The 56213-nt window shown below is 64.8% G+C and carries 52 protein-coding genes and 1 tRNA gene (2 of these 53 cut by a window edge); 17 read left to right on the plus strand and 36 right to left on the minus strand.

Going from position 1 to position 56213, the window contains the following annotated elements; all coding sequences use genetic code 11:
• The 3 genes from ACSQ23_RS14930 to ACSQ23_RS14940 all read right to left on the minus strand — a co-directional run.
• Nucleotides 1-495 carry the 5' portion of an SH3 domain-containing protein gene (locus ACSQ23_RS14930; RefSeq protein WP_197421270.1) on the minus strand. Its footprint begins 450 nt before the window's first position, so only the first 495 of its 945 coding nucleotides appear in the window; the start codon lies at nt 493-495; the stop codon falls past the left edge of the window.
• Between the two features lie 184 nt (nt 496-679).
• Nucleotides 680-3121, minus strand: a complete 2442-nt coding sequence (gene lon / locus ACSQ23_RS14935) for an endopeptidase La (protein WP_055881854.1) — start codon at nt 3119-3121, stop codon at nt 680-682.
• A gap of 200 nt (nt 3122-3321) precedes the next feature.
• Nucleotides 3322-4476 (minus strand): citrate synthase, encoded by a 1155-nt coding sequence (locus ACSQ23_RS14940; RefSeq protein WP_436091073.1) that lies wholly within the window; start codon nt 4474-4476, stop codon nt 3322-3324.
• Nucleotides 4477-4549: 73 nt separating this feature from the next.
• Between ACSQ23_RS14940 and ACSQ23_RS14945 the strand changes: the two genes are divergently transcribed.
• Nucleotides 4550-5635, plus strand: a complete 1086-nt coding sequence (locus tag ACSQ23_RS14945) for a citrate synthase (RefSeq protein ID WP_436091074.1) — start codon at nt 4550-4552, stop codon at nt 5633-5635.
• A gap of 189 nt (nt 5636-5824) precedes the next feature.
• Here the strand turns inward: ACSQ23_RS14945 and cysK are convergent, their stop codons facing one another.
• From cysK to ACSQ23_RS14975, 6 genes are all read right to left on the minus strand, one after another.
• On the minus strand, nt 5825-6880 hold the full coding sequence (gene cysK / locus ACSQ23_RS14950; protein WP_055996680.1) for a cysteine synthase A: 1056 nt from the start codon (nt 6878-6880) through the stop codon (nt 5825-5827).
• A gap of 259 nt (nt 6881-7139) precedes the next feature.
• A complete protein-coding gene (locus ACSQ23_RS14955; RefSeq protein ID WP_436091075.1) occupies nt 7140-8096 on the minus strand; it encodes a small ribosomal subunit Rsm22 family protein in 957 nt (318 codons plus the stop codon).
• On the minus strand, nt 8093-8938 hold the full coding sequence (locus tag ACSQ23_RS14960; RefSeq protein WP_436091076.1) for a patatin-like phospholipase family protein: 846 nt from the start codon (nt 8936-8938) through the stop codon (nt 8093-8095). The genes ACSQ23_RS14955 and ACSQ23_RS14960 overlap by 4 nt, the downstream gene beginning before the upstream one ends.
• Nucleotides 8939-9033: 95 nt before the next feature.
• The gene (gene clpX / locus ACSQ23_RS14965; protein WP_055881871.1) at nt 9034-10314 is read right to left on the minus strand and encodes an ATP-dependent Clp protease ATP-binding subunit ClpX; all 1281 of its coding nucleotides are present in this window, start codon (nt 10312-10314) and stop codon (nt 9034-9036) included.
• A gap of 171 nt (nt 10315-10485) precedes the next feature.
• Nucleotides 10486-11112, minus strand: a complete 627-nt coding sequence (locus tag ACSQ23_RS14970; RefSeq protein WP_055881872.1) for an ATP-dependent Clp protease proteolytic subunit — start codon at nt 11110-11112, stop codon at nt 10486-10488.
• A gap of 177 nt (nt 11113-11289) precedes the next feature.
• Nucleotides 11290-11520: a hypothetical protein gene (locus ACSQ23_RS14975; protein ID WP_055882546.1), complete on the minus strand. Its 231-nt coding sequence runs from the start codon at nt 11518-11520 to the stop codon at nt 11290-11292.
• A gap of 145 nt (nt 11521-11665) precedes the next feature.
• On the opposite strand from ACSQ23_RS14975, the gene ACSQ23_RS14980 reads away from it, so the two are divergent.
• Nucleotides 11666-12907, plus strand: coding sequence for a cytochrome P450 (locus ACSQ23_RS14980; protein ID WP_055881874.1), 1242 nt, complete (start codon nt 11666-11668; stop codon nt 12905-12907).
• 122 nt (nt 12908-13029) lie between these two features.
• Here the strand turns inward: ACSQ23_RS14980 and ACSQ23_RS14985 are convergent, their stop codons facing one another.
• The 5 genes from ACSQ23_RS14985 to ACSQ23_RS15005 form a co-directional block, all read right to left on the minus strand.
• On the minus strand, nt 13030-14511 hold the full coding sequence (locus ACSQ23_RS14985; RefSeq protein ID WP_436091077.1) for an NAD(P)H-hydrate dehydratase: 1482 nt from the start codon (nt 14509-14511) through the stop codon (nt 13030-13032).
• A gap of 162 nt (nt 14512-14673) precedes the next feature.
• Nucleotides 14674-16053: a trigger factor gene (gene tig / locus ACSQ23_RS14990; RefSeq protein WP_055881877.1), complete on the minus strand. Its 1380-nt coding sequence runs from the start codon at nt 16051-16053 to the stop codon at nt 14674-14676.
• Nucleotides 16054-16119: 66 nt separating this feature from the next.
• Nucleotides 16120-16204 (minus strand) — tRNA-Leu (locus ACSQ23_RS14995).
• Nucleotides 16205-16293: 89 nt separating this feature from the next.
• The gene (locus ACSQ23_RS15000; RefSeq protein ID WP_436091078.1) at nt 16294-16761 is read right to left on the minus strand and encodes a hypothetical protein; all 468 of its coding nucleotides are present in this window, start codon (nt 16759-16761) and stop codon (nt 16294-16296) included.
• Between the two features lie 85 nt (nt 16762-16846).
• A complete protein-coding gene (locus ACSQ23_RS15005; protein WP_436091079.1) occupies nt 16847-17368 on the minus strand; it encodes a GrpB family protein in 522 nt (173 codons plus the stop codon).
• A gap of 246 nt (nt 17369-17614) precedes the next feature.
• Between ACSQ23_RS15005 and ACSQ23_RS15010 the strand changes: the two genes are divergently transcribed.
• The 4 genes from ACSQ23_RS15010 (at nt 17615) to ACSQ23_RS15025 (ending at nt 21032) form a co-directional block, all read left to right on the plus strand.
• A complete protein-coding gene (locus ACSQ23_RS15010) occupies nt 17615-17953 on the plus strand; it encodes a P-II family nitrogen regulator (RefSeq protein WP_046105125.1) in 339 nt (112 codons plus the stop codon).
• Between the two features lie 63 nt (nt 17954-18016).
• On the plus strand, nt 18017-19426 hold the full coding sequence (glnA, locus tag ACSQ23_RS15015) for a type I glutamate--ammonia ligase (RefSeq protein ID WP_055881882.1): 1410 nt from the start codon (nt 18017-18019) through the stop codon (nt 19424-19426).
• Nucleotides 19427-19641: 215 nt separating this feature from the next.
• Nucleotides 19642-20433: a patatin-like phospholipase family protein gene (locus ACSQ23_RS15020; RefSeq protein ID WP_436091080.1), complete on the plus strand. Its 792-nt coding sequence runs from the start codon at nt 19642-19644 to the stop codon at nt 20431-20433.
• Nucleotides 20433-21032 carry a hypothetical protein gene (locus ACSQ23_RS15025; RefSeq protein WP_055881887.1) on the plus strand — a complete coding sequence of 200 codons (600 nt, stop codon included), beginning with the start codon at nt 20433-20435 and terminating at the stop codon, nt 21030-21032. The genes ACSQ23_RS15020 and ACSQ23_RS15025 overlap by 1 nt, the downstream gene beginning before the upstream one ends.
• 43 nt (nt 21033-21075) lie before the next feature.
• Here ACSQ23_RS15025 and ACSQ23_RS15030 read toward each other — a convergent pair whose 3' ends face one another.
• A complete protein-coding gene (locus ACSQ23_RS15030; RefSeq protein WP_197421272.1) occupies nt 21076-22068 on the minus strand; it encodes a phosphotransferase in 993 nt (330 codons plus the stop codon).
• Nucleotides 22069-22205: 137 nt separating this feature from the next.
• Between ACSQ23_RS15030 and ACSQ23_RS15035 the strand changes: the two genes are divergently transcribed.
• The gene (locus tag ACSQ23_RS15035) at nt 22206-23192 is read left to right on the plus strand and encodes a DUF808 domain-containing protein (protein WP_436091081.1); all 987 of its coding nucleotides are present in this window, start codon (nt 22206-22208) and stop codon (nt 23190-23192) included.
• A gap of 52 nt (nt 23193-23244) precedes the next feature.
• Here ACSQ23_RS15035 and ACSQ23_RS15040 read toward each other — a convergent pair whose 3' ends face one another.
• A complete protein-coding gene (locus ACSQ23_RS15040; RefSeq protein ID WP_055881894.1) occupies nt 23245-24390 on the minus strand; it encodes an epoxide hydrolase family protein in 1146 nt (381 codons plus the stop codon).
• 64 nt (nt 24391-24454) lie between these two features.
• The gene (locus ACSQ23_RS15045) at nt 24455-25150 is read right to left on the minus strand and encodes a helix-turn-helix domain-containing protein (RefSeq protein ID WP_436091082.1); all 696 of its coding nucleotides are present in this window, start codon (nt 25148-25150) and stop codon (nt 24455-24457) included.
• Nucleotides 25151-25266: 116 nt separating this feature from the next.
• Here ACSQ23_RS15045 and ACSQ23_RS15050 point away from each other — a divergent pair, with 116 nt between their 5' ends.
• Entirely contained in the window at nt 25267-25878 is a 612-nt protein-coding gene (locus tag ACSQ23_RS15050; protein ID WP_436091083.1) for a LysE family translocator, read from the plus strand.
• A gap of 3 nt (nt 25879-25881) precedes the next feature.
• Here the strand turns inward: ACSQ23_RS15050 and ACSQ23_RS15055 are convergent, their stop codons facing one another.
• The 6 genes from ACSQ23_RS15055 to ACSQ23_RS15080 all read right to left on the minus strand — a co-directional run bounded on the left by ACSQ23_RS15055 (nt 25882) and on the right by ACSQ23_RS15080 (nt 30668).
• Nucleotides 25882-26499, minus strand: coding sequence for a PilZ domain-containing protein (locus ACSQ23_RS15055; protein ID WP_055881902.1), 618 nt, complete (start codon nt 26497-26499; stop codon nt 25882-25884).
• A 134-nt stretch (nt 26500-26633) separates the two neighbouring features.
• Nucleotides 26634-27308: a PilZ domain-containing protein gene (locus tag ACSQ23_RS15060; RefSeq protein ID WP_162247954.1), complete on the minus strand. Its 675-nt coding sequence runs from the start codon at nt 27306-27308 to the stop codon at nt 26634-26636.
• A 188-nt stretch (nt 27309-27496) separates the two neighbouring features.
• Nucleotides 27497-29026, minus strand: a complete 1530-nt coding sequence (locus tag ACSQ23_RS15065) for an ABC-F family ATP-binding cassette domain-containing protein (RefSeq protein WP_056000088.1) — start codon at nt 29024-29026, stop codon at nt 27497-27499.
• 482 nt (nt 29027-29508) lie between these two features.
• Complete coding sequence (locus ACSQ23_RS15070) at nt 29509-29682, minus strand: hypothetical protein (protein WP_436091084.1); 174 nt, start codon at nt 29680-29682, stop codon at nt 29509-29511.
• Between the two features lie 157 nt (nt 29683-29839).
• Entirely contained in the window at nt 29840-30166 is a 327-nt protein-coding gene (locus tag ACSQ23_RS15075; protein ID WP_055881909.1) for a hypothetical protein, read from the minus strand.
• A gap of 100 nt (nt 30167-30266) precedes the next feature.
• Entirely contained in the window at nt 30267-30668 is a 402-nt protein-coding gene (locus ACSQ23_RS15080) for a hypothetical protein (protein ID WP_156384671.1), read from the minus strand.
• Between the two features lie 396 nt (nt 30669-31064).
• On the opposite strand from ACSQ23_RS15080, the gene parE reads away from it, so the two are divergent.
• The 4 genes from parE (at nt 31065) to ACSQ23_RS15100 (ending at nt 36911) form a co-directional block, all read left to right on the plus strand.
• Complete coding sequence (gene parE / locus ACSQ23_RS15085) at nt 31065-33098, plus strand: DNA topoisomerase IV subunit B (RefSeq protein ID WP_436091085.1); 2034 nt, start codon at nt 31065-31067, stop codon at nt 33096-33098.
• Nucleotides 33099-33129: 31 nt separating this feature from the next.
• A complete protein-coding gene (locus ACSQ23_RS15090) occupies nt 33130-34035 on the plus strand; it encodes a metallophosphoesterase (RefSeq protein WP_436091086.1) in 906 nt (301 codons plus the stop codon).
• 224 nt (nt 34036-34259) lie between these two features.
• Nucleotides 34260-35726 carry a DEAD/DEAH box helicase gene (locus ACSQ23_RS15095; protein ID WP_436091087.1) on the plus strand — a complete coding sequence of 489 codons (1467 nt, stop codon included), beginning with the start codon at nt 34260-34262 and terminating at the stop codon, nt 35724-35726.
• A 132-nt stretch (nt 35727-35858) separates the two neighbouring features.
• Nucleotides 35859-36911, plus strand: coding sequence for a GGDEF domain-containing protein (locus ACSQ23_RS15100; RefSeq protein ID WP_436091088.1), 1053 nt, complete (start codon nt 35859-35861; stop codon nt 36909-36911).
• Nucleotides 36912-36944: 33 nt separating this feature from the next.
• Here the strand turns inward: ACSQ23_RS15100 and ACSQ23_RS15105 are convergent, their stop codons facing one another.
• From ACSQ23_RS15105 to ACSQ23_RS15155, 11 genes are all read right to left on the minus strand, one after another.
• On the minus strand, nt 36945-38228 hold the full coding sequence (locus ACSQ23_RS15105) for a 3-phosphoshikimate 1-carboxyvinyltransferase (RefSeq protein WP_436091089.1): 1284 nt from the start codon (nt 38226-38228) through the stop codon (nt 36945-36947).
• Nucleotides 38229-38527: 299 nt separating this feature from the next.
• On the minus strand, nt 38528-38908 hold the full coding sequence (locus tag ACSQ23_RS15110) for a HesB/IscA family protein (RefSeq protein WP_056000106.1): 381 nt from the start codon (nt 38906-38908) through the stop codon (nt 38528-38530).
• 53 nt (nt 38909-38961) lie between these two features.
• Nucleotides 38962-39378: an SUF system Fe-S cluster assembly protein gene (locus ACSQ23_RS15115; protein WP_082528236.1), complete on the minus strand. Its 417-nt coding sequence runs from the start codon at nt 39376-39378 to the stop codon at nt 38962-38964.
• Between the two features lie 32 nt (nt 39379-39410).
• Nucleotides 39411-40631, minus strand: coding sequence for a cysteine desulfurase (locus ACSQ23_RS15120; protein WP_436091090.1), 1221 nt, complete (start codon nt 40629-40631; stop codon nt 39411-39413).
• Entirely contained in the window at nt 40628-41830 is a 1203-nt protein-coding gene (sufD, locus tag ACSQ23_RS15125; RefSeq protein WP_197421276.1) for a Fe-S cluster assembly protein SufD, read from the minus strand. The genes ACSQ23_RS15120 and sufD overlap by 4 nt, the downstream gene beginning before the upstream one ends.
• A gap of 12 nt (nt 41831-41842) precedes the next feature.
• Nucleotides 41843-42592 carry a Fe-S cluster assembly ATPase SufC gene (sufC, locus tag ACSQ23_RS15130; protein ID WP_055882555.1) on the minus strand — a complete coding sequence of 250 codons (750 nt, stop codon included), beginning with the start codon at nt 42590-42592 and terminating at the stop codon, nt 41843-41845.
• Nucleotides 42593-42600: 8 nt separating this feature from the next.
• Nucleotides 42601-43110, minus strand: coding sequence for a cupin domain-containing protein (locus tag ACSQ23_RS15135; RefSeq protein ID WP_436091091.1), 510 nt, complete (start codon nt 43108-43110; stop codon nt 42601-42603).
• The gene (locus ACSQ23_RS15140) at nt 43107-43406 is read right to left on the minus strand and encodes a hypothetical protein (RefSeq protein WP_436091092.1); all 300 of its coding nucleotides are present in this window, start codon (nt 43404-43406) and stop codon (nt 43107-43109) included. The genes ACSQ23_RS15135 and ACSQ23_RS15140 overlap by 4 nt, the downstream gene beginning before the upstream one ends.
• Nucleotides 43399-43914 carry a cupin domain-containing protein gene (locus ACSQ23_RS15145; protein ID WP_055881940.1) on the minus strand — a complete coding sequence of 172 codons (516 nt, stop codon included), beginning with the start codon at nt 43912-43914 and terminating at the stop codon, nt 43399-43401. Before ACSQ23_RS15145 ends, ACSQ23_RS15140 begins: the two co-directional genes overlap by 8 nt.
• Complete coding sequence (gene sufB / locus ACSQ23_RS15150) at nt 43914-45413, minus strand: Fe-S cluster assembly protein SufB (RefSeq protein ID WP_436091093.1); 1500 nt, start codon at nt 45411-45413, stop codon at nt 43914-43916. The genes ACSQ23_RS15145 and sufB overlap by 1 nt, the downstream gene beginning before the upstream one ends.
• A 10-nt stretch (nt 45414-45423) precedes the next feature.
• Nucleotides 45424-46575, minus strand: coding sequence for a cysteine desulfurase family protein (locus ACSQ23_RS15155; protein ID WP_436091094.1), 1152 nt, complete (start codon nt 46573-46575; stop codon nt 45424-45426).
• Nucleotides 46576-46904: 329 nt separating this feature from the next.
• On the opposite strand from ACSQ23_RS15155, the gene ACSQ23_RS15160 reads away from it, so the two are divergent.
• Together ACSQ23_RS15160 and tyrS are read left to right on the plus strand one after the other, a co-directional pair.
• A complete protein-coding gene (locus ACSQ23_RS15160) occupies nt 46905-47567 on the plus strand; it encodes an alpha/beta hydrolase (RefSeq protein ID WP_055049272.1) in 663 nt (220 codons plus the stop codon).
• Between the two features lie 101 nt (nt 47568-47668).
• Complete coding sequence (gene tyrS, locus ACSQ23_RS15165; RefSeq protein WP_055881949.1) at nt 47669-48925, plus strand: tyrosine--tRNA ligase; 1257 nt, start codon at nt 47669-47671, stop codon at nt 48923-48925.
• A gap of 44 nt (nt 48926-48969) precedes the next feature.
• On the opposite strand, the gene ACSQ23_RS15170 is transcribed toward tyrS, so the two are convergent.
• Nucleotides 48970-49419, minus strand: a complete 450-nt coding sequence (locus ACSQ23_RS15170; protein WP_055881952.1) for a universal stress protein — start codon at nt 49417-49419, stop codon at nt 48970-48972.
• Between the two features lie 105 nt (nt 49420-49524).
• A complete protein-coding gene (locus ACSQ23_RS15175) occupies nt 49525-52878 on the minus strand; it encodes a hypothetical protein (RefSeq protein ID WP_436091095.1) in 3354 nt (1117 codons plus the stop codon).
• A gap of 265 nt (nt 52879-53143) precedes the next feature.
• Here ACSQ23_RS15175 and ACSQ23_RS15180 point away from each other — a divergent pair, with 265 nt between their 5' ends.
• The 3 genes from ACSQ23_RS15180 to ACSQ23_RS15190 form a co-directional block, all read left to right on the plus strand.
• Nucleotides 53144-53659: a peroxiredoxin gene (locus ACSQ23_RS15180; RefSeq protein WP_436091096.1), complete on the plus strand. Its 516-nt coding sequence runs from the start codon at nt 53144-53146 to the stop codon at nt 53657-53659.
• An 86-nt stretch (nt 53660-53745) separates the two neighbouring features.
• Nucleotides 53746-54927, plus strand: coding sequence for a M23 family metallopeptidase (locus ACSQ23_RS15185; RefSeq protein WP_162247956.1), 1182 nt, complete (start codon nt 53746-53748; stop codon nt 54925-54927).
• 116 nt (nt 54928-55043) lie between these two features.
• Nucleotides 55044-56213: the beginning of a beta-ketoacyl-ACP synthase 3 gene (locus ACSQ23_RS15190; protein ID WP_436091097.1), read on the plus strand. 2154 nt of this gene lie beyond the right edge of the window; only the first 1170 of its 3324 coding nucleotides appear in the window; it begins with the start codon at nt 55044-55046; its stop codon lies beyond the right edge, outside the window.

Here is a 56213-nt window from a genome sequence, read left to right on the forward strand (position 1 = left end):
GTCACCGCGCGCGAGGCCATGCACCTGCCAGAAGTCCGGGCCGCCGGCGAGGCCATCGGCAAAGTCGGGAGCAGGCTTGCTGGGCGCCGGCTTGCTCGGCGCCTGCGCAGCCGCCTTGCCCTCGACGGCGATGCTGAGCTCGTAATTCGCTGTTTCGCCCCGGCGCGCCGCATTGCGCATCAGGTAGACGTCGATCTTGTAGTCGCCGCTCGACGGGATAACGAACGAAGTGCTGTTGCCCGAGGTCGAGCCAATGAACAGCGCCGCGGACGCGCCGGGCGCCGTGATGTTGAAATAGTTGCTGGTATTGTCGGTATCGAGCTCGACGCTCATCCGCTGCCCGGCACTCACACCCACGATGTAGCTCACGCCCTCGTAGCCGGTGATGCTGTCATCGATCGACGTGCTGCTCGCGCCGCGTTTGAACTTTACCGTTTCCGTCCGCGTATCTTGGGCGAATGACAGTCCCGTCAGCGAGACGACGGCTGCCAACAACGTCGCTATCCCCAAAACCCACTTGCTTCGCATTCGCTTCTCCAGCGCTGTCCAACCGGCAGCTAGTCGGACGTCCGTGAAGATTTCGTGGCAAACTACCTGGACCTTCGCCCTAACTCTGCGGCGCACAAACGAAAACGGCGCCCGAGGGCGCCGTTTCCAACTTCATCGATCAAAGACCGGCTCAGTGCGGCAGGCTCGCGCCGCTCTCGTCGCCGTCGACCGAGCTCTCGACCACCGGCACCGCGGCCGGCTTGTCGTCGTCATACTTCCACTCGATCGGCTCGGGCTGCCGGATCAAGGCGCGGCTCAGCACCTCGTCCATCCGGCTCACCGGGATGATCTCCATGCCCTCGGTCACGTTCTTCGGGATCTCCTTGAGATCCCTGGTGTTCTCCTCGGGGATGAGGACGGTCTTGATGCCCGAGCGGAGCGCTGCAAGGAGCTTTTCCTTGAGCCCGCCAATGGGCAGGACACGGCCCCGTAGAGTCACTTCGCCGGTCATGGCGATGTCATGCCGCACCGGAATGCCGGTCATCAGCGAGACGATCGTCGTGGCCATGCCGATGCCGGCCGACGGGCCATCCTTCGGCGTCGCGCCTTCCGGCAGGTGCAGGTGGATGTCGCGCGTGTCGAACAGCGGCGGCTTGATGCCGAGCTCGGCGGCCCGCGAACGCACGTAACCCGACGCGGCAGTGATGGATTCCTTCATCACTTCCTTGAGGTTGCCGGTCACCGTCATGCGGCCCTTGCCATGCGTCATAATGCCCTCGATGGTCAGGATCTCGCCACCGACCGAAGTCCAGGCAAGCCCCGTCACCACGCCGACCTGCGGCTCGGCGTCGATCTTGTCGTTCCGGAAGAACGCCGGCCCGAGATATTCCTCGAGCAGCTCCGGGGTGACGACGACCTTGGTCGACTTCTTGACCAGAATGTCGCGCACGGCCTTGCGCATCAGCTTCGAGAGCTCACGCTTCAGGTTACGCACGCCGGCTTCCCGGGTGTAGTTGCGGACCACAGCCATCAGCTGGTCGTCGTCGATGACGAACTCCTTGGGCTGCAGGCCGTTCTCCTTCAGCGTCTCCGGGATCAGGTGGCGCCGCGCGATCTCGAACTTCTCCTCTTCGGTGTAGCCCGACAGGCGAATGATCTCCATGCGGTCCATCAGCGGGCCGGGGATGTTGAGCGTGTTCGAGGTGGTGACGAACATCACGTCCGAGAGGTCGAAGTCGACCTCGAGGTAGTGGTCGGCGAACGTGTTGTTCTGCTCCGGATCGAGCACTTCGAGCAGCGCCGACGACGGGTCGCCACGGAAGTCCTGGCCCATCTTGTCGATCTCGTCGAGCAGGAACAGCGGATTGTTCTTACCCGCCTTCTTGAGCGACTGGATCACCTTGCCTGGCATGGAGCCGATATAGGTCCGGCGGTGGCCGCGGATCTCGGCCTCGTCCCGGACGCCACCGAGCGCCATGCGCACGAACTCACGGCCGGTCGCCTTGGCGATCGACTTGCCCAGCGAGGTCTTGCCGACGCCCGGAGGGCCGACGAGGCAGAGGATCGGGCCCTTGAGCTTGCCGGTGCGCGACTGCACCGCGAGGTACTCGAGGATACGCTCCTTGACCTTCTCGAGGCCATAGTGATCCTCGTCCAGCACCTGCTCGGCGTAGACCAGGTCGCGCTTGACCTTGCTCTTCTTGCCCCACGGCAGCGTCAGCAGCCAGTCGAGATAGTTGCGCACGACCGTCGCTTCGGCCGACATCGGGCTCATGGTCTTGAGCTTCTTCAGCTCGCCATCGGCCTTGATCCGGGCTTCCTTCGACAGCTTGGTCTTCTTGATCTTCTCTTCGAGCTCGGTCAGCTCGTTCGAGCCTTCCTCGCCATCACCCAGCTCGCGCTGGATCGCCTTCATCTGCTCGTTGAGATAGTACTCGCGCTGCGTCTTCTCCATCTGCCGCTTGACGCGGGAACGGATGCGCTTTTCGACCTGCAGAACGCCGATCTCGCCTTCCATCAGGCCGAGAATCTTCTGCAACCGCTCGGCCACCGAAACGGTGCCCAGCAGCTCTTCCTTCTGCTCGATCTTGATCACCAGGTGGCTGGCGATGGTGTCGGCGAGCTTACTATGATTGGTGATCTGGCTGACGGCGTTGACCACCTCGGCCGAGATCTTCTTGTTGAGCTTGACGTAGTTCTCGAACTCGGACTGGGCGGAACGCGCCAGCGCTTCGAGTTCGGTCTCGTCTTCCTCCGGTTCCGGCAGCGTCGTCGCTTCGGCTTCGAAGTAGTCGACGGTCTGCAGGTACTGGTCGATCTTCGCCCGGCGCAGGCCCTCGACCAGCACCTTCACGGTGCCGTCGGGCAGCTTCAGCAGCTGCAGCACCGAGGCGATGGTGCCGGTGGCATAAATCTCATCAGGCGACGGATCGTCATCCTGGGCATTCTTCTGGGTGACGACGAGAATGTGCTTATCGTCGCGCATCACTTCTTCGAGCGCCTTCACCGACTTTTCGCGGCCGACGAACAGCGGCACGATCATGCCCGGAAAGACAACGATATCGCGTAGCGGCAGCACGGGGTAAACCCGATCGCGATCGAATCCGGCGCCGCCTTGGGTAACGTCCGACATATTTGGTCCTTTCCTGGGCGCAGGGCTCGTTTCGGGAGGATGGGCGAGCCCGCGCCCGTCTAGCAATCGGGCCGGTCCCCACGATGGGCGGCGAGCCTGATTCTGCTGATTAAATAGGGCGCCCGCGGCAAAGGGCAAGTCAACCTACCCGTAATGACGGGTATGCCCGCAATGCGGCACTACTGTGTGCTGCGGCTGCATCAGCCCGAGGCGCCGACGGGCGGCCCCACATAGTGGGCGCGCGGGCGGATCAGCTGGCCGCTCGCCACCTGTTCGAGCATGTGCGCCAGCCACCCCACAGTGCGGGCCAAGGCAAAGATGGTAGCCGGCGCGTGCGGCGGCAAGTCATGAGCGGCGCTCAGCGCGGCCAGCGCAAAATCCACATTGGGCCGATCGCCCAGCAGCTCCTCGGCGACCCGCGCAAGCCTGCGGAACGCCGCGGGCACCTCGATTGCCGCCAGCAGCGCCTCGGCGCGGACGTCCCCCCGCGGATAGAGCCGATGCGCGAAGCCGGGGATCACCCGCCCTTCCCCCAGCCACTCGCGCAAACCATCGCCCGGCCGGTCGGCATGCGGGCCGATATCGAGCGCCAGCGCCAGCACCGCCGCTGCGGCTGTGCCGTGGCGCGGACCGGTGAAGGTGGCGAGCCCGGCCAGCGCGCCGGCCCACAGCGAGGCCCCCGTAGAAACCGCGACCCGCGCAGCGAAGGTCGAAGCGTTGAGTTCGTGATCAGCCAGGAGCACCATCGCGCGCCGGAGCACATCGGCTGCGCCGGGGCGTCCCAGACTGTCGGCCAGGCGAACGTGCAACGAACCGGCGCCGGCCCCCAGCATCGCGTCCGCGACGCACCCGAGCACGTTCGCAGCCTCGACGCGCAACTGCCAGGGCCCCAGGCCCGAGCTCGGAGCGCCCCCGGCAGCACGCTCCGCCAGCGCTGCGAACGCCGCGGCCATCGGTGGCGTGGCGACGGGCCCCGGCCCGCTTGCCGGCAAACTCCATGTTCCGTCCCACAATAGCGTAGCCACGTCCTCGAGCGTCGCCGTGGTCGCCAGGTCGATCGCGTCCACGCCACGATAGTAGAGCCGCCCGCTGCTCACGGTGGAGATGGCCGACGGCAGCACCGGATCGCCCCAGCTGATCGCCTCCGAGGCCACCGCAGCAGAACTCCGCCGGCCGCGAGCCCGGGCGGCCAGCCGGTCCACGTCTTCCTCGCGATAGAGGCTCCGCCGCGTATCCGCCGGATCAGGCTTTGCCCGGATGCGGCCCCGGCTGACGCTCGCATAGAGCGACTGCGGCTTGGAGCCGAGCCGTGTCAGAGCTTCCGCTGCGCTGAGCCACATGTTGACCTCGAACATTGATCAATATGATCAAGATTGACGTCAATGTTAGCGCGCCTACCTTCCGTTGCAAACAGCCAAGGAGGCTCAGATGAGCAATGGACTCGAAGATGTCGTCGCAGCACAAACCATCCTCTCGGATGTGGATGGGCTGGCGGGTCGGCTGATCATCCGTGGCCAGCCGCTCGACGCGCTGACCGGACACGTGAGCTACGAGCAGGTGCTGGCGCTGCTCTGGGATGGCTTCTTTGCCGACCTGCCGCGCGATCTGACCACGCCGCTGGCGGACGCCAGGGCTGCCGTGTACGGCACCGTCGAGCGCGAACAGTCGCTGTTGGCCGAACTGCCGGTCTACGATGGTGTCCGGGCGCTGATGGCGCGGCTTCCGGACGGCACGGATCTCGAAACGGCGCTACTGCTGACCGCGGCTCCTGCGGTCGCCTTGCCGGCGGCGATCCGGTTGCAGGCCGGCAAGAGCCTGCGAGCGCCGCAGCCGGGCCTCGGGCACGCCGCCGATATGCTGAGCATGCTCGGCGACAGGCCGGCCGATCCAGCGGCCGCAGCGGCACTCGACAGCTATCTCGTCACCGTGGTCGACCACGGGCTCAACGCCTCGACCTTCGCGGCTCGCGTGGTGGCCTCGACCCTCGCCGGTCTCAACTCATCGGCGCTGGCGGCTTTGGGTGCGCTGAAGGGTCCGCGGCACGGCGGCGCGCTCGGCCCCGTCCTCGATATGCTCGACGCCATCGGCACCGCCGACAAGGCCGCGGCCTGGATCGAGAACGAGCTGGCGAATGGCCGGCGCCTGATGGGCTTCGGTCACCGCATCTACCGGGTGCGCGACCCCCGCGCCGATGTGCTGAAGGCGGCGCTGGAACGGCTGACCCGGTCCGGCGCAGTCGATACCGCCCGCGTCGAACTGGCCCAGCACGTCGAGGCGGTGGCGCTGGCGGCGCTCAAACGCCACAAGCCCGACCGGGTGCTCGCCACCAATGTCGAGTTCTACCCTGCGCTGCTGCTCGAAACGCTGGGCTTTCCCCGCTCGGCCTTCACCGCGATCTTTGCGGCCAGCCGCATCGGCGGCTGGATCGCCCATGCCAGGGAAGAAGCGGCGAACGGCCGGCTGATCCGGCCGAAATCGCTCTATGTGGGGCCGGTGCCGAGGGTGGCGGCGTAGTCCGTCGCTTCTTGACGCCGGTGTGAGTTGACCCCACCCCTGCCCCCTCCCCCTCTAGGGGACGCGGTAGCGCCCCGGAAAGGGGAGGGAGACCAAAACACAGGCTTCTCGGTAAACGTCTCCCTCCCCTTGTTTAGGGGGAGGGATCAAGGGTGGGGGTCAGCCACACCAGGGTCGGCTGTGCTTGTGCTAAGCCGCTACCTTCGGCGGCAGGTGCTGCCCCGGGGTCGACACCGAGATGGCTTCCTCTTCCGGCGTCATATCGGCCGGCACGTCCGCGAATAGCGGGGTCGAGAGGTAGCGCTCGCCGGTATCGGGCAGCATCGCCAGAATGGTCGAGCCGTCGGGAGCCGTCTCGGCCACCTTCAGCGCCGCCGCGAAGGTGGCGCCGGCGGTGATGCCGACGAAGATGCCTTCCTTCTGCGCCAGCTGCATCGACTGCTTCATCGCATCGGGGCCGGCGATGGTCAGCACCTGGTCGATCAACTTCTCGGTGACCGCCTCATTGGTGATCCACGGGATGAAGTCCGGGCTCCAGCCCTGGAACGGATGCGGCTTCCACGCCGAATGGCTGCCGGTCGCGGCATGGTCGGCGCGACGCTCCTGGCCTTCACCGCTGGTCAGCATCGGCGCGCCCTCGGGCTCGGCAACGATGATCTTGGTGTTCGGCATCTTGTCGCGGAGCACCCGGCCGACGCCGGTGAGCGTGCCGCCAGTGCCAAAGCCGGTGACCCAGTAGTCGAGCTTCTCGTCGGCGAAATCGCGCACGATCTCCTGTGCGGTGGTCCGCGAGTGCATGTCGGGGTTGGCTTCATTCTCGAACTGGCGGGTCTGGAACCAGCCATTCGCCTCGGCCAGGGCCTCCGCCTTGCGGATCATGCCGTTGGCCCGCTCGGCCGCCGGAGTCAGCACCACCTTGGCGCCGAGGAACCGCATCAGCTTACGCCGTTCGACCGAAAAGCTCTCGGCCATGGTGACGACCAGCGGATAACCCTTGGCCGCGCAAACCATCGCCAGCCCGATGCCGGTATTGCCTGAGGTGGCCTCGATCACCGTCTGGCCCGGTTTCAGCGCGCCGGATTTCTCGGCCGCCTCGATCACACCGAGCGCCAGGCGGTCCTTCACCGACCCGAGCGGGTTGAACGCCTCGACCTTGACGTACAGCTTGACGTTTTTCGGGCCCAGCTTGTTGATCCGGACAACCGGCGTATTGCCGATGGTCCCCAGAATATCCTTGAATTTCATGGTTCTTCCTCTTGGTGCCCCACTCAACCAAGAGACTACGCTTCAGCCTCGGGAGCGACAAGTGAACCTATGGTACGGAATTCAGCAGCCGACCGCCGCGAAGCGGCTGCCGCATTGCACCCCTCCCCCTTGAGGGGAGGCGCTGGGGGTGGGGGTGGTGAGGCGGGCACGGTGCCGACTTCACCACCCCCTCCCTCAATCCCTCCCCTCCTAGCGGACGCGGTAGCGCCGCGGGGGGAGGGAGGTGAAAGTACCGTGCCTACCCGTCTGTTGCATCGCCCCAATCGAGCTTCTTCGCCGCCTTGAAGGCCGGCTTGTCCCGGCTTGGTACCACCCGTGTCTCGAGCCCATCGGCGCCGCAGACCGCCAGCGTCACCGAAAACTTGTTCTCTTCCGGCCGCCGCAGCACGCGCCCCGGCGGCGGCTTGCCGATATGCGGCCGCGCCACGACCAGATAGCTGTACTTTTCATCCTCGTAGCCGAGGGTTGCGCCCTTCATCCGCATGTGGTCGCGGCTGCGGCTGAGCCGCACCGAGAAGTGGCACCAGTCCGGCTCGAGCAGCGGGCAATCGCGCTCATGCGGACAGGGCGCCAGCACCCTGCCCCCCAGCTCGACCAGCCGCCGGCGCACTACCATCAGCCGCTGGTAGTCGCGCGGCCGGCCCGGCTCGATGATCGCCAGCACGCCGTCGCTGTGCCGCCACAGCCGCTCCGCCGCCGCCAGCATCTCGTCATCCGGCAGCTCGGTGAGCGCATAGGCACAGGTAACCAGGTCGTATCGGGTCGGAAACTCGAACCGCCCGAGATCGGCCTCCAGCAGCTCTGCCCCGGCCAATGCCGTTCCCTCCGCCAGCGTCCTCGCCAGCGCGAGAAACGCCCGGTTGTGATCCATCAGTGTCGGGGCAATCCCCTCAAACGCCTCGGCCACCGCCCAGCCGGCGGTTCCCGGCCCTGCCCCGGCATCGAGCAGCGTTCCTGGCGCGAACTGCGGCGCCCTCGCTCGCAGTTCCGCCAGCACCGCTGATACCGCCGCATAGGTCGCCGGCATCCGGCTCAGCGCATAGGCGATGGCGTCGTCGGCACCGCCGATCACCTGCCGCGACGCGCCACGCTGCCGATAGTGCTCGGAGATGCGCGCGGAGCTGTCCGTCAGCCCCTTGCGCCCCTCGGCGAGGCGCCGCACTGCGGCGGCGAGATCGGCCGGCAGGTCGGTCAATGTCGGTTCGCCTTATGGATGCTGTGCGCCAGCAGCGCGTCAGTCACTGCCCGCTTGAAACGGTCCTTGTCGCCCGCCGCATTGTCGACGATCTCACGCACCCGCCAGAACTCGCTGCCGCCGAACGGCCCGACCTCGGCACGCACATAAACGTCCGGCGGGTATTGCAGCACCGTGGCATCGACCAGCTTCTGCGACATGATCTCGGTCGCCACCACGGCGGAATCGGTGATGCTCGGCTCGCGCGAGGCATCGAGCAGCTGCGGCGTGCGATGTACGTCGATGCCGATGAGCACGTCGCACTTGCCGGCAATCAGCCCCAGCGGCAGCGGATTGGTGACGCCGCCATCGATGAAGTACCGGCCCTCGACATTCACCGGCCGGAACAGGCTGGGGATAGCCAGCGAGGCGGCGATCGCCGGGCGCAGCGGACCGGAGTCGAACACCACTTCCTTCCAGGCGTAGAAATCCGTCGCCACGACCGAGAACGGCACCTTGAGATCGGCGAAATCATGGGGAAACCCATCCGGCAGGAATGCCGTGGTGATCCCCCTTGGGTTCACCTGCATCGACAACCCGTCTTCGACGATCTGCTTGAAACTGAAGCGGTTGCGGTTCCACAGCGTGCTGGCGATCTGCTGCAGGCTGCCCAGCACGCTGTAGGCATGCTCACGCAGCTCCGCGCCGGTCATGCCGTTAGCCCAGCCCGAACCGATCAGCGCCCCGATCGACGAGCCTGATATCACCGAGGGTTTCAGCCCCAGTTCGTCCATCGCCTCGATATAGGGAATGTGTGCCAGGCCGCGCGCCGCGCCGCTGCCGAGTGCCACGCCGATCCGCATGGTGCCGCCTCCAGTCCGTTTCCTTATGCGACGGCCTTGCCCCAAATGAAAAGGCCCCGCCAGTAGCGGGGCCTTTGAACTCTTGCTCCGAGGGATCAGGCGCTGGTGGACAGCGCCTCTTCCTTCTTGCGCTCGGCGTAGATGTACAGCGGACGGGCGTCCTTGCCGTTCACCACTTCCTCGCTGATCACCACTTCTTCCACGCCATCGAGCGAGGGCAGGTCGTACATGGTGTCGAGCAGGATGCCTTCGAGGATCGAGCGCAGGCCACGGGCGCCGGTCTTGCGCTCGATGGCATGCTTGGCGATCGCCTTCAGCGCATCCTCGTGGAAGGTCAGCTCGACCTCTTCCATCGAGAACAGCCGCTGGTACTGACGCACCAGCGCATTCTTCGGCGCGGTCAGGATTTCGATCAGCGCGGGCTCGTCGAGATCTTCGAGCGTCGCGAGGATCGGCAGGCGGCCGATGAATTCGGGGATCAGCCCGAACCGCACCAGGTCTTCCGGCTGCACGTCCTTCAACAGGTCACCGACGCGGCGATCCTTTGGGTCCTTGACCACGGCCGAGAAGCCGATGCCCGAACCCTCGCCGCGCGCCGAGATGATCTTCTCGAGCCCGGCAAACGCCCCGCCGCAAATGAACAGGATGTTGGTCGTATCCACCTGCAGGAATTCCTGCTGCGGGTGCTTGCGGCCGCCCTGCGGCGGCACGGAGGCAACGGTGCCTTCCATGATCTTCAGCAGCGCCTGCTGCACGCCTTCGCCCGACACGTCGCGGGTGATCGACGGGTTGTCCGACTTGCGGCTGATCTTGTCGACTTCGTCGATGTAGACGATGCCGCGCTGCGCCTTCTCGACATTGTAGTCGGCGGACTGCAGCAGCTTGAGGATGATGTTCTCGACGTCCTCGCCAACGTAACCGGCCTCGGTCAGCGTCGTCGCGTCGGCCATGGTGAACGGCACATCGAGGATACGGGCCAGCGTCTGCGCCAGCAGCGTCTTGCCGGTACCGGTCGGGCCGATCAGCAGGATGTTCGACTTCGAGAGCTCGATGTCCTGGTTCTTGGTGGCGTGGTGCAGACGCTTATAGTGGTTGTGCACGGCGACGCTCAGCACGCGCTTGGCGCGGAACTGGCCGATGACGTAGTCATCCAGCACCTTGCAGATTTCGGCCGGCGTCGGCACGCCGTCCGAGGACTTCACCATCGAGGTTTTGTTTTCCTCGCGGATGATGTCCATGCACAGCTCGACGCATTCATCGCAGATGAAGACGGTCGGCCCGGCGATCAGCTTCCTGACCTCGTGCTGCGATTTCCCGCAGAACGAGCAGTACAGCGTGTTTTTGGAAGATTCGCCGCTGGTCGTGTCCTTGGACATCCTGTCACTCCTGGGAGTTCGGGCTCCCATCCCGGCTAGAAGAGAACGCTAGCCCCGGATACCTAAACAAAATGTAAGCCCGACCGACCTTAACGGCCAGCCGGGACCCACACAATCACACAAGTGTCACACTCGCGTAGGGCATTGAGATTCACCTTAACGGGAGAATCCTCACACCGCGTCGGGTGCTGCCCGCTTCTCGAAGATCGAGTCGATGATGCCAAAATCCTTGGCCTCTTCGGGGTTGAGGAAACGATCGCGCTCGAGCGCGTTGTGAATGGCCTCGTAGTCCTGGCCGGTATGCTTGACGTAAATCTCGTTGAGCCGGCGCTTCAGCTTCTCGGTGAACTGGGCGTGGATCAGGATATCGGTCGCCTGACCCTGATAGCCGCCGGACGGCTGGTGCACCATGATCGAGGCGTTCGGCAGCGCCGCGCGCAGGCCCTTTTCGCCGCCTGCGAGGAGGAGCGAGCCCATCGAAGCCGCCTGCCCGATGCACAGCGTCGCCACCGGCGGGCGGATGAACTGCATGGTGTCGTAGATGCCGAGGCCGGAGGTCACGACGCCGCCGGGCGAATTGATGTAGAGGCTGATTTCCTTCTTCGGGTTTTCCGACTCGAGGAACAGCAGCTGCGCCGCGATCAGGGACGCCATCTGGTCTTCGACCTGGCCGGTCACGAAGATGATGCGCTCCTTGAGCAGGCGCGAATAGATGTCGAAGGCGCGCTCGCCGCGCGTCGTCTGCTCGACCACGGTGGGCACGAGGTAGTTGTAGAAGGTATCGACCGGATCTCTCATTTCGAGATTTGTCCCTTATGGCAGGAAGAATCAGCGCTCGCGGCCGACTGAAGGCGATGCCCTGTTAAGGGCGGGTAAAGCGACAGATAGGCGCCAATGTGGCAGGCCGCAATACTCACATATTCGCGCAAAGCCACGGATCAGCGGAACCTGCCCGTATGGGGAGGGCCGGCCGCCTTACGCCTTGAACCCCACCGCCACACCGCGCTTCTTGAAGTAGGACTGCATGGTCTTGCGGCCCTGGCGGTTGTTCTGGGCCAGCTTAGCCGGATCGAACACCGCTTCCTTGGCGCCTTCCTTGGCCATCGCCGCCTTCAACGCCGCGATATGGACGTCGATATCCGCATTGTTCTCGCGCAGCGAGGTGTAGATGTTGTCGATCGCTTCGGTCAGGGTGAGGTCGCTCAAGGGCTCGAACTCCAATCAGTGTCTGGCGAGGCTACTAGCCGGTTTTTCCGTTGCGGCAAGCTGTTTCAGCAGGTCGTGATGGCTTCCCGACCGCCCGACGCGCCGTATAGCATGGCCCGCAGTATCAGTTTCAACGGGTCCTCTCTTGTCCGCAGCCGCTCCCTTCGCCCTCGCCGACCGTCACGCCAGCGCCCAGCCGCGCGAACTCGCCTTCTACCGCGACCCCTACGCCTTCTATGACGCGGTGCACGCGGCCTCACCGGCCTTCTTCTGGGACAATTACGATCACTGGTGCTTTGCCGGCTTCAAGGATGTCAGCGCCCTGCTTCGCGACAAGCGCTTCGGCCGGCAGATCCTCCACCTGATGAGCCGCGAGCAGCTCGGCATGGCGCCGCCCAAGGCTCACACCGCCGCTTTCGACCAGACCGAGAAATACACCCTGCTCAACCTCGAGCCGCCGGCCCATACCCGACTGCGCGCCCTGGTCAACCGCGCCTTCGTCTCACGCAATGTCGAGCAGCTGCGTCCCCGCATCGAGCGGCTGGCCAATGAGCTGATCGACGGTTTTGCCGCCGATGGCCAGGTCGAGCTGCTCCGCGCCTTTGCGGCGCCGATCCCCGCCATCGTCATTGCCGAGATGATCGGCATGCCCGCCGACATGGCGATGCAACTGGTCGATTGGTCCAACCGCATGGTCGCCATGTACATGTACGGCGTAACCTACGAGACCGAGCTCGATGCCAACCAGGCCTCGATCGAGTTCATGGATTATGTGCGCGAGATGATCGCCGAGCGCCGCCGCCAGCCGCGCGAGGACCTGCTTACCCACATGCTGACCACCGAGGTCGATGGCGAGAAGCTGACCGACGACGAGGTGATCTCGACCACCATCCTCCTGCTCAACGCCGGCCATGAGGCAACGGTCCATACCACCGGCAACGGCGTGAAGGCTATCCTCGAAAGCGGCCTCGACCCCAAGGCCCTGTTCGCCGATGCCGACCAGACCGAGGCGACGGTCGAAGAGTGCATCCGCTTCGATGCGCCGCTCCACATGTTCACCCGCTACGCCTTGCAGGATGTGACGCTCGACAACGGGTTGAGCTTCAAGCAGGGCGAGACCATCGGCCTGATGCTGGGCGCCGCCAACCGAGATCCCTCGCGCTTCGCCGAGGCCAACCGGTTCGACCCGTTCCGCAAGGATGGCGCCAATGTCAGCTTCGGTGCCGGCATCCACTTCTGCATCGGCGCCCCGCTGGCGCGCATCGAGCTGCAGGTGGCGATGCAGACCCTGTTCGACCGGCTACCCGGACTGAAGCTCGCCGCCGAGCCGCAATACAAGAACATCTACCATTTTCACGGGTTGGAGCGGTTGGAGGTCAGCTGGTAGCTCCGGCGCCCCCAGCCACCGGCTCATTCCCGCGAAAGCGGGAAGCTCCGTTTACGATCGTGCCGTAGGCGGGAAAACAGAGGTTCCCGCTTTCGCGGGAATGGCTCCGTGCATAACCGCGTCTACTCAGTCAGCTCCGCCAGCACATCGGGGATCAAGCCCGGCAAATCCTCGGCGATCAGCCCCGGCCCGCCCCACAGGTTCCCCGTTTCGCCGTGGATCCACACCCCGGCCGAGGCGGCATCGAACCCTTTCATCCCCTGCGCCAGCAACCCGGCGATGATCCCGGCCAGCACATCGCCTGAGCCGGCCGTGCCCAATATTGCCGGCGCATTGTCGTTGATCACCGCGTGCCCATCGGGAGCCGCGACCACCGTGTCGCTGCCTTTCAGCACCACGATGGCGCCGGAGCGCAGCGCTGCCGAGCGCGCCCGGTCGACCTTCGAGCCATCCACCTTACCGAACAATCGCTCGAACTCACCCTCGTGCGGTGTCATCACCACTGCCCGCTGAGGCCTCGCCTTGATCGCCGAGAACAGCGCCTCCGGGCTGTCCTTGAAGCTGGTCAGCGCATCGGCATCGAGCACCGTCGCCGCGTCGCTTGCCAGCACCGCCAGTACATTCGTCTTGGTGGCCTCGCCCAGCCCCGCGGCCGGCCCGATCACCACCGTGTTGATCCGATGGTCCTGCAACAGCAACTGCAGGCTCGCCGCGCCATCCACCGGCTTCAGCATGATCGCCGTGACGTGGTTAGCCTGGATCAGCAGCGAGGAATGCGCGCCGGCCAGCGTCACGAGCCCTGCCCCGATGCGCAACGCCGCGGTGGCGGTCATCCGGCTGGCGCCGGTCTGCAGCGGCCCGCCCGACATCACCACGCAGTGGCCGCGGGTGAACTTGTGCCCCTCCGCCTCGAGCCTGGGCAGATGCCAGAGGTCGGGACTGTTGCGGTTGAGGTTCGGCCGGATCTCGCCCAGGACGCTGTCCGGGATGCCAATCTCCGCCAGCACCACCTCGCCGCACTGCTGCCGGCCCGGCAGCAGCAGATGCCCCGGCTTCAGCCGGAAGAACGTCACCGACACATCGGCTTTGATCGCCACGCCGCGGACCTGGCCACTGGACCCGTCGATGCCCGAGGGCACGTCCACCGCGACGATCGGCACGCGCAACCCGTTCACCGCCTCGATCAGTTCCGCGAGACCGCCCTCGATATCGCGATCGAGCCCGGCGCCGAGCAGCGCGTCGACCACCACCTTGGCGCCGCGCAACCCGTCCGGCCGCGCCGCCTGGATCGGTCCGTTCCACAGGTCGGCGAAGAACGCCGCATCGCCGGTCAGCCGGTCGCGCTCGCCGAACAGCGCCACCCGCACCTCGCGTCCCAGCTCCTTGAGCTTCTTGGCTGCAACGAACCCGTCGCCGCCATTATTGCCGGGGCCGCAGAGGATCAGCACCTGCCCATCCGGATAGCGCTCCGCCACCAGCTCGGCCACGGCATTGCCCGCCGCCTCCATCAGCTTGAACGACTGAATACCCGACGCCACCGCCAGCGCATCGGCGCGGCCCATTTCGGCAGGCGTGAGGAGGGTGTGAATATTCTTGTCTGACATGCCGAGCCGCCGCGAGGTTCCCAGCGTCATCAATACCGCACGATCGGGGTGACCACCACATCGCCCCGTTCACGGATGTCATCGCGCAGCAACAGTGCATGGCCCAAAACAAAAAAGGGCCGCCCCGAAGGGCGGCCCTGAACTTGTGATCGACGCACCAGCTTAGTGGTGGTGCTCCTCCGGAACCTCGTCTTCGTCCGCAGCGATAATCTTGGAGAGCTCGGCGCGGGTCATCGGCTTGTCGGTCTTCTTGGCCAGCTCGGTGACGAAATCCACCACCTTGTTCTCGAACACCGGAGCGCGGAGGCCGGCAAGGGCCTGCGGGTTCTTGCGGTAGTAGTCGTAGACCTGCTGTTCCTGCCCGGGGAAGCGACGCACTTCGGCGATCAGCGCCTGCTGGTGCTCTTCCTCGGTCACTTCGACCTTGTTCTGGTTGCCGATCTCGGCGACCACCAGACCCAGGCGCACGCGGCGCTCGGCGATCTTCTGGTACTGCTCCTTGGCCGCTTCCTCGGTCGTGCCCTCGTCTTCGAAGGACCGGCCGTGGTGCTCGACTTCGTGCACGACGCGCTGCCAGATGGTGTTGAACTCGGCTTCCACCAGCTGCTCGGGAACGGCGAACTTGTGGCCTTCGTCGAGCTGGTCGAGGATCTGCCGCTTTATCGCCTGGCGACCCATCGAATCGAGCGCGGTCTTCATCTGGTCCTTCACCGCGTCGCGGAGGCCCGCAACGTTCTCGAGACCGAGCGACTTGGCGAACTCGTCGTTGAGCTCACCGGCCTTCGGGCCGTCGATGTGGAGGATGGTGACCTCGAAGTCGGCCTTCTTGCCGGCCAGTTCGTCCTGCGCATAGTCCTTGGGGAACGTCACCTTGACGGTCTTGGTCTCGTTCTTCTTCATGCCCACGAGCTGCTCTTCGAAGCCCGGGATGAACTCGCCCGAACCGACGGTCAGGTGCGCATGGTCGGCCGAGCCGCCCGCGAAAGCCTCGCCCTTGATCGTGCCCTTGAAGCTGAGGCCGAGGCGATCGCCGGTCTCGACGAGGCCGTCCTCACCCTTTTCCTCATAACCACGCTGCTGCGCGAAGACGCGCTGCACCTCGGTGTCCACGTCCTTCTCGTCGAGCTCGACCACCGGCTTGTCGACGGCGAGCGACTTGAAGTCCATCAGGGTGACCGGCGGCAGCACTTCGTAGCTGACCTCGAAGTTGAGATCGGCTTCGCCGTCCAGAACCTGGTTGATCACGCCCTGGTCTTCCGGCAGGTCGACCTTGGGCTGGGTGGCGGCGCGCTCGGAGCGATCATCGAGGGTCTTCGACACGGTCGAGTTGATCGCGTCCGACAGTACTTCCGACATGGCGGAGCGGCCGTAGACCTTTTTCAGGTGCGCGGTCGGCACCTTGCCGGGGCGGAAACCCTTGATGTTCGCGGTGCCCTTGAGCTCATCGAGCCGCGCATCCAGCCGGTCGCTGAGATCCTTCTTGGGGATGACCAGAGAGAGTTTGCGCTTGAGGCCCTCGTTGAGGGTTTCTGTGACCTGCATTGGGGTATCCCGTTGTCTCTACAAAATTCGGTTGGCCGAAGTCGCTGGCAGTATCGCGGCGAGCTCTGGTGCGGGTGAGAGGGCTCGAACCTCCACGCCTTGCGGCGCTGGAACCTAAATCCAGTGCGTCTACCAGTTCCGCCACACCCGCAAGGTGCCCCGTCGGCCGGGTCGCGTGCATATATGTGAAGAATTGGGGAAGGTCAAAGGGAGAGGTGCAGACGTCAGGACAAGGCGCGGCTACGGCCCATGGACAGGTGGCGGCGCAGCCTGCTGCCGCGGCCGCTTTCTTGCTTCCCGATCGATCCGCTCGGTGACGAAGTAGACATAGCCGGCCACCGCGCCGGCGGCAGCCAGCATGCCCGCAGGCCAAGGGGAAGCGCCTACGGTACTGCCGACGGCGGCTCCGATCCCGATGCCAAGCGGATAGTACGCTGCCGCTCCCACCGCGCCGAATACCACTGCATAGCCCCTGGAGCGCAGCCCAAAACGATTGCCGAGCCAGATGCCGAGCAGTGCTACGGGCAGAAACAGCAGCATCGCCGGCAGGAGGCCGAGCATGACGCCGAAGAGTGCGAACAACGCGATGCTAAGCCCACCGTAGCCGAGCGCCACCACCACGGCCAACGCGAACACCACGCACCCGGCCGCTACCGACAGCAGATATCCCGCAAACGAGAAGGTGTATGTGGACTGCACCACCGGCATTTCCCGGTCAGTTGCGACAGCGATACCTAGCGCAGTTCCCTGAACGCCACCACTGGAGCTCAAGCCGGGGCCGAGATCGGGGCTCCTAGGCACCCAGTCGCTGCTTCGCCGCGGCGATGAACGCCGCCTTCAGCTCATTGTAGCGCCCGCGACCCGTCGGAGCTGCTGCTACCGCGCGCTCCTTCTCATCGACATATGCCTGTCGTAACCCGGCGTCATTTCGCAGCGCATCGCGGAACGCCAGGTTGCCCCACCAGGATGGGCCCCGGTACTCGACGACGTGCACCAAATGGGTCCGCTCCGTCGCATCGCGCCCGCGTCCGAAGATGTAGTGTCCGGGCACGCCGGCGTTTTCGGCGTAGTCGTATCCCAGTTCCACTAGCGGGTCGTGGCAGAGCTGCCAGTTTTCGAGCGGCGCCACGCCCACGAGCATATCGAGGATCGGCTTGGCACGCATGCCCGGCACAGCCGTCGAGCCGTAGTGTTCTATGGCGAGCGCCACGTCGCCAAGCGCCGAAGCCAGCCGCTGGCGCTCACGTACAAACTCGGCCGGCCACTCCCGATCGTAGTCGACCAGCGCGTTGGTGCCGTTCTTCAGCCCGAGCATTTGCCCACTTTCGCTGCAAACCGATCTTTGCCACTGTCCGTTTTGCTCGTTTCGGACCGTCGAAATGAACAAATCGGCATCGTCATGCACATTCTTTGTGCAGGCACCTGCCACCGTGCCTAGAGCGGCGGATCAGATGTTCGTCCTAGGCGCTTATTTTGGCAAGGTTTTCTCCGCTGCCGGGAAGCTGGCACGGACCCTGCATACAACCGAGCGGCACCCGACCGGTGCCTGTTGGAGGCCTGAATGAAGAAGATCGAGGCTATCGTAAAGCCGTTCAAGCTCGACGAAGTGAAGGAAGCGCTGCAGGAAGTTGGTCTGCAGGGCATCACCGTCACCGAAGCCAAGGGCTTCGGCCGTCAGAAGGGACATACCGAGCTCTACCGGGGCGCGGAATATGTCGTCGACTTCCTGCCCAAGGTGAAGGTCGAGGTGGTGTGCCCCGACGACCTCGCCGAGAAGGCAATCGAAGCGATCCGCACGGCTGCGCAAACCGGCCGCATCGGCGACGGAAAGATCTTCGTCTATTCGATCGAACAGGCTATCCGCATCCGCACCGGCGAATTCGGCGACGACGCGCTCTAAGGGGCACCTCTTCGCGCGTCTCTCCCGCCTAGCATCAACTCCAGACTTACACAGGGGAACCTAATGACCACTGGAAGCGACATCCTCAAGAAGATCAAGGACGAGGACATCAAGTACGTCGACCTCCGCTTCACCGACCCGCGCGGCAAGCTGCAGCACGTCACCATGGATGTGACGGTCGTCGATGAGGATCTCTTCGAGGAAGGGACCATGTTCGATGGTTCCTCGATCGCTGGCTGGAAGGCCATCAACGAGTCCGACATGGTGCTGATGCCCGATCCGAACTCGGCCTATCTCGACCCGTTCTTCGGCGCCCCTACCCTCGCCATCAACTGCGACATTCTCGAGCCGCTGACCTACCAGCCGTATAACCGCGACCCGCGCACCACGGCCAAGAAGGCCGAGGCCTACGTCAAGGAACTCGGCATCGGCGACACCGTGGTGTTCGGCCCCGAGCCCGAATTCTTCATCTTCGACGACGTCCGCTATTCGAACACCACCTACAAGGTGGGCTTCTCGGTCGATCACTCGGAACTGCCGATCAACAACGACACCGAGTACGAGTCGGGCAATACCGGCCACCATATCGGCCTCAAGAAGGGCTACTTCCCGGTGCCGCCGCTGGACAGTGCGCAGGACATGCGCGGTGAAATGCTCGCCGCCATGGCCTCGATGGGCGTCACCGTCGAAAAGCACCACCACGAAGTGGCCTCGGCGCAGCACGAACTGGGCATCAAGTTCGCCCCGCTGATCAAGTCGGCCGACGACGTGCAGATCTACAAGTACGTGATCCAGCAGGTCGCCCAGGCCTACGGCAAGACCGTGACCTTCATGCCCAAGCCCGTCTATGGCGATAACGGTTCGGGCATGCACTGCCACCAGTCGATCTGGAAGGACGGCAAGCCGCTCTTCGCTGGTGACCAGTATGCCGGCCTTTCCATGGAAGCGCTGTATTACATCGGCGGCGTGATCAAGCACGCCAAGGCGATCAACGCCTTCACCAACCCGACCACCAACAGCTACAAGCGTCTCGTGCCGGGCTTCGAAGCTCCGGTGCTGCTCGCCTACTCGGCGCGCAACCGCTCGGCTTCGTGCCGCATCCCCTTCGGCCAGTCGCCGAAGTCGAAGCGCGTCGAAGTCCGCTTCCCCGATCCGCTGGCGAACCCCTATCTCGGCTTTGCCGCGCTGCTGATGGCCGGCCTCGACGGCATCAAGAACAAGATCCACCCGGGCGACCCGATGGACAAGGATCTGTACGAGCTGCCCAAGGAAGAGCTGAAGCAGATCCCGACCGTTTGCGGTTCGCTGCGTGAAGCCCTCGAGTCCCTCGACAAGGACCGCGACTTCCTCAAGGCCGGTGGCGTGTTCGACGACGACCAGATCGACAGCTATATCGAGCTGAAGATGACGGAAGTCATCAAGTTCGAGCACACCCCGCACCCCGTCGAGTACGAGATGTACTACTCGGCCTAAGCGCCGGATCGATCGAAGGAATATGGAAGGGCCCGGCAACGGGCCCTTCTGCTTTTCGGTGGACAGAAACAGCCGGGGGCTGAACACTGCCGCAATGACTCAGAAGAACCTTGCTTTGGTGCTCGGCGGTGGCGGCGCTGCCGGCAATGCCTGGATGATCGGCATCGTCGGGTCTCGCCGAGGCTGGCGTCGACCTGACCGAGACCGCCGACCTGGTGATCGGTACCTCGGCCGGCGCCAATGCGGCGGCGCAGGTGCTGAGCGGCATTCCGCCGGCCGAACTCCTCGCCGCGACGCTGGCGCCCCCACCGGCTCAGCCGGCGGTCCAGTCGCGACCAGCGTCGCCGCCGCGGCCGATGGAGGCAGTGTTCGAGCGGATGCGAACCATCTCGGCCGCCGCCACCACTCGGGCCGAGCTGCAGCGCGCTATGGCCGCGTATGGGTTGGAAAGCGATGCGTCCTTCGGACCCGAGGTGGCAGAACAGCGGCGAGCCCTGGTCGCCCGGCGGCTGCCGAGCCTCGACTGGCCCGATCGCCCGATGCTGATCGTCGCCGTCAACGCCGAGACCGGGGAGCTTGCGACCTTCGACCGCGACTCCGGTGTCGCGCTGGTCGATGCGGCCGCGGCGGCCATCTCGCTGCCCGGCGCCGGGCCGACGCACCGCATCAACGGCACGCGCTACATTTCCGGCGGCGTGCGGTCGGTCGACAATGCCGACCTTGCCTCCGGCTACAGGAACGTCATCGTGCTGTCGCCGTTCAGTGGTCGAACGGGGCCGCTGCCGCCGGGCCAGTTCGAGGGCTTGCGCCGGCCGCCGGGTGCGGACCTTGCCAGCGAGGTTGCGGTGCTGCGCCAGGCGGGCAGCCGCGTCGAGGTCATCACCCCGGATCCCAACTCCCGCACCGCCATGGGAACCAACCAGATGGACCTGGCAACCCGCATCCCCTCGGCCCGCGCCGGCTACGAGCAGGGCAAGCGCGAAGCGACACGCCTGGCGGACCTCTGATGTCGAGCCGCTGGCGCGAGACATCGCCCGGTGAGCTTGCCGGATGGCTGGCCGAAGCCACCGTGCACTGGGGCATCGCCGGAGGCTGGGCGCTCGACCTATGGCAGGACAGCGTCAGCCGCCTGCATTCCGATATCGAGATCAGCTGCTTTCTCGCCGACCTGCCTGCGCTGCTGCCGATTCTCGACGGCTTCGAGATCGTCGTCGCCCGCAACAAGCAACTGACGCCCCATGAGCCCGGAGCGGCGCTCCCGGTCCCACCGTTCAGCCTCTGGCTCCGACGCCACGGCGAGCCTCTGTGGGATTTCGAGATCGTCTCGGAGGCACAACTGGACGGCCAATGGGCATACCGCCGGGAACCGACCGTCCGCCGCCCCCTGAGGAGCGTCTTCACGCGGACCACATCGGGCTGGCCGATCATCGCGCCCGAAATCCAGCTGCTCTACAAATGCAAACAGCCGCGCGACAAAGACCTGCTCGATCTCGAGCGTTACGTGCCCGCGCTTGACGATGCGGCCCGTGTCTGGCTCCGTTCGGCGGTAACGGCGGCACATCCGGAATTTCTGCCGACACTGCTCGCCCTTGAAGCGCGGTACTGAAGCCACGATGGAGCGAGCCCGGACTGCCCAGCGACAGCCATTCTCAGGTGGTGGCGCCGGATAGCCGCAGCACTTTACCCGTGTGCCAGGTGACGATGCCGCGCATAAATTCGCGATCTGGAAAATCGGTTTCGAGAATGCGCAGCGGCCCCTCGACCAGCGACAGGGAGCGCGCCAGCTCGTAGAGCGCCATGCGCTCTGGGTCGAGCTCGACATCTATGCCAAGCGCCTCATAGCTGCTGCCGAAACGCATCCGCGTGAACTCGTGCTCCCACTCGGCGTCGAAGAACATGACGCCCTCGATGTCGATGATGACAGGGCGGCCATCGCTATCCAGCATGACATGGTCGGCGCCGAGCTCGCCATGGATCAGGCTGTACCAGCCGCGCGAGCGAACGCGGGCATGGCGCTCGCGCAAAGCACCCTCGATCCGCTCGCGCGCCTGTCCCAGCTCCGGGACCTTTGTTGCGACGCTCGCCAGGTGCGCGAGGCCCTGATCGAGCACGATCTGCTCGGCATTGCGGTCCTGTGGCGCGCTGCCGGCCACGACGGCAGCGACCTTGCCCAGCCTCGGACCCCGGTACTTGGCCATGCCGTTAAGCATCGCACCCACTGAGCGCAGGGGAGCTGCCGCTGCGCCGGCATCGCTGGAGATCATCGCCTCGAGTGTGCCGCCTCGCAAATCCTCGACGATGGCGATGTCGGCCGGATAGATCGATTGGCTGCGGTCGACGAGCAGAAGCGCGGGTGCCCGCGCGCCGGCTTCCGCCAGCGCCAGGCTGGCCGCTTCCAGCAGATCCAGTCCCGAGGCCTCGGCGAAGGGGTCGCGCGGATCAGTGCTATTGTCGGTCCAGTAGTTCTCGGCAGCGCTCCAGGCGTAGAGGACCACCGAAGACGCATCATCGAGCATCAGCCGATAGACGCCCTTCTTGCTGCCACCTGCCAACCGCTCAAATCCTGTCAGTTGCCTGCCGCCAGGTAGCGCGGCTGCGAACGATGCCAGGTCCGTGTGTTGCATGAACCGACGCTCGGCCATTGCATCCCCCTTGTGCCCCCGCCGCCGATGCCGGTCCCACGGTCAGGGGAACTGCTTCTAGCCTCGCGTCGGCGTCGATGACAGCAGTTTCCCGCAAGCGCTCAGGCTGGCATGGTGTGCAAGCAAGGGGATTCGGAATGAGCGTTGGACTACTCGGCCTTCTCGATGACGTGACCGCCCTCGCCAAGGTCGCCGCCGCCTCGATCGACGATGTGGCGGGACAAGCGGCCAAAGCCGGATTGAAGGCCGCCGGCGCGGTGATCGATGATGCGGCCGTGACGCCGCGCTACGTCACCGGCTTCTCGGCCGACCGCGAGTTGCCGATCGTATGGAAGATCGCTGTCGGCTCGATCCGCAACAAGCTGCTGTTTCTCTTGCCGGCCGCGTTGGCGCTGAGCTTCTTCGCACCCTGGCTGATCACCCCGCTGCTGATGATCGGTGGTGCCTACCTTTGCTATGAGGGCGCCGAAAAAGTGTTCGAGGCGGTGTTCCCGCACGAGGCGCATGCGCACGAAGCAGAAGCCCTGCCGCAGCCGGCCGATCCCAAGAAGCTCGAGGAAGAGCGGGTCGCTGGCGCCATCCAGACCGATTTCATCCTCTCGGCCGAGATCATGACCATCGCGCTCGCCGCCCTGCCCGACCTGCCGTTCTGGGAGCAGGCGCTGGTGCTGGTGGTCGTCGCCTTCGGCATCACCGCGGCGGTCTATGGCGCCGTGGCGCTGATCGTCAAAGCCGACGATTTCGGCCTGGCGCTCGCCAGCAAGGGCCGCACCGGCGTCGGCCGCGCCACCGGTCGCGGCATCCTCATCGCCATGCCCTGGGTGATGCAGACCCTCAGCATCGTTGGTACCGCGGCGATGATCTGGGTCGGCGGCGGTATCGTCGTCCACGGCCTCGCCGGCTTCGGCCTCGACCAGATCGAGCACCTGATCGAAGCCATCGCCCACGGCGCCGAAGCAATGCTGCCGGCGCTCGGCGGCTTTGTCGAAGGGCTCGCGACCATCCTCGCCGATCTGGTCCTCGGCCTCGCACTGGGCCTTATCCTGATCCCGGTGGCCGGCAAGGTGATCGGCCCGGCCTGGAAGGCGATCCGCGGCCTGTTCCGCAGTCAGCCCGCCTCCTGACGAACGAAAGGGCCCAGAAGGGCCCTTTCCTTTTTCTCGCAAAGACCACGCCTCAACCGATCTGGCTGAAGAACCCGCGCACGTCGCCGACCCAGACGCCGGGCACTTCCAGCACGGCATAGTGCCCGCCGACGTCGAACTCGTTCCAGCGCACGATGGTGTTGCTGGTCTCGCCGTAACGGCGGATCGGCACTTCGTCGAAGCCGAACACCGCAACGCCGGTCGGCACGCCCGAGTTCGCCTTGGGCGACCAGGCCTCCGGATCATGTGCATTCTCGTAGTAGAGCCGGATCGACGAGGCCGCGGTGCCGGTGAACCAGTAGATCATGAAGTTGGTCAGGAACCGGTCCATCGGCACGGCGTCGACGCGATCGCCAAAGCTGGTGAACAGCTCGCTGATCCAGGCCAAGAGCCCCGCCGGCGAGTCCGATATGCCGTAGGCCAGGGTCTGCGGGCGGCTCGACTGCATGACGTTGAAGCCGAAATGCTCCGCCATGAAGCGCTGCACCCGCTGCAGGCGCACCTTCTCGCTGTCGGTGAAGGTCGCGATCTCCTCCGGCGACACCGGGCCGAACGGAATGAAGCCCATGGTCGCGGCGTTGAGGTGCACGCCGATCACCCGCTCCGGCGCCAGCCGGCCGATCTCGGGACCGATAATGGCGCCGGCATCACCGCCCTGCACGCCGAAGCGCTGGTAGCCCAGCCGGCTCATCAGTTCGATGAAGGCCTTGCCGATGCGGACATTGTTCCAGCCGGCCTCGCGGGTCGGACCGGAAAAGCCGAAGCCGGGCAGCGAGGGCACCACCACGTCGAACGCATCCTCGGCCCTGCCGCCATGCGCCACCGGGTTGGTCAGCGGCCCGATCACGTCGAGGAACTCGACGATCGAGCCAGGCCAGCCATGGATCAGCAGCAGCGGCGTGGCGTTCTTTTCGGCGGACTTCACATGGATGAAATGGACGTTCTGGCCATCGATCTCGGTGGTGAACTGCGGCAGCTGGTTGATCTCGGCCTCGGCCTTGCGCCAGTCAAAGCCACCCAGCAGCCGGTCGACGGCGCCACGGACATAGGCATTGGTCGGGCCGGCGGCCCAGCTGCCATCGACTTCGCTCGGCATCACGGTGCGAGCCAGACGGTCCTTGAGGTCCTGCAGCTGAGCGGCGGAAACGTCGATCTTGAAGGGGGTGATGGTGGCCATTTCGGGTACTCCGTTTCGGGGTGATCGTTGAAGACACCCCTTCGTACCCAACCCCCACTCGGGATTATTGGAAGTTTCCGACAACCTCATCAGTGGCGGCGCGAACGATCTCTCTGGGCGTCTGGCCCATGATCGCCTTCAGCGAGTTGATCATGTGCGCCTGGTCGGAAAAGCCCAGCGCCAGCGCCACGTCCACCGCCGGCCGGCCCATCTGCAGCATGGAAACAGCCTTCTGCGCCCGCTGCACCAGCGTGAAGTGCTTGTAGGTGAGCCCGGTGGTCCTGAGGAAATGCCGCTGCAGCGTCCGCTCGGTCATCGCCTTGGGCTGTCCCTCGACCACCGAGGCCACCAGCTCGTTGCTGTCGATGATCCCGTCGCGCACCAGCCGTTCGACGAACACATCGGCATTCTCGAAGGTCGGGATCTCCCGCACGTCGGTGCCGATCCAGAACCCGCCCTTGCCGAACTTTTCGAGCATCACGCCCTCGTCGCGCATGATGTCGCCGGGCATCAGCGGCATGAAGCTGTGTGGCTTGAACGAGATCACCAGCTGCTCATCGCCCGCTTCGTGCTCGTAGACCACCGCCTGCGTGGTGAGCCCGGTGCGCAGCACCATCGTCTCGTCGCCGCGCTTGATGATGGCGATATCCCAGCAGCCGTCGGGCTGCATCAGCGTCGTCCCGGTCGTGTCGAAACGAACGGAGCTGATGCTCTCGACGAAGGGCGAGTCGATCGGCCGGCTTTGCACGATGCGCTTCATGGCTGGGAGCCTAGCAGCGACTTGTGAAGATGCCAAATCACCTGCATCGCCAACCCTCTGGCGCTCTTTGTCGGCATGGCTATGCTGGCACCGCCCTCGCTGGTCAGGAGCCCGCCATGACGCCCGAATTCCTCATCACCACGCTGGTCATCGTCGCCTCGCCGGGCACCGGCGTGCTCTATACCCTGGCCGCCGGGCTGACCCGCGGCGCCCGCGCCAGCATCCTCGCGGCTTTCGCCTGCACCCTCGGAATCATCCCGCACATGGCGGCCGCGATCACCGGCCTCGCCGCCCTGCTCCACACCAGCGCGCTCGCCTTCGAGATCATCAAGTATCTCGGCGTCGCCTACCTGCTCTACATGGCCTGGGCGACGCTCAGGGAGAAAGGCGCGCTCAGCGTCGACACCGATGCGGCCCCGAAATCGGTCCGTCAGGTATTGGTCTCGGGCATCTTGATCAACATCCTCAACCCAAAGCTGTCGATCTTCTTTTTTGCCTTCCTGCCGCAGTTCGTCAGGACCGACAGCGCCGACGCCCTGCCCCAGATGCTGGAACTGAGCGCGGTGTTCATGGCGATGACCTTTGTGATCTTTGCCATCTACGGGATATTTGCCGCGGCGGTGCGCCAGCACGTGGTCACCCGTCCGCGCGTCCTCACCGGGATGCGCCGCACCTTCGCCGCCGCCTTCGTGGCGCTCGGCGCCAAGCTGGCCTTCACCGAGCGCTAGCCGTCACGCGTCGACGAGGTGGAGCCGGTCCTCGAGGCTTTCCGGCTCCTGCTCGACCAGGAACTGTACGGCGAAGCCGACGTCGAGCCAGCGCACGACGCGCGCTACCACACGGCCGACCGCCAGTGGCGTGCCGAGGTCCGGCTGCACGTCAGCCGATAAAGCTGCGCCCGAGCGCGACATATCGATGATCAGGCACGGCAGGCGGCTCCCGTCGGCGAACAGGATGGTGGAGCGCGGATCCCTCGGCATCACCCGGCGATGCGCCCGCTTGTCGGCAACCCCATGGAAGACCCGCTTCTTGTACCAGCCGATGCGCTTGATCAGCAGGTCGCGTTCCTCGGCACTGGTCTCGATGGCCATCGAGAAGCCGCCATCGATCAATCGATCGACCCGCCCCCTGACGGTGCCGAACGGCTCGAAATTGGCGGAGAGTTCCTCGCCCGGTGCCCCAAGTACCGGCGCCGAGGCCACCATCAGCTGCGGCGAGATCGATTGCAGCCGGCAGGCAAACACCTGCACCCGATGGCTGCGGTTCTTGCGGCTGGCAAGCAGGTAGCGCCCCATCAGCGCCCCGATGAAGCGGATGTCGCTGGAGCGCTGGGAGGCGTTCTGCCCCATTGCAAGCCTCCTGGCCGGCGTTCGATGTAATCGTTATCATCACGCTAGCGTGTAAGCTTGAACAGCCAGTTGCGCCGTACTGGAAATCCCTCGGCACGCCGGCAAGGATTTGTTTCCCATACTTGGCGTGAGCACTACTTGCTCAGCTTCAGGCGCTCGCCAGCGAGGATGCGGTGGTCGCTGGTTTTGAGCGTCAGCAACGCCTCGAGCTGACCGATCTGCTGCACCTCGCCGAACTGCACAGCGAAGCCGGCCTCGATGTGCCGCACCACCCGGCCGGGAACCGCGCCCACCCCGGCCAGCGAGCCAACCGGCGGCAGCACATCGGCCGACACCGCGACGCCCGACTGCGACATGTCGATGATGAAGCAGTCGAAGCGCTGTCCGTCGCCCAGCGTCAAGCTGGCGCGCGTCTCCCGCGGCAGCACCCGCTTGTGCGCCCGCCGATCGCTGACCGTCTTCAGCGTCCGGCGCTTCAGCCAGTCGATCCTGGAGCTCAGCACGGCGCGCTCCTGTTCGGTGCAATCGAACGCCACGGCGAAGCCACCCTCGAGAATGCGGGTGATCCTGCCGCGCACGAGCCCCAGGCCCTGCAACGTCATGGTCAACGCGTCGCCAGGCGCCCCGCTGACCGGCGCGTTCACCACCGCCTCATGGGCCGAGACGCTGCGCGAACGGCAGGCAAACACCTGCACGGCGCCCGGCGTCTGCGCGCGCGCCGCCAGCACATAGCTGCCCATTACATCGCCGATGAAGCGAGCATCCTTGCGACTGCTCGCGTCGGCCCTGCCGGCGGGTCCGTTCTGCATCGTCCAAGCCATCACCGAACAATCTCACACTATCGTACGCAAGATTGCCTATTCGGCCATGACTCAGACCTTACCAACCAACCAATTGAACAGTATTTCAGCGGGGCAACACGGGGCATTGAGCGATTTCTGTTCACCGCCTTGGCCGCCAGCCAAGCGCCTGGGCAGTTTGTACTAAGTCGAACGATCTAAACTTGCTCGGTCTCCAGCATCATCTCCTCGAAAAACGCCTCGGGCCCATCGACCTCCTTGAGTCGCTTGCCGCTGATTTCCAGGTAGCGCGTTCCCACATGTCGCACGAAACTGCGGTCATGCGAGACCAGCACGGCCGTCGCTTCATGAGCGAGGATCTCACTCTCCAGCGCTTCGCGGCCCGGGATGTCGACATGGTTGGTCGGCTCGTCCATCAAGTAGAAGTTCGGCTCGGTCAGCCGCAGCGCCAGCAGCCCCAGGCGCGCTCGCTGGCCGAAGCTCAGTTGGCCGATCGGCCGCGACTGTTTCTCGATGACGAAGCCGGTGCTCGCGAGGAGGCTCCGCACCCGTGCATCCGGCTGCTTGAAGGTCACCGAGATGAAACTCTCGGGCGTCTCCTTGACCGGCAGTTGCGACATGTCCTGGTCGGTATAGCCCAGCACCAGCGACGGCGTGACCTTTATGCCCGGCACGCTGTCCGGCTCCACCATGGCGCGGTGGATCAGCTTGACCAGTTGCGACTTGCCGGCGCCGTTCTTGCCCAGCAGCACCACACGATCGCCCTGGAAGATGTGGAGCTTGTCGATCTTGAACAGCGCCTGCCCCGATGGCGTCGTCACCGTCACGTTCTCGATGCCGACCAGCAGCTTGGCGTGGGTGCCGCGGTTGCTGAGCCTGATCTCGCCCGAGCGCTCGCGATGCGCCGGACGCACCGCCTCCTCGATCCTCGCGGCCCGCTCGCGCAACTGCTTGGTCTTGACCACCAGCAGGTCGCTGCCCGAGTTGATGCCGATATTGTTGAGTTTCGCCGCCTGCTTCCTCAGCTTCGTGGCTTCCTTCAGATCGCGCTCGTTCTGCGCCTCCTGCGAGGCGTCCTCGCGTTCGATTTCGAGCCGGGCCGCCGAGTAGCCGAGCGGCATGTAGCGCGAGGTTCCCGGCCGCAGGAACAGCGTCCGGTTAGTCACCGCATCGAGGAAGTCGCGATCGTGGCTCGCCACGATCAGCGGAATATTGCGGGCCTCACGGTTGAGCCAGGTCTCCAGCCGGAACAGCTTTGACAGGTCGAGATGGTTGGTCGGCTCGTCCATCAGCAGCGCATCGGGATCGGTCACCCATACCCGCGCGATCAGCATCAGGCGCTGCCAGCCGCCGCTCAACGCCGAAACCAGCCGGTCGCGCAGCTCATAGGGCGTCTCCAGCCCATCGAGCGCCACATCGGCCCGCCAGGCGTCGGTCTCGCGGTCGGCAGCCGGCAGGGCATCCAGCACGGCGTCGCGCATGGTCAGCGGCATCAGCGCCGCCGGCACGTCCTGCTCGACATAGCCGATGCGCAGGCCGCGTGAACGGACCACTTCGCCGCTGGTGGGTTCCGCCAGCCCGGCGATGACGCGCAGCAGCGAGGTCTTGCCGAGCCCATTGCCTGCAACAAGCCCGACCCGGTCGCCATCGGCGACGACGAGGCTCAGGTCGCGGAACAGCGGATCGGTGGCGGTGATGGAAAGGTGCTTGAGGCTGATCGAGCCCATTTTCGTCTCTCTGGTCTTCTGGCGGTCCATGCTCGGAGCGTGATCAGCAAAAGTTGCAAACTCTTGCGGTTCGATCACGCGACCAACAGGGACTACCGGTGCCGGCAATGGCTCACGCACGAAGCGGAGCCGGTTTGGGCAGACCAGAATGGTGTGAGACGACGAGGACGTCCGGACCCGTTCGGCCAGCCCTGCAACTAAAGCTGCAGGGCCGAAACAGGGCCGCGACTGCGGTGCTGGTCATGACGATAGCCCACGCGACCCTCCTTGGTTGGCATTGCGGACAAAATGCTTAGAGCACCGGGGGCGATTGCAGGTCAAGTGGCAGCCACCTCGACCCCTCGACGGCCACCGGGTATTCCCGCGAAAGCGGGAACCTCTGTTTGCAGTGGCTGCCCCAAGGACACGCGGCTCGAGAGCTGAGGGCGTCGGTTGGCACCAGGTTGCCCCCAAACTCGTGGTGGCTTCTGAGCCCCCTACCCTCACACCAGATAGAACAGCGTGGCGATGGCAGCGAGGGTCAGCGGGCGGGGCATAGCAAGATGGGCAAGCCGGTACGCAAAACTATCAAATCCGGCCTGCTGCCATCCGCTGTCGCGTGGCGCCCTCAAAGCTGTCTCAAGGTACGCGAGACCGCTCTTGGCTTGGGCGCGCATACGGCTACTCCGAACAAAAACCGTATGTGAAATTCATACCCGCGAGCGCTTAAGAAAGTGCTTCCGAGAAGCAAACGAAGTCTGAATCAAGTGCTCCAAAACAACGCGCCCGGCCCTCTGTACGGAACCGGGCGCATTGGATTCACTGGCGATTTCCTCAGCTGCGGCGCAGCCGTTCACGATTGAGGATCGCTCCGGTGCAGGTGGAAACGCGGAGCAGGTACACCCAATTGCCGCGTGTCGCGCGGACCTGGATGCGCCGATCGTTGCGCACATTGAGCGAGATGTTGGTGTAGCCCTGCTGGCGCACCGCGTTGCGGATCTGCCGGTCGGTCAACTCGATGCAGATCAGCGGCCGGCGATAGCCGAAGCCGTCGGTGCCGAAGCCGAACTGGAACTGCATGCTCTGCGCCTGCACCGGGAGTGCCGAAGCGCCGAGCGCCAGCCCAAGCACGGCGGCGCGGATAAGCATGGTAGCTTTCATGTCGTTCTCCTTTGCAAATCACCAAACAAAAGATCCCGGCCCTGAGGGGCCGGGATCTGGCGGGAGCGCGAGGGAGGAACCGGCTCCCGCCGGAACTTGGCTAGAAGCGGAACTGGAACTGGAAGCCCGGGAAGTACGGGCGACGCAGCCGCTCGATATCCGAGACGCGGCCGGTGCAGCGGTTGATGGTCATGGCGTAGGTGCGACGGCCATAATCAGCCACCACCTTTACCCGGACCCCGCGACGATCGACGAAGCGGATGTCGTCAAAGCCGGCCCGGCGCAGGCCGCGGCGGACTTCGTTGTTGGTCAGGCAGTCGCGCTTCATCCGACGGCCATTGTCGAAGCCGTACGAGAAGCTGTTGCCGCCGCCCTGAATGCCGAAATCAAAGTTGAACGACTGGGCCTGGACCGGCATGGCGGTGAACGCCGCCGCACCGAGGGTCACGGCAACGATAGCGGCACGGCCGGACTTCATTACGGATGAGAGGATTGAGGTCATGATAGTCTCCTTCAAGATCAACTGGTGCCAGGTCCGCTAGCGTGCCACGACCCTAAAGGTTGCATTCTTAACCAATGCGGTATCGCCCGTTCATCCACCGTTCATGTTGCAAGGCAACCTGGGCGGCGGAATTCCGAGTGAGATCAGGCGCAGTCGATGTGAGATTGCCGAACACCCAGCCCGGACACTGCCTACTGGCCCCAGCTGGGCGCTCCGCAATCTCGAGCAGTGGAATAATGCCCGGCCGTTGAATGCTCGCGGAACCGTGCATTCACATGCCGTTCACGACCGGTTGACAGCTCGAGCGCCGGGCCCTACCTCCCGCTTAACCCACCCAAAGCAGCAAGTATGCTAGAGCTTGTGAGGCGCACGATTCGCGCCTCGGACGGAGATTTCATGGCGGCGATCGAAGACCTTTTCGGCCCTGATGGTGAGGACGCTGCGCCCCAGCGTACGCCTGCTACTCCCACGCCGAAAACGCCGGCTGCCAGCCCTCCCCCGAGCGTCGCCCACGCCGCCTCCTATTCGGCTGCCGATATCGAGGTGCTCGAAGGCCTCGAGCCGGTGCGCCGCCGCCCCGGCATGTATATCGGCGGCACCGACGCCAACGCGCTGCACCACCTGTTCGCCGAAGTCATCGACAACTCGATGGACGAGGCGATCGCCGGCCACGCCAGCCGCATCGAAGTGCATTTCGGCGAGGACGGGTTCCTGACCGTCACCGACAATGGCCGCGGCATCCCGGTCGAGAACCATCCGAAATTCCCCGGTGTCTCGACGCTCGAAATCGTCATGACGCGGCTGCATGCCGGCGGCAAGTTCGACGGCAAGGCCTACGAGACCTCCGGCGGCCTGCACGGCGTCGGCGTCTCGGTGGTCAACGCATTGTCCGACAGCCTCATCACCGAGGTGGCGCGCGACCAGATGCTCTACCGCATCGCGTTCTCGCGCGGCAAACCACTGGGCGCCGTCGAGACGGTGGGCAAGGTGCAGAACCGCCGCGGCACCACGCAGCGCTTCCACCCCGATCCCCAGATCTTCGGCGAGCACAAGTTCTCTGCCGCCCGCCTGTTCAAGATGACCCGCTCGAAGGCTTACCTCTTCGGTGGCGTCGAGATCCGCTGGACCTGCGACGAGAGCCTCGCCACGGCGGATGTACCGGCCAAGGCGACCTTCCACTTCCCCGGCGGCCTGCGCGACTTCCTCGCCAACCGCATCGAAGGCGAACCCCGCATCGCCGAGGACATTTTCTCGGGCATCATCGGCAAGCCCGGCACGCACGGCTCGGTCGAATGGGCTGTGGCCTGGTGCCTCGGTGACGGCTTCGTCAACTCCTACTGCAACACCGTACCGACCGGCGATGGCGGCACGCACGAACAGGGCCTGCGCGTCGCCCTGCTCCGCGGCCTGCGCAACTATGCCGAGCTCTCGGGCAACAAGCGCGCCGCGCAGCTGACTGCCGAAGACGTGCTGGTACAGTGCTCGGCCATGCTCTCGGTGTTCGTGCGCGAGCCGGAATTCGTCGGCCAGACCAAGGACAAGCTCAGCTCACCCGAGGCCACCCGCATCGTCGACGCGGCGCTGCGCGACCCGTTCGACCACTGGCTCGCCGCCTCGCCCAACCAGGCCTCCAAGCTCCTGGACTGGGCCATCGAGCGCGCCGAGGAGCGGCTGCGGCGGAAGAAAGAGAAAGAGGTCGACCGCCAGTCCGCGACCAGAAAGCTCCGCCTGCCCGGCAAGCTCGCCGACTGCACCCAATCGGCCGCCCAGGGCGCCGAGATCTTCATCGTCGAGGGTGACTCGGCCGGCGGCAGCGCCAAGCAGGCGCGCGACCGCAAGAGCCAGGCCATCCTGCCGCTGCGCGGCAAGATCCTCAACGTCGCCGGCGCCACTCGCGACAAGGTGCAGGCCAGCCAGGCCATCGCCGACCTGACCCAGGCGCTCGGTTGCGGCACCCGTGACCGCTATCGTGAAGATGAGCTGCGCTACGACAAGGTCATCCTGATGACCGACGCCGATGTCGACGGCGCCCACATCGCTTCGCTGCTGATGACCTTCTTCTTCCAGGAGATGCCCAAGCTGATCGAGGGCGGGCATCTCTACCTCGCGATGCCGCCGCTGTTCCGCATCAGCGCCGGCCCCAAGGTCGCCTATGCGATGAACGACGCGCACCGCGACCAGCTGCTGGCAGATGAGTTCAAGGGCAAGAAGCCGGACATCACCCGCTTCAAGGGCCTCGGCGAGATGCCCTATGTGCACCTGCGCGAAACAACGATGGACAAGAAGAGCCGCACCCTGCTGCAGGTCCGCATCCGCGACGACTTCGAGGAGACGCGGCTGTCGGTCGACCGCCTGATGGGCAACCGCCCGGAAGCCCGGTTCGACTTCATCCAGGAAAACGCCGCATTCGTCACTGATCTGGATATCTAGGGACGAGCGTCCCTGAGGGTTAGGGGCGAACATGATCACCAGACGTGGGTTGCTGAAGCTTTTCGGCGTGGGTGTGCTCGGGCTGATCGCCACTGCCGCCTACCCCTTCATCGAGGCCCTCGCCCGTCCGCGCGTCACCACCTACGCGCTCACGCCGCGCGGCTGGCCGGCCGGCCTGAAACTGCGCGCCGCCGTCATTGCCGATCTCCATGCCTGCGAGCCCTGGATGGACCTGAGCCGCATCGAGGAGCTGTGCGCGCAGACGCAAGGATTGGGCGCTGACGTCATCCTGCTGCTCGGCGACTATGTCAGCGGCATGCGGCTGCGCACCGGCCAGGTTGCCAATGTCGAATGGGCGAGCGCGCTGGGCAAACTTACCGCTCCTCTTGGTGTGCATGCCGTCCTCGGCAACCACGATTACTGGGAGGACCGCGCCTTCCAGCTCGACCACGCGACCACGCCGCTGGCGCGCACGGCGTTGCGCGACGCCGGTATCGCAACCTACGTCAATGAGGTCATCCGCCTCGAAAAGGACGGGCATCCGTTCTGGCTTGCCGGTCTCGGCGACCAGATGGGTATCCTGCCCGGTGGCGTGCATGACGGCCGGCACACCTGGGGGCTCGACGACCTCGACGGCACGCTGGCCCAGATCCCCGAGGGCGAGCCCACACTGCTCCTCGCCCACGAGCCCGACATCTTCCGCAAAGTGCCCGACCGCGTCAGCCTGACGCTGTCCGGCCACACCCATGGCGGCCAGATCTCGCTGTTGGGCTGGCGCCCCTGGGCGGCATCGCTCGGCTCGCGTCGCTTTCCCGCCGGCCATTACACTGTCGAGGGACGCGAGCTGATCGTCTCGCGCGGCCTTGGTTGCTCCGTCATTCCCGTACGGATCGGCAACTGGCCGGAAATCGTCATGCTCGATCTCGGCACGGCCTGACCGACCACAATTAATCACCCGCCCGCGAACCCCGTTGACTCGCAAGGGGTTTCCACTATGTTCCGGGCGCGTCGCGCGCAGCCCCGGACAGGGCGGAGTCCGGATCGGTTGCTGCAAGGCGAAGCCTGATTATCCGGCTTGTACTTTGCGACCTGTTCGTCGACCCGCACCTCCTCAAGTAGCTGCCCGTCGACCTGCCTTCCCTACTTGAGCGGACCACTGATTTGGCAAATGACTTTTCCGGGTTGGGCCTTAGCGCCAAGGTGATCGATGCGGTTGCCGCATCCGGCTACACCAAGCCCACCGATATCCAGGCGCAGGCTATCCCGCATGTCCTGCAGAAGCGGGACATCATCGGCATCGCACAGACCGGCACCGGCAAGACCGCGTCGTTCGTGCTGCCCATGCTCACGCTGCTCGAAAGCGGCCGGGCCCGCGCCCGCATGCCGCGCACGCTGATCCTCGAACCGACGCGCGAACTCGCAGCGCAGGTGCACGAGAACTTCGAGAAGTACGGCAAGAACCACAAGCTCAGCGTTGCCCTGCTGATCGGCGGCGTCAGCTTCGAAGACCAGAACCGGGTGCTCGATCGCGGCGCTGACGTGCTGATCGCCACGCCGGGCCGCATGCTCGACCAGTTCGAGCGCGGCCGCATCCTGCTCACCGGCGTCGACATTCTCGTCATCGACGAGGCCGATCGCATGCTCGACATGGGCTTCATCCCCGACATCGAGCGCATCTGTGGCCTGTTGCCACCGCGCCGGCAGACGCTGTTCTTCTCGGCCACCATGCCGCCGGAAATCCAGCGGCTGACCAGCCGGTTCCTGCGCGACCCGATCAAGCTCGAGGTCGCCCGCCAGAACTCGACCGCCGAGACCATCGAGCAGCGGATCGTCCGCGTCTCCGGCAAGCCGGAGGAAAAGCGCGACGCGCTGCGCCGCCTGATCCGTGGCGAAGAGAACCTCAAGAACGCGATCATCTTCTGCAATCGCAAGCGCGATGTGGCCACCCTCGCCCGCTCGCTGGAGCGCCACGGCTTTTCGGCCGCTGGGCTGCATGGCGACATGGACCAGAAGAGCCGCATGGAAACGCTCGACAGCTTCAAGACCGACAAGCTGCAGCTGCTGATCGCCAGCGATGTGGCGGCCCGCGGCCTCGACATCCCGGCGGTGAGCCACGTGTTCAACTTCGACGTGCCGACCCACGCCGAGGACTACGTGCACCGCATCGGCCGCACTGGCCGTGCCGGCCGCTCGGGTGTCGCCATTACGCTCGCCACGCCCTCCGACGGCAAATATGTCGATGCCATCACCAAGCTGATCGCCAAGGATATTCCCGAGGTGAAGCTGGGCGGCGGATCGGTCGAGCGTTCCGAAGCGACGCGCACCGAGGAACGCAGCGAAGTTCGTTCGCTGCGTGACGGTCGCGGTCGCCGCGGTGGCCGCGGCTCGCGCGAAAACGCAACGCCGGTCGAAGCCGCTGCGGTACAGGAAACCCAGCAGCCGCGCGAGGAACGGAGCGAGCGGCCTCGCCGCCCCGCTCGCAACGATGCGCCTCGCAACGACAACAATCGCAGCAATGGTGGCGAAAAACCTGCCCGCGAACCGCGTCCCCAGCATGTCGAAGGCATCGTCGCCGATTCGCCTTTCGGTTCTGACGGTCCGATCCCGGCCTTCCTGCTGCGGAAATAGCCGCGATCTACAGAACTTCCACGGCGATCTCAGTAGAATTGCTAGCAGATCGCCGTGTTTTTACGCCCCGTTAATGCCGAACAACTGACAATGCCGGCCGAACAACCGGCAGGAGCCGGGCTTGGGGGAACGGTGTCAGAACAGGAATTCAGACGCGCCCTCGGTTATGCCAATGCGGCGCTGGACCTGCTGAAGCGGGCCACGATTCCTCCGTACCCGCAGTTCTATGAACTGCTCTACACCTATGCCACTGGCATCAATCCGGCGCTCAACGCCCGCGTCAACGCCATCTTCCGCGACGGACACCCGACCGCCGATATCGCCGAGCGGCTTTACAACGAGTTCCTCCGGGCGCAGGACGCCAACGAACGCATCTCCAGCGTATCGCAGCGGATGTCGAACCGCATCGTTGCCATTCACGATGCCATCGACACCGCCATGACCACGGCCGGCGCCTACTCGGCCTCGCTCCAGGTTGCCAGCGGCGACCTCGGTTCGGACGAGTTGGATGCCACCAAACTGCGGACCCTGGCCGACGCGCTGCTGGCGGAAACCCGCCGCATGCAGGATGCCAACCATAAGCTCGAAATGAACCTGGCCGCCTCGCGCGACGATATCGAGGCGCTGCAGCGCGATCTCGACGATGTCCGCCGCGAGGCACTGCTCGATCCGCTCACCAAGGTCTACAACCGCAAGGCCTTCGACGACGGGTTGCTGCGCGCCGTGAGCCGGGCCGAAGAACACGGCGACCACATGTGCCTGATGCTGATCGATATCGATCACTTCAAGCGCTTCAACGACACCTGGGGCCACCAGACCGGTGACCAGGTGCTGCGCCTCGTTGCGATGACGCTCAAATCCAACATCAAGGGCCGGGACATCGCCGCCCGCTATGGCGGCGAGGAATTCGCCGCCGTGCTGCCCGATACCGACCTCGAAGGCGCGGTGATCCTCGCCGACAACATCCGCAAGGCCATCCAGGCCAAGGAACTGCTGAAGCGCTCGACCAACGAGAAGCTCGGCCGCGTTACCGCTTCTTTCGGCGTCGCCATGTACCGCGCCAGCGACACGCCCTCGACCCTGATTGAACGCGCCGACCGCTGCCTCTACGCCGCCAAGCATCGCGGCCGCAACATGGTGGTCGGCGAGACCGAGCTGGGCGACGAGGACATCGTCGCGGCGTAGCGGCTAGCCGCTCCGAGCGGAGCGAGGAGCGACCTAAGCCGCCACCGTCTCCACCCCCAACGACCGCAGCGCGTCCCAATAGCCCGGATAGGTCTTCCCGACGCAGTCCGGATCGAGGATGGTGATCCCGCCGATCTTCAGCGCCGCCAGCGCAAAGCTCATGGCGATGCGGTGGTCTTCATAGGTCTCGATGCTGGTCCGCTCGTTGCGGTGCCTGAGCTCGCTGAGCCGCGGGTCGGACGAAACCACCAGGTCGTCGCCTTCTTCATGCGCGAGGCCCGGCCGGATGCGGTTAAGCTCGGTGGAGAGCGCCGAGATCCGGTCGCATTCCTTGACCCGAAGGTTGGCAATACCGACGAAGCGCACCGGCGTCTCGTTGAACGCCGCGAGCACGGCGAGGGTCGGTACTGCGTCCTGCATCTGCGAGCCGTCGATCACACCGGGCATGCACGGAAACATCCGGATCAGCTTGGCCGCCTCGGCATCGGGCTGGGTGAACGCTTCCATTGGCACGCCCAGGTCGATGCTGCCGCCGGTCAAGGCTTCCGCCGCCCACAGGTAAGTCGCCGCCGAAGCGTCGGGCTCGATGTGGAAATCGCTCGCCTGGTAGCCGGTGGGCTGCACCTGCCAGGTCATTTCATCGAGCTGCTCGACGCTGGCGCCGAAGGCCCGCATCGCCGCGAGCGTCAGGTTGACATAGCCGCGGGCATCGAGATCCTTGCCGGTGAGCGCCACCTCGATCGGGCCCTCGCCAAACGGCGCTGCCATCAGCAGCGCCGAGACATACTGGCTCGAGAGCCCGCCATCGATCTCCACCCGGCCGCTGCCGAATGAACCGGTGCCATTGATCAGCACCGGCGGGCAGCCGGTCTCGCTCGTCGCATCGATGCCAAGCGAGCGCAGTGCCACCAGCAGCGGCTCGATCGGGCGCTTGCGCATTGCCTCGTCGCCATCCACCACCACCCTGCCCTCGACCAGCGACACCGCGGCCGTCAGGAACCGTGTCGCGGTGCCGGCATTGCCGAGCACCAGCGGTTCGGCCGGCGCCTTCAGCGTACCGTCGCTGGTGACGACGAAGCTCGTCGCATCCGGCTCCTCGACGCTGACGCCCATCTGGATCAACGCCTTCGCCATCAGCGCCGTGTCCTTGCTCTTCAGCGCCCCGGTGAGCCGGCTCGTGCCCTTCGCCAGCGCTGCCAGCAGCAGCGCGCGATTGGTGATCGACTTCGATCCCGGCGGGGTCACCCGGCCGACGAGCGGGTGGTCAGGCGGAACGATCGTCAAAGCCTCGAGCTTTGAGGAAGCGGCAGCGGTCAATGGAGAACTCCGTCAGGCAGCGGCGCAACGGCCGCACTCACTCCGGCAGGGCCGGACACATCGATCTGTCGATTTGGCCCGGGCGTCGCCGGGGTGAGGTTGAAGCAAGCCAGATGGATGTAGCGGATTGCGCCACCTTTTGCCAAGCCCGTCGTTATGACAGCGCCCTGGCCCCAAACTGGATGTCATCCCAGCGAAAGCTGGGACCCAACTATCCCCAAGCGCAGGCTGAGAAATGGGTCCCAGCTTTCGCTGGGATGACACCGAGTGTGAGCAGATGCAGGAGGCAAAGCCTCAAATCAGGCGTGCGCCCGAGCCTCAGCCAGCGCCTTGAGGTCGGCCGGTTTCAGCTGCACGCTTTCGCCGCAGCCGCATTCGCCGGTCTGGTTCGGGTTCTTGAAGGTGAAGCCGGATTTGAGGATGTCTTCCTCGAAATCCATCACCGTGCCGAGCAGGAACAGCGTCGCCTTGGGTTCCACATAGACGTGGACGCCCTTTTCCTCGATGTGGTCATCGCCCTTCACCGGCTCGCCGACATAGGCCAGCGTGTAGGACTGCCCGGCGCAGCCGGCATCCTTGATGCCGACGCGCACGCCCACCACCGGGGTGGCGCTATCCTCGATGATCTCGTTGATGCGCTCGACGGCGGCATCGGTGAGGCTCATGATCTTCAAAGGCATCGGCTGCGGACCTTCATCGTAACAAGACGATATATAGACCTAAAGCGCAGAACTTACCACCAGTTCAGCGCCACCTGGGCTTCTTCGCTCATCCGCGAAGCGTCCCATGGCGGATCGTAGACCATGTTGACGGTAACGTCCTGGATGCCCTCGACGTTGCGCGCCGCGTTCTCCACCCAGCCCGGCATTTCGCCGGCCACCGGGCAGCCCGGCGCGGTCAGCGTCATGTCGATGGTGAGGTTGCGGTCGTCATCGAGGTCGACCTTGTAGATCAGCCCGAGCTCGTAGATATCGACCGGGATTTCCGGGTCGTAGACCGTCTTCAGCGCACCGATCAGGTCACGGGTGATCCGCTCCACGTCGTCGGCGGGAATCGCCGCACCGACATTGGGCGTAATCCGAGGCGCGTCGCCGGCATTCGGCTCGGTGGCCTCGACCTCGGGAGCAATCTCGTTCACTTCGTCAGACATATCAATTCCTTAGACGATCCCGTTTCACGCCCTCAGGCGAAGAAGCTCCGCGCCTTTTCGATACCCTCTACCAGAGCATCGATATCGTCCTTGCCGGTATATAGGCCGAAGGAAGCCCGGCAGGTAGAGGTAACGCCGAACCTTTGTAACAGCGGCATGGCGCAGTGCGTTCCGGCGCGCACCGCGATGCCGTAGCGATCGAGAATGGTCGAGACGTCGTGCGCGTGCGCGCCCCTCACCTCGAACGAGAAGATGCCGCCCTTGCCCGGCGCCGTGCCGATCAACCGCAGTGAGTTGATCCGCCCCAGCCGCTCCATCGCGTAACCGGTGAGTTCCGCTTCATGCGCCTGCGCCGCCTCGCGCCCGATGCCCTCGACATAGTCGATAGCGGCGCCGAGCCCGATCGCCTGGACGATCGGCGGCGTACCGGCTTCGAAGCGGTGCGGCGGCTCGTTGTAGGTGACGGTGTCGCGGGTGACGGTGTCGATCATCTCGCCGCCGCCCTGGTAGGGCTGCATGTCGGCAAGCAGGTCATAGCGCCCGTACAGCACGCCGATGCCGGTCGGCCCGTAAAGCTTGTGGCCGGTGAAGACGTAGAAATCGACGCCCAGGTCCTGCACATCGACCTTGAGATGCACGGCTCCCTGGCTGCCATCGACCAGCACCGGGATCTTTCGTGCGTGCGCGATTTCGACGATCTGTTTGATCGGCGTCACCGTGCCCAGGACGTTGGACATGTGCGTGATCGCCACCATCCGCGTCTTCGACGTCAAAGCCGCCTCGAACGCATCGATGTCGAAGCTGCCGTCGTCACGCACATCGACCCATTTCAGCACCGCACCCTTGCGTTCGCGGTGGAAGTGCCACGGTACCACGTTGGAGTGGTGCTCCATGATCGACAGCACGATCTCGTCACCCTCCCCGATCCGCGGACCGAGGAATGACGCGGCGACGAGGTTGATCGCCTCGGTGGCCGAGCGGGTGAAGATGATCTCTTCGGGTCGGCTGGCGTTGAGGAACCGCCGCGTCGCCTCTCGCCCGCCCTCGTAGGCTTCGGTCGCCCGGTTAGCGAGCGTGTGGAGACCACGATGCACGTTGGCATAGGCGTGCCGATGCGCCCAATCCATCCGGTCGAGCACCTGGTTCGGCTTCTGGGCCGAGGCGCCGCTATCGAGGTAAACTAGCCGGTTGCCGTGGATCTTCTCTTCGAGGATCGGGAAATCGGCGCGGATCTTGGCGAGATCGAAACTCATTTGCCCGCCAGCCATCCCTCGATCACTGCGGTCAGCGCCTCGTTCAGCGCCTCATCCTCGATCGGATCGACCAGTTCGGCGAGGAAGGCCCGCACCAGCATGGTCTCGGCGTCGGCTTTCGCGATGCCGCGGCTCGTCAGGTAGAACAGCGAATCTTCATCGAGCTGGCCGCAGGTCGAGCCATGGCCGCAGACCACGTCGTCGGCATAGATCTCGAGCTCGGGCTTGCAGAGGATTTCCGCTTCGTCCGAAAGCATCAGCCCCTGGCTCATCAGCTTGGCGTCGGTCTTCTGCGCATCACGCGCCACCACCAGCCGGCCCTGCACCACGGCCTTGGACCGTCCACGGGCAATCGACTTGAACAGCGGCTTGGACGAAGTGTGCGGCACGGCGTGCAGCGCATCCATGGTGATATCGGCGTGCTGCCCCTCGGAGACGAGGTTCAGCCCGGTGATGTCGGCATGGGCGCCGGCGCCTTCGTAGCGCGGGAACAGCTGCGTCCGGCTCAGCGCCGCACCGGCGTTGATGATCAGTGTCCTGAGCTGTGCGCCCTCGGCAAGATGGTACTCGTTCGAGGCGAAATGCGTCGCCTTGGCCGCGGCCAGGTTGACGGTGATGTGGGTCACCTTGGCGTTCTTGCCGAGCGCCAGGTAGGTCGCGTGGTTGCCGAGGTGCGCCTCCTCGCTGCCCGCATAGGTCTCGACGATCACCGCGCTGCTGTCATCGGCGACGAAGATCTTGGCGGCGCTGGTCGAATGCCCGGCGGCGCCTTCGGTGCGGCGATCGATCTGGATTACCGGATCGACCGAACCGTCGAGGTCGAGCGTCAGGCATTCTTTGGTCAGCGCCATGTTGAGACGCGTAACCACATCGTCACGCGTCGATAGCACGCCGCCTGCCGCCTTGCCGACGATGACGCCGGCAGGCGCCGTGCCGGTGTCCTGCACCACGCCATTGGCGATCATCAGCTGGTAGGCGCCGGCGACGCGCAGCGCCGGAGCGCTCGCTTCGGTGGCGGCGGCAGCGAGTTCCGGAACCGCCCGCAGCAGCTGCTTCAGGTCGGTGTAGTGGTAAGCCTCGACGCGCCGCGTCGGCAGCCCGGCGCCGGTCAGGCGCTCGGCTTCCGCAACCGCACCGGCGGCCGTCAGCTGGTCGATGAGCTTCAGTTCAGCCGGCCCAAGCCGGACGGGGACATGCATGGTCATCGGTCCTTACGCCGCCGCTTCGTCGAAGCCGGCATAGCCCTTGGCTTCCAGTTCCAGCGCCAGCTCCTTGCCGCCGCTCTCGACCACGCGGCCATCGGAGAACACGTGCACCACATCCGGCACGATGTGGTTCAGGAGCCGCTGGTAGTGGGTGATCACCAGCATCGAGCGGTCGGGACTGCGCAGCGCGTTGACGCCTTCCGACACCACCTTCAGCGCATCGATATCGAGGCCGGAATCGGTTTCGTCGAGGATGCACATCTTGGGCTTCAACAGCGCCATCTGCAGGATCTCGGCGCGCTTCTTCTCGCCGCCCGAGAACCCGACATTGAGCGCACGCTTCAGCATATCGCTGTCGATGTGCAGCGCCTTGCCGGCATCCTTGACCGCCTTCATGAAGTCCGGCGTCGACATCTCGGTCTCGCCATTGGCCTTCCGCTTGGCATTCAGCGCCGCCTTGAGGAAGGTCATGGTGGCGACACCCGGGATTTCGATCGGGTACTGGAAGGCGAGGAACAGGCCGGCCGTAGCACGGTCCGAAGGCTCCATCTCGAGGATGTTGACGCCATCAAGCAGCACTTCGCCGCCGGTGACCTCGTAGTCTTCCTTACCGGCCAGCACATAGCTCAGCGTCGATTTGCCCGAGCCGTTGCGCCCCATGATCGCATGTACTTCGCCCTTGGGGACGGTCAGGTTCACGCCTTTGAGGATTTCGCGTTCCTCGATGCGAACGGTGAGGTCGCGGATTTCGAGCATGGGGGTGGTCATTTCACTTCTCCGATATTTTCGCCGTCCCAGTAGTCGAGGCTCGCTGCCTCACGTGCGATGTGCCGAAGCGACGATTTGTCGGTCGGGTTACCGCTGGTCCGGGAAAAGACGCCAAACTTGTTTGAGTCCGGGTACTCGCATACCTCGGTCGCGGCCATCGTCGAGATGCCGAAATACCGAAGCACGCCAGTGCCGGTGTTGATGATCTGATGCGCTGTCGAGCGGTCGCCTGCCGGGGCACCCAGCACGTCGCCGGCCTTGATAGCGTGGCTGTCGGCGCCGTAGCGGTAGGTGCCCTCGCCTTCGAGCACGATGAACAGCTCGTCCTCGACGTGATGATTGTGGAACGGGCAGCTCGACTTGCCAGCAGGCACTTCGTTGTAGCTGATGCCGAGGTTGCGCAGCCCCAGCAGCCGGCCGAACGAGGCATCCGACGACTGGTAGTTGGCGCCCTGCGTCCAGCTCTCGAGCTGCAGTTCAGCGATGTTGAGGAGGGGCTTATTCACGGTGCCGCCTCGTTCGATACACGGCCTGACCGGTAATCCTCTGCTGTGTGCAGCGCGTCGCCCTTGCGGGACGCGAGGCCGATGAACAGGCCCATGCCCGAGGCAGCCAGCACCACGAAGATCGCGATGCCCAGCAGCGCCGAGCCCGCAAGCGCAAGGCCAAGGAATGCGAGCCCGCCAACAGCCATACTGGCGACGAACGCCCAGGCCACGAGCCAGCCCTCGCGGCTGACCGGGGTCATCGCATTGCGCGGGTGTCCGACAGGAAAGCGCCGGGCGAACCAGTATTTAGCCATGGTTCTCGCCCTCGGTGTCTTCGCCGTCCCAGTAGCCGAACGGCGTCAGCTTGCCGGCGGTGCTGAAGATCGACATCGGCTCTTTGTCATTGCCATGCGCGATATCGACGGCGATCCGGCCACTATCGGGGTATTCGGTCACATCGGCGCGGCCGTGATTGGCGAAGGCGATGTAGCGCAGCTCCGCAGCGCTGCTGTTGATGATCTGGTGCGCTTCGCCACCGGCCGGAGCGCCGATGCAGTCGCCCGCCTTGATCGGCAGCCGCGCTTCGCCCACCCGATAGGTGCCGGTGCCCGAGACGATGAAGAACAGCTCGTCATTGCCATGGTGCCGGTGGTACGGCCAGGCCGTCTTGCCGGCCGGCACCACATGCAGCGTCGCGCCGATCTGCTCGGTACCAATGGCCGCGTCGATATCGTGGAGCCCCACCTCAAAGCGATTGCCCACCTTGAGCCACTTGAGCTCAAGATCGGCCACGTTGACGATGTTGTGGGGCGAGGACGTCATCAGCCGACGCTGCCCTCGAGCGAGATCGAGATCAGCTTCTGCGTTTCGACCATGAACTCCATTGGCAGGTGCTGCAGCACATCGCGGACGAAGCCGTTGACGATCAACGCCACCGCTTCCTCTTCCGAGAGGCCGCGCTGCATGCAGTAGAACATCTGGTCGTCGGAGATCTTGCTGGTCGTCGCCTCGTGCTCGAACACGGCCGAAGCGTTGCGGCTCTCGATGTAGGGCACGGTATGCGCGCCGCACTTGTCGCCGATCAACAGGCTGTCGCACTGCGTGAAGTTACGGGCGCCCTTGGCCTTGGCGTGGGCCGAGACCTGACCACGGTAGGTGTTGTCCGAATAGCCCGCCGCGATGCCCTTGGAGATGATCCGCGAGGTGGTGTTCTTGCCCAGGTGCAACATCTTGGTGCCGCTATCGACCTGCTGATAGCCGTTCGAAATGGCGATCGAGTAGAACTCGCCCGACGAGTTGTCGCCGCGCAGGATGCACGAGGGGTACTTCCAGGTGATCGCCGAACCGGTCTCGACCTGGGTCCAGCTGATCTTGGAATTGTCGCCGCGGCAGTCGCCACGCTTGGTGACGAAATTGTAGACGCCGCCCTTGCCGTCCTTGTCGCCCGGGAACCAGTTCTGCACCGTCGAGTACTTGATCTCGGCGTCCTTGAGGGCGACGAGCTCGACCACCGCGGCATGCAGCTGGTGCTCGGCGCGCGCCGGCGCCGTGCAGCCCTCGAGGTACGAGACGTAGGCGCCTTCGTCGGCGATCAGCAGGGTGCGCTCGAACTGGCCGGTCTTGGCCTCGTTGATGCGGAAATAGGTTGAGAGCTCCATCGGGCAGCGGACGCCCTTGGGGATGTAGCAGAACGACCCGTCAGTGAAGACCGCCGAGTTCAGCGTGGCGTAGTAGTTGTCGGACACGGGGACGACCGAGCCGAGATACTGCTTCACCAGGTCGGGGTACTCGCGGATGGCCTCCGAGATCGAGCAAAAGATGATGCCCATCTTCTCGAGCTCGGCCCGGAAGGTGGTGCCGACCGAGACGGAATCGATCACCGCATCCACGGCAACCTTGGGCTGCTCGATGCCGGCCAGCATCTCGCGCTCCTTCAGCGGCACGCCGAGCTTCTCGTACATTTCCAGCAGCGCCGGATCGATCTCGTCGAGGCTCTTGGGCCGGTTCGAGCTCTTGGGCGCCGCGTAGTAGTACATGTCCTGGAAGTCGATCTTGGGGTAGTGCACCTTGGCCCAGGTCGGCTCGTCCATGGTCAGCCAGCGCTTATAGGCCTCCAGCCGCCACTCCAGCATCCACTCCGGCTCGTCCTTTTTGGCCGAGATGAAGCGGATCGTGTCTTCGTTCAGGCCCTTGGGAGCCTTGTCGACTTCGAGCTGAGTTTCGAACCCGTACTTGTATTTCTCGACATCGAGCGCGAGTACCTTTTCAACGGTATCGTTCTCGATCTCTTCCTTCAAAGTCGGGATGTCGTAACGGGCCATCGTCTTCTTCCTATGCTGCGACACGGCGGGACTTGTGACGTCCGACCACTTCGCCAAAACCCTTCAGATAAGCTTCGACGTCCTCGATTGAAGAGGACCAGCCGAAGCTCACACGCATTGCACACTCGCCGAGCTCTGCCGGCACACCCATGGCGGCGAGCACATGGCTCGGGCCAACCTTGCCCGACGAGCAGGCGGAACCCGACGAAACGGCGAGACCAAGCAGGTCCAGCCCCATCATCGCCACCGCATTCTTCAACCCCGGCACCGCGAAGTTGGTGACGTTGCCGATCCGGTCGGCCTTCTCGCCGAAGACCACCAGGTCCGGGGCAATCAACCGCATTCCGTCCTCGGCCGTCCGCACCAGTTCGCTGACATTGGCCTGGTAGAACCGCTGGGCGAACACCTCAGCTGCGGCGCCAAACCCGGCGATTGCCGCCGCCGACTCCGTACCGCCGCGCCGCCCGCTCTCCTGGCCCCCACCGGGGATCAGTCGAACCTGGTCGGCGTGGCCTTTCATCAGCAGCGCCCCGATACCGGCGGGGCCGCCAATCTTGTGGCCACTCACCGCCATCATATCGGGTGCACGCGAGGCAAATTCGAGCCCCACCTTGCCAAAGCCCTGCACCGCATCGACAAAAAGATAATGCGGGCTCGGGCCGACCAGCACTTCGATGCGATCGACCGGCTGGATAACCCCGGTCTCGTTGTTGACGAGGTGCACCGCCACCAGCAGCCGCATCCCGACGAGGTCCGCCGCGGCCAGCGCCGACGCGATCTCCTCGAGCTTGATCACTCCATCGGCATCGAGGCCGACCTTCTTGATCGGCAGGCCGGTCGCCTCTGCGGCCTTGAGCACGGCAGCGTGCTCGCCCTCCGAAACGACGATGGCATCGACATTGAACGCCTTGGCGCCGCCGACAATGGCCTGGGTGATCGCTTCGGTGGCCGAGCCGGTGAACACCACCTGGTCGCGCTCGGCCCCGGTCAGCCGCGCCACCTGGGCGCGCGCCTTGTCGATCACCGCACGCAGCGCCCTGCCCTCAGCATGCACCGACGAGGGGTTGCCGACGAGGTCGAGCGCCCCGATATGGGCAGCGCGAGCCTCCGGCAGCAACGGCGCCGACGCATTGTGATCGAGATAGATCGACTGTCGCGCCATAGATCCGAGACCCGCCTCATCCGCTTCGAAAGGCCGCCTGCGACGCCGGAGCGCCGCACGTGCCTGAAACAAATCTTGAAATCGGGCGCTCACTTTCTCTACAAGGAGCGCTCACCAGCAACCGGAAGCGGTTGGACCACCACCTGCCGCCTTCGAAAACCCAGTTTAGAATTATTCGAAACTGGAGTTTTCGGCCCATGTTTTAGGCAGCGGCGCAGCATTCGTCAAGCCGAGAGACCGGCCCGCGCGCGAGGCATGAGCCCAGCGCATAGAGGTTCGGCGGGGCGCCAAAAAGAACGGGCCCAAATAACGGGCAAGGAAACGACCTTATGCCAGAAGTCATCTTCAACGGACCCGAAGGCCGCCTCGAGGGGCGCTACCAGCAGGGTAAGGACCCGAACGCTCCGATTGCGATCGTGCTGCATCCGCATCCGCAGTTCGGCGGCACGATGAACAACCAGATCGTCTACAACCTGTTCTACATGTTCGCGCAGCGCGGTTTTTCGGTGCTGCGTTTCAACTCGCGCGGCGTCGGTCGCAGCCAGGGCCTGTTCGATCACGGCATCGGCGAACTCTCGGATGCCGCCGCGGCGCTCGACTGGCTGCAGTCGCTCAACCGCGAGTCGCGGGGCTGCTGGATCGCCGGCTTCTCGTTCGGCGCCTGGATCGGCATGCAGCTGCTGATGCGCCGCCCCGAGGTCGAAGGCTTCATCTCGGTGAGCCCGCCGGAAAACCTCTACGACTTCTCCTTCCTCGCCCCCTGCCCGTCCTCGGGCCTGATCATTCACGGCGACAAGGACCGCGTCGCGCCGCCGCAATCGGTGCAGAAGTTGGTCGACAAGCTGAAGACCCAGAAGGGCATCACCATCGAGCAGCAGCAGGTCGAGGGCGCCAACCACTTCTACGAAGGCAAGATCGACGAACTCACCGAACGCTGCGCCGACTATCTTGACCGGCGCCGCGCGGAAATCGCGGCGGGCAAGGGGCGCTAGCCATACGCCCCGGACCTCCTCCTTCGGAAGGCTCGGGGATGAGGTCCTCATGGGGGTAACCTGCCCCCATGACGAGCCGGTCGATTACATAGGGCAAGCCGATGGCCGCCAAGTTCAAGTCCGATTTCCTGAACGTCCTCGATCAGCGAGGCTTCATCCACCAGATCTCCGATCCCGAGGGGCTCGATGCCCTGGCGGTGAAGGAACGCATCACCGGCTATGTCGGCTACGATGCGACGGCGACCAGCATCCACATCGGCAACCTGATCACGGTGACGATGCTCTACTGGCTGCAGGAAACCGGCCACCGCCCCATCAGCCTCATGGGCGGCGGCACGTCCATGGTTGGCGATCCCTCATTTCGCGATGACCAGCGGAGCCTGCTCAGCGTCGAGAAAATCAAGACCAACATCGAGAGCATCAAGCAAGTCTACTCGCGTATCCTCCGCTACGGCGACGGCCCGACCGACGCCATCATGGTGGACAATGCCGATTGGCTGCTCAAGCTCAACTATGTCGAATTCCTGCGCGATGTCGGCCGCCACTTCTCGGTCAACCGCATGCTGAGCTTCGACTCGGTGAAGCTGCGGCTCGATCGCGACCAGTCGTTGAGCTTCCTCGAGTTCAACTACATGATCATGCAGGGCTACGATTTCACCGAGCTCAACCGGCGCTACGGCACGGTGCTGCAGATGGGCGGCTCCGACCAGTGGGGCAACATCATCAACGGCGTCGACCTGAGCCACCGCATGGGCGGCCCGCAGCTCTACGCCCTGACCACGCCGCTGCTGACCAAGGCTTCAGGCGAGAAGATGGGCAAGTCGGCCTCCGGCGCCGTCTGGCTCAACGGCGAGCTCTTCAGCCCCTATGATTTCTGGCAGTATTTCCGGAACACCGAGGACGCCGATGTCGGCAAGTTCCTCAAGATCTTCACCCGCCTGCCGCTCGATGAGATCGAAAAGCTGGCGTCGCTGGGCGGTTCGGAACTGAACGAGGCGAAGAAGGTATTGGCGACGGAAGTCACCGCCATCGTCCATGGCCGCGAGGCCGCGGAGCAGTCAGCGTCGACCGCTGCCGCCACCTTCGAGGCGGGCGCGCTCGACCTGTCGCTGCCGACCGCCGAGGTCTCGAAGTCCGACCTCAACGCCGGCATCGGGCTGCTCGCCGCGTTGGTCACCGCCGGTCTTGCCGCATCCAACGGCGAGGCGCGCCGGCACATCCAGTCGGGTGCGGTTCGCGTCAACGATGAGCCGGCAACCGACGAGCGTGCCTCCCTGGGTACGGCCGCCTTGCTGCCGGAAGGCGTGATCAAGCTCTCGGTCGGCAAGAAGAAGCACGCCCTGCTGAAGCCGGTCTAAGCGAACTGAAGTGCGGTTCAACGAACCGCACTTCACCTCTCACCTCAACGGGTCACCAGCACCGGGATGGCGGTGTGCGCCAACACATTGTTGGTCTGGCTGCCGAGCAGCAGCCGGCCGAGCCCGCGGCGGCCGTGCGAGCCCATGACGATCAGGTCCGCCCCCACCGAATTGGCGGTCGAGATAATGCCGTCCGCCGGGAAGCTGTCATTGACATAGACCGTCTTGGCGCTGACGCCGGCGGCGCTGGCCGCAGCCTGAGCCTTGGCGAGCAGTTCCTTGGCCGCGGTTTCCTGAGCCTCGATCAGCTCCGGAATGGGGTCGAACGCCGTGCCGGCGACCGTGGCATAACCGCCGCCGAGTACAGCAGTGGGCTCCGTCACGGTGACGATGGTCACCGCCGAGCCGAGCGCCTTGGCGAGACCGAGTGCGTGGTCCAATGCCCGCGAGGCGAGTTCCGAACCATCCGTTGCGACGAGAATATGTGCGTACATTTTGTGTACCTCCGCACCATCATGTGGAGATCGTAAGCCGTTGCGCCAACCTATACTTTGATCGAAATCAACCTATCCGGGCAGATCACTTGATCTGCCCCGGCATCACTCGACGCGCGGGATTTCCTTGGCCCGGTACTCGAACATCCGGCGGAACGCGCCGGGCACCAGCGCCGACATCGGGTTGATCTTGAAATCCGGCTTATCCAGCGGCCCGCGCACCGCGAAGGTCACTCCGAACAGCCCCTCGCCATCGCGTCCCGCCAGCGGTCCCAGGAGCTTCGAGAACGCGTTGTTGAGCCCGAACAGCGGCACATAGGTGCCGGTAATGTCGTACTGCCGCTTGTCGGTGTAGATGAAACCACGCGCCGTGCCGCCCACCGTGGCGCCGGCCAGCACTGCATCGGTGATCTCCACCCGGTCGCTGCGCCGCACGAACTCCGCCTCAGCGCTCTTGAACTCGAGCTTGTTGGAGCGCGCGATCATCTGCTTCGATTGGGAGTGGTTGCCGAGAATCTGCGCCACGTTGCCCTCGTTGACGAAAGCGAAGTTGCGCAGCGAGAACTGCCCGACATCGATCTTCTGGTCATTGACCGTCTGGACCACCAGGCTGCCGGCGCCGCCCTCGACATTGGGGTAGACGTTCATCAGCCGCAAAAGCGTGCCCAGGTCGTTGAACGCCACCGACATCACCTTGCCGTCCGGCGTCGGGTTGGTGGTCACCGAGACGCTGCGGTTGCCGCCGAGATTGGCCTGCAGGTTCACCCGCTGCAGGTCCGCCCCGCGCAGCACCAGGTCGAGGTTCACGTTGAACGCCGTGGTCTTGTAAAAACCCAGCGCCCGCTTCAGTTCGAGATCGACCGCGATGGTCTGGTTGTTGACCGCCGTCGCCTGCGGACCGCCGGTCGAATCGCCCGACAGGCTGAAGAAGCGCTGCAGCATCGGCTTGAGATCGAGCTGATCGCCGCGCAGCCGCACCTGGTAGCCGTTGCGGATCGGCGTCAGCGAAATCTGCGCCTGATCACCTGGACTGAGCGCGAACGAGGTGAACTCGGCCGATTGCAGGCCTTCCTTGAGGTCGAAATCGAGGCTGCCCTCGAGCTTCACATCGCCGAAACCGAGATCGAGGTCGTTGATGGTAACGGCGTCGCCGGCAAGCTTGATCTGCGCCTCGGCCGTTCCTTTGACACCCGCCGCCTTGCTGATGCCGAGGTCCTTGACGCTCAGGCTGGCGTCCTTGAGGTCCGCCGCAAGCTGCATGCTGCCATCGCTGAGCGGCTTCACCGAAATGGTCAGCGGCCCGTTGAGGAAGGCCGAGGTATCGACGCCAAACTTCTTGAACGCGTCGGAATCGACCTTCGCCGTCAGCACCACGTCCGGCTTCTTGGGGTCGAGCGTCCCCATGGCGGAGATCGCGGCCGGCACCCCGTCGAGCTCGGTCGTACCGCTTACGTTGAACCCGGCCTGGGTCAGGCGGAACTGCAACTGCCCCTTGCCGACGCTATGGCCCTGGATCGGCGAGGCGGTCTCGAGGTCCTGCAGCGTGCCGTTGACCACATAGTCCATGGTCCGCGGCTTGTTGGTCTTTTTGTCCGTGACGAAGGTCGCCACCAGTCCAAGCGACACCTGGCCCTTCAGCACATCGAGGTCGATCGGCAGCGCCGCCTGCTGCAGCGCCTGCGGCTGGTTGGTCTTCACCCAGTCGATCAGCGCCGGGATGCTGCCGGACAGATCTCCGGAGATCTCGTACACCGCCTCGGTGTCACTGTTCGAGCCGATGATGAAGCCGGCATTGGCAATCGAGATGTTGCCCTTGGAGGTCGGAATCGTCGCACCGTCACCGGAAATCTGGATGTCGGCGTCTTTGAGGCTGAGCTTCATCTCGCCTTCGATGGTGATCGGATCCATTGTGTCGAGCGCTTTGATCTTGACGCCGACGCCGACGATGTCGATCGACATCGCGTTCTTGGGCATCGGCTTGTTTTCCCCCGGCTCGCCCAGCGAGCCGACCGGGAAGTCGTAGCGCATGGTCGACTTCTTGATCCGGCCGCCGACCACGTTCTTGACGAACCAGTCGCGCGACTCGCTGGCGAGGAAGGCCGGCCACAACCGCTTGAGGTCGTCGGCCGACAGGCCGTCGCCGGCGATGTTCATCTCAAAGCCCGTGCCGCGTCGCACCATGTCGATGCGCCCGGTCGAAACCAGCTTGCTGCCGTCGGCCTTCTTGGCCTCGAACTGGTCGATGCCGGTGGCGCCGTAGAGCGGAGCCGACCAGCCCTGGAAATTCACCTCCGAGAACGGCGCTTCGGGCATCCCCTGTTCGTTGGCGATGGCGACATCGCGCGCCGCCACCTTCATGCCGACGATCGGTCCGTAAAGCGGATCGAGGCCAAGCTTGAACACCCCGCTGACCGTGCCGCTGCTGCCGGCGATGCTCACCTGCATCTCGCCCATGGTGAACTGGCCGATCGAAGGATCCCATACAACCTCGGCGATCGATGTGGCGATCGGGAAGAACTGGCCGTTGACCCGCACGTCCATGCCGGTCAGGTCGACGTGGAACAGCCCGTCGGTGATCTTCTGCGTGTCGGTGAAGCCGACATCGATCGATACCGATGCGGTGCCGACCACCGAGATCGCTGTCTCCTGCTCACCCACGAAGGGGGCAAAGGCGCCGGGGTCGAGGTTGGTGATCGAGGCCTTGAGGCGCGCCCCGCCATCGTCGGTCTCGACCCACTCGAGAATGCCGTTCATCACCGACCCGCCGATCCCGGCGGAGAAGTTGCCCGAGGCCGATTTGCCGTCGGCGTTCGGCGCGATGTCGATGTTGATCTCGGTGAAGTGGCGCAAGACGCCATAGAGCGCGTCGTTCATGTCGAGCGCACCGTGTTTGACCACCAGACGGGAGAAATTCCCGAGCTTGGCCTGTTGCACGATGCCGGCAATGCCTTTGGCGGCCGCCTCGAGGTTGTAGACCAGCCAATCATTGTCGGAGCGGATGCCGAGGCTGGCCTCCGGCACCTGCCCCTTCACGTCGACGCCATCAGGCGACAGGTTTACCTCGGGGAACTGATCCTGCCCTTCGATGACCCGCACCGTCCGGCCGCCATCCGGCTCGTCCACGTACTCGAACTTGGCGAGGCGCGGACCGAACAGGTCCTGGTTCACCTGCAGGTGTGGACCGACGATCGTAACGGTGGCGCCCGGCTGCCCGACCAAAGCCCTGAGCGGCGAGAAGCCGACCTCGAGCGCATCCATGCTCACCGTGCCGCCGGTCTTCACATCGGTGAAGGTGACCGGCTTGAACTGGATCACCGGCCAGACGAAGCCTTCAAGCGCCAGCGCCATATCACCCAGCTCAAGCTTGCTGCCTGATGGCATCGAGCTGAGCACCAGGTTGCGCACCTGCGAACTGACGAACGGCAGCGGGATCGGGGTCACGAGCAGCACGGCGTACATGACGACGAGCAGGATAACAGGCGCAGCGACTGCCGCCGCTGCGATCCTACCCAGGATGCGCCATGCCGAGCGCTTGCGGAGCTGGGAGCCAGGGGCTGGAGTAGGTTTCACTGCTTTCCGACTTGAGGCCGCTCGCTTTGCCGCCCTATCCTAGAATCAAACCGAGCAGCCGTTCACTGCCAGATGATACCGGCTGCAATATGGCACTAACACCCACTGGATGCGCGGCTTTTCCGGCGTTTTCCCGTCTACCGCATTGGACCACATGACCCTTCCTGCTCCCGGCACCCCGGCCCCGGACTTCGAACTTGTCACCGACAGCTACGAGAAGTTCCGCCTGTCGGATCATCTTGGCCACCCGGTCGTGCTCTACTTCTACCCACAGGACGATACCGAGGGCTGCACGCTCGAGAACATCGAGTTCACCGACCAGATGCCTGAATTCAGGCGGCTCGGCGCTGTCGTCGTCGGCATTTCTCCCGACACGGTGGAAAAACACTGCTCCTTCCGCGACAAGTACAATCTTGGCGTCATCCTCGCCGCCGACCCCGAGCGCAAGGCCATCGAGGCTTACGGCATCTGGCAGCTCAAGAAGCTCTGGGGCGTCGAGTACATGGGGGTGAAGCGCATCACCGTGCTGATCGACCCCGATGGCAGGGTCGCCGAAGTCTTTCACGCCACCCGCATTAAGGGACATGCCGAAAAGGTGCTCGCCGCGACACGCGCGCTGGTCGCCAAGGCTGGGGCCCCGCCCGCCAAACCCAGGCGCAGCAAGGCTTGAACGTCACGCCGGCGCGCCCTTTTCGCGTTTGTTAACCCTAACGGATCATGATCGGGACCAGTGAAGTGGCGTCCCGGAGTATGGCGGTGCGTACGAAGTCGAGTGGCGTTCAGCCGGCCGCCCAGCCGGTCATCAAGGTGTTCGGCGCTCCCCCGCAGAAGGCGAAACGGGAGCCCGGCTTCCGGCCCGGCCTGTTCTACCTGGCTTTCGCAGCGCTGTTCGGCACCAACGTCCTGACCCTCGTCGGCTTCCTGATGGCTCCCGATATCGCTGCGCTGCTCAACGGCCAGAACGACGTGGTCGTTTCGGCCTATGAGGACCGCATCGCCCAGTTGCGTGTCGAGGTGGATCGCCTGCATTCGCGGCAGTTTGCCCAGGCCGGCGATATCAACCTGCAGCTGCAGGAACTGACCCAGCAGCAGGAAGTGCTGCTCGAGCAGCATCAGCTGGTGAAACAGCTCGCCGCCAAGGCCGCCGAACTCGGCATCGAAACCGCGGCAACCCAACCGCTTGAAGACGACGCCACGCCGCTGGCCGCGCTCGCTCCTGTCGCCGCAACCGGCGACCTCGCCGAGGTCGGCGCCTCGATGACCCGGATGATGGACGACAGCCGCATGGCGCTGGCCGCGCTGTCGGTCTCCGCCACCGAATCGACCGACACCATCCTCGACGTGCTCGGCGGCCTCGGCATCAAGCCGAACATGCCGGACGGGCTTACCGATGCCGTCGGCGGCCCCTACCAGCCACCGGTCGAGGGCGGCGACGCCAGCGGCATCGTCGACGACGCCAACGACGTCTACCTCGCACTGGCGCGCTTCAAAGCCGCCCGTGGCGCGATCGACCTGGCGCCGATCCACAAGCCGATGGATTCGCTCAGCCGCATCAGCTCGACCTTCGGCAACCGCAAGGACCCTTTCACCGGTGGCCGCGCCTTCCACGCCGGCCTCGATTTCCCCGCCCCCAAGGGCACCACCGTGCTCAGCGCCGGCTACGGCAAGGTCACCTTCGTCGGCGAGAAGTCCGGCTACGGCAACCTGGTCGAGGTCACGCACCTCACCGGCCTTGTCACCCGCTACGGCCACCTCAGCGCCTTTCTCGTCAAACAAGGCCAGGTCGTGAACACCGGCACGCCGATCGCCAAGGTCGGCTCTACCGGCCGTTCCACCGGTCCGCACCTGCATTTCGAGGTGCGCCGCAAGGATGTTGCGGTTGATCCCGGCAAGTATCTGGCAGCCGGCAAGCGGCTGGCGCGTTTTCTCGGGGCATAGAGCGCCTTCAGGAAATTGCAACGCCGCAACGCGTCCGGCAAATCAGCCATGCATTCGTCCAAGACCAGCTAGTTGCTCTGGTTTTTCGCGGGGGACGGGTTTAGGTTCCCGCCACAATGCTGATGACCTCAGACATTCCAACGATGCTGCGGCTGCACCGGGCGATGTTTCTCGCCCGTGAGATCGACCGCGTGGAACAAGACCTGGTCAAGCAGGGCCTTGCGCATTTCCATGTCTCGGGCGCCGGCCACGAGTCGACGGCACTGATCGCCGATTATCTCGGCCAGCAGGACTGGCTGCACCTGCACTATCGCGACAAGGCGCTGCTTCTGGCGCGTGGCCTGCCGCTGGTCGAATTCTTCCGCAGCCTGCTCGCAACTGGCCCCTCGCACTCCGCCGGCCGCCAGATGAGCGCGCACTATTCGGCCCGCGAGCTGAATGTCGCCTCGATGGTCGGCCCGGTCGGCAACAACGCGCTGCACGCCGTGGGCAACGCCCAGGCGGTGAAGTTCCACCCTGATTCTCCGGTGGTAATCTGTTGCGTCGGCGACGGCACGACTCAGCAGGGCGAGTTCCTCGAGGCGGTCGGCGAAGCGGTGCGCACCGGCGCGCCGGTGGTCTTCGTCATCCAGAACAATAACTGGGCGATTTCGACCAAGACGCCGGGCCAGACCTTCTTCGATCTGCCCACCGGCCCCGCCGACAGCTTCCTTGGCCTGCCGATCCGCCGCGTCGACGGCGTCGATCTGGCCGCCACGCGCGCCGCCTTCGAATCCGCGGTGACCCATACCCGGGCTACCCGCGGCCCGGCGCTGCTCCTGATGGAGCTCGAGCGGCTGTCGGATCACACCAATGCCGACGACCAGGCGCTCTATCGCGCCGCCGACGAGCTGAAATCGGGCAAGAGCCGCGATCCGCTCGAAGCCATCCGCCAGTCACTGCGCGAGTCGCAGATGGGCGACGCGGCCCTGGCGCAGCTCGAAACCAGCCTGATCGCCGAAGTGGCGGCAGCCGTCGCCGAGGCGCGCGGCGAAGCCGTGCCTGAGACCGCCGGCCAAGCCAAGGCGCCCTACCCGCCCGAGTTTGCACACGCCAAGGAATACCGCGGCGATGCCAAAGCGTCGAACTTGACCATGCGCGAAGCCCTCAACCGGGTGCTGCGCGATCAGCTCGCCGCCAATCGCGACGTGCACCTGCTCGGCCAGGACATCGAAGACCCGAAGGGCGACGTCTTCGGCGTCACCAAGGGCCTGTCGACTGCTTTTCCGGGTCGCGTCCGCAACGCC

The organism is Devosia sp. LjRoot16, from assembly GCF_964252795.1.
Taxonomy (GTDB): Bacteria; Pseudomonadota; Alphaproteobacteria; order Rhizobiales; family Devosiaceae; genus Devosia_A.

Excerpts from the sequence above, each read along its gene's own strand:
- ACSQ23_RS14940 (WP_436091073.1), bottom strand. The coding sequence starts at position 4,476 with ATGTTCGAGGTCAACATGTGGCTCAGCGCAGCGGAAGCTCTGACACGG.
- ACSQ23_RS15140 (WP_436091092.1), bottom strand. The coding sequence starts at position 43,406 with ATGGCTAAATACTGGTTCGCCCGGCGCTTTCCTGTCGGACACCCGCGC.
- ACSQ23_RS14945 (WP_436091074.1), top strand. The coding sequence starts at position 4,550 with ATGAGCAATGGACTCGAAGATGTCGTCGCAGCACAAACCATCCTCTCG.
- ACSQ23_RS15120 (WP_436091090.1), bottom strand. The coding sequence starts at position 40,631 with ATGAGTTTCGATCTCGCCAAGATCCGCGCCGATTTCCCGATCCTCGAA.
- ACSQ23_RS15010 (WP_046105125.1), top strand. The coding sequence starts at position 17,615 with ATGAAGAAGATCGAGGCTATCGTAAAGCCGTTCAAGCTCGACGAAGTG.
- ACSQ23_RS14970 (WP_055881872.1), bottom strand. The coding sequence starts at position 11,112 with ATGAGAGATCCGGTCGATACCTTCTACAACTACCTCGTGCCCACCGTG.
- tig (WP_055881877.1), bottom strand. The coding sequence starts at position 16,053 with ATGCAGGTCACAGAAACCCTCAACGAGGGCCTCAAGCGCAAACTCTCT.
- ACSQ23_RS15045 (WP_436091082.1), bottom strand. The coding sequence starts at position 25,150 with ATGAAGCGCATCGTGCAAAGCCGGCCGATCGACTCGCCCTTCGTCGAG.
- sufC (WP_055882555.1), bottom strand. The coding sequence starts at position 42,592 with ATGCTCGAAATCCGCGACCTCACCGTTCGCATCGAGGAACGCGAAATC.
- ACSQ23_RS15115 (WP_082528236.1), bottom strand. The coding sequence starts at position 39,378 with ATGTCTGACGAAGTGAACGAGATTGCTCCCGAGGTCGAGGCCACCGAG.
- ACSQ23_RS15110 (WP_056000106.1), bottom strand. The coding sequence starts at position 38,908 with ATGCCTTTGAAGATCATGAGCCTCACCGATGCCGCCGTCGAGCGCATC.
- clpX (WP_055881871.1), bottom strand. The coding sequence starts at position 10,314 with ATGTCCAAGGACACGACCAGCGGCGAATCTTCCAAAAACACGCTGTAC.
- ACSQ23_RS15090 (WP_436091086.1), top strand. The coding sequence starts at position 33,130 with ATGATCACCAGACGTGGGTTGCTGAAGCTTTTCGGCGTGGGTGTGCTC.
- tyrS (WP_055881949.1), top strand. The coding sequence starts at position 47,669 with ATGGCCGCCAAGTTCAAGTCCGATTTCCTGAACGTCCTCGATCAGCGA.
- ACSQ23_RS15060 (WP_162247954.1), bottom strand. The coding sequence starts at position 27,308 with ATGCAGAACGGACCCGCCGGCAGGGCCGACGCGAGCAGTCGCAAGGAT.
- ACSQ23_RS15030 (WP_197421272.1), bottom strand. The coding sequence starts at position 22,068 with ATGGCCGAGCGTCGGTTCATGCAACACACGGACCTGGCATCGTTCGCA.
- sufB (WP_436091093.1), bottom strand. The coding sequence starts at position 45,413 with ATGGCCCGTTACGACATCCCGACTTTGAAGGAAGAGATCGAGAACGAT.
- ACSQ23_RS15055 (WP_055881902.1), bottom strand. The coding sequence starts at position 26,499 with ATGGGGCAGAACGCCTCCCAGCGCTCCAGCGACATCCGCTTCATCGGG.
- ACSQ23_RS15005 (WP_436091079.1), bottom strand. The coding sequence starts at position 17,368 with ATGCTCGGGCTGAAGAACGGCACCAACGCGCTGGTCGACTACGATCGG.
- ACSQ23_RS15035 (WP_436091081.1), top strand. The coding sequence starts at position 22,206 with ATGAGCGTTGGACTACTCGGCCTTCTCGATGACGTGACCGCCCTCGCC.
- ACSQ23_RS15025 (WP_055881887.1), top strand. The coding sequence starts at position 20,433 with ATGTCGAGCCGCTGGCGCGAGACATCGCCCGGTGAGCTTGCCGGATGG.
- ACSQ23_RS15160 (WP_055049272.1), top strand. The coding sequence starts at position 46,905 with ATGCCAGAAGTCATCTTCAACGGACCCGAAGGCCGCCTCGAGGGGCGC.
- ACSQ23_RS15070 (WP_436091084.1), bottom strand. The coding sequence starts at position 29,682 with ATGCGCGCCCAAGCCAAGAGCGGTCTCGCGTACCTTGAGACAGCTTTG.
- glnA (WP_055881882.1), top strand. The coding sequence starts at position 18,017 with ATGACCACTGGAAGCGACATCCTCAAGAAGATCAAGGACGAGGACATC.
- parE (WP_436091085.1), top strand. The coding sequence starts at position 31,065 with ATGGCGGCGATCGAAGACCTTTTCGGCCCTGATGGTGAGGACGCTGCG.
- lon (WP_055881854.1), bottom strand. The coding sequence starts at position 3,121 with ATGTCGGACGTTACCCAAGGCGGCGCCGGATTCGATCGCGATCGGGTT.
- ACSQ23_RS15155 (WP_436091094.1), bottom strand. The coding sequence starts at position 46,575 with ATGGCGCGACAGTCGATCTATCTCGATCACAATGCGTCGGCGCCGTTG.
- ACSQ23_RS15065 (WP_056000088.1), bottom strand. The coding sequence starts at position 29,026 with ATGGGCTCGATCAGCCTCAAGCACCTTTCCATCACCGCCACCGATCCG.
- ACSQ23_RS15080 (WP_156384671.1), bottom strand. The coding sequence starts at position 30,668 with ATGACCTCAATCCTCTCATCCGTAATGAAGTCCGGCCGTGCCGCTATC.
- ACSQ23_RS15040 (WP_055881894.1), bottom strand. The coding sequence starts at position 24,390 with ATGGCCACCATCACCCCCTTCAAGATCGACGTTTCCGCCGCTCAGCTG.
- ACSQ23_RS15050 (WP_436091083.1), top strand. The coding sequence starts at position 25,267 with ATGACGCCCGAATTCCTCATCACCACGCTGGTCATCGTCGCCTCGCCG.
- sufD (WP_197421276.1), bottom strand. The coding sequence starts at position 41,830 with ATGCATGTCCCCGTCCGGCTTGGGCCGGCTGAACTGAAGCTCATCGAC.
- cysK (WP_055996680.1), bottom strand. The coding sequence starts at position 6,880 with ATGAAATTCAAGGATATTCTGGGGACCATCGGCAATACGCCGGTTGTC.
- ACSQ23_RS15170 (WP_055881952.1), bottom strand. The coding sequence starts at position 49,419 with ATGTACGCACATATTCTCGTCGCAACGGATGGTTCGGAACTCGCCTCG.
- ACSQ23_RS14985 (WP_436091077.1), bottom strand. The coding sequence starts at position 14,511 with ATGTCAGACAAGAATATTCACACCCTCCTCACGCCTGCCGAAATGGGC.
- ACSQ23_RS15145 (WP_055881940.1), bottom strand. The coding sequence starts at position 43,914 with ATGACGTCCTCGCCCCACAACATCGTCAACGTGGCCGATCTTGAGCTC.
- ACSQ23_RS15175 (WP_436091095.1), bottom strand. The coding sequence starts at position 52,878 with ATGTACGCCGTGCTGCTCGTGACCCCGATCCCGCTGCCGTTCGTCAGT.
- ACSQ23_RS15000 (WP_436091078.1), bottom strand. The coding sequence starts at position 16,761 with ATGCCGGTGGTGCAGTCCACATACACCTTCTCGTTTGCGGGATATCTG.
- ACSQ23_RS15180 (WP_436091096.1), top strand. The coding sequence starts at position 53,144 with ATGACCCTTCCTGCTCCCGGCACCCCGGCCCCGGACTTCGAACTTGTC.
- ACSQ23_RS14960 (WP_436091076.1), bottom strand. The coding sequence starts at position 8,938 with ATGCGGATCGGCGTGGCACTCGGCAGCGGCGCGGCGCGCGGCCTGGCA.
- ACSQ23_RS15075 (WP_055881909.1), bottom strand. The coding sequence starts at position 30,166 with ATGAAAGCTACCATGCTTATCCGCGCCGCCGTGCTTGGGCTGGCGCTC.